50 protein-coding genes and 1 riboswitch (2 of these 51 cut by a window edge) are annotated in these 56,849 nt (G+C 69.5%); of the genes, 39 read left to right on the forward strand and 11 right to left on the reverse strand.

Annotated features, from left to right (window positions below):
- The 9 genes from MPE_RS00780 to MPE_RS00820 form a co-directional block, all read left to right on the forward strand.
- Nucleotides 1–140, forward strand: partial view of a haloacid dehalogenase type II gene (locus MPE_RS00780; protein WP_011827759.1) — the final stretch only. Its footprint begins 571 nt before the window's first position; 140 of the gene's 711 nt are visible here — the last part of the coding sequence; its start codon lies beyond the left edge, outside the window; the stop codon is at nucleotides 138–140.
- A 25-nt stretch (nucleotides 141–165) separates the two neighbouring features.
- A complete protein-coding gene (gene aceB / locus MPE_RS00785; protein WP_011827760.1) occupies nucleotides 166–1,752 on the forward strand; it encodes a malate synthase A in 1,587 nt (528 codons plus the stop codon).
- 113 nt (nucleotides 1,753–1,865) lie between these two features.
- Entirely contained in the window at nucleotides 1,866–3,203 is a 1,338-nt protein-coding gene (locus tag MPE_RS00790; protein WP_011827761.1) for an NAD(P)/FAD-dependent oxidoreductase, read from the forward strand.
- Between the two features lie 347 nt (nucleotides 3,204–3,550).
- Complete coding sequence (locus tag MPE_RS00795) at nucleotides 3,551–4,117, forward strand: sigma-70 family RNA polymerase sigma factor (RefSeq protein ID WP_011827762.1); 567 nt, start codon at nucleotides 3,551–3,553, stop codon at nucleotides 4,115–4,117.
- Nucleotides 4,114–4,851 carry an anti-sigma factor gene (locus MPE_RS00800; protein WP_011827763.1) on the forward strand — a complete coding sequence of 246 codons (738 nt, stop codon included), beginning with the start codon at nucleotides 4,114–4,116 and terminating at the stop codon, nucleotides 4,849–4,851. Before MPE_RS00795 ends, MPE_RS00800 begins: the two co-directional genes overlap by 4 nt.
- A gap of 36 nt (nucleotides 4,852–4,887) precedes the next feature.
- Complete coding sequence (locus MPE_RS00805) at nucleotides 4,888–6,951, forward strand: M13 family metallopeptidase (RefSeq protein ID WP_011827764.1); 2,064 nt, start codon at nucleotides 4,888–4,890, stop codon at nucleotides 6,949–6,951.
- A gap of 55 nt (nucleotides 6,952–7,006) precedes the next feature.
- Nucleotides 7,007–8,269, forward strand: coding sequence for an NAD(P)/FAD-dependent oxidoreductase (locus MPE_RS00810; protein WP_011827765.1), 1,263 nt, complete (start codon nucleotides 7,007–7,009; stop codon nucleotides 8,267–8,269).
- A gap of 130 nt (nucleotides 8,270–8,399) precedes the next feature.
- Entirely contained in the window at nucleotides 8,400–10,718 is a 2,319-nt protein-coding gene (locus tag MPE_RS00815) for an AAA family ATPase (RefSeq protein WP_011827766.1), read from the forward strand.
- Nucleotides 10,719–10,761: 43 nt separating this feature from the next.
- Complete coding sequence (locus MPE_RS00820; RefSeq protein ID WP_011827767.1) at nucleotides 10,762–11,835, forward strand: homocysteine S-methyltransferase family protein; 1,074 nt, start codon at nucleotides 10,762–10,764, stop codon at nucleotides 11,833–11,835.
- Nucleotides 11,836–11,874: 39 nt separating this feature from the next.
- Here the strand turns inward: MPE_RS00820 and MPE_RS22600 are convergent, their stop codons facing one another.
- A complete protein-coding gene (locus MPE_RS22600) occupies nucleotides 11,875–12,414 on the reverse strand; it encodes an OmpA family protein (RefSeq protein WP_148210865.1) in 540 nt (179 codons plus the stop codon).
- 105 nt (nucleotides 12,415–12,519) lie between these two features.
- A riboswitch (S-adenosyl-L-homocysteine riboswitch) is annotated at nucleotides 12,520–12,620 on the forward strand.
- 63 nt (nucleotides 12,621–12,683) lie between these two features.
- Between MPE_RS22600 and metH the strand changes: the two genes are divergently transcribed.
- Together metH and MPE_RS00835 are read left to right on the forward strand one after the other, a co-directional pair.
- Nucleotides 12,684–15,455: a methionine synthase gene (gene metH / locus MPE_RS00830; RefSeq protein ID WP_011827769.1), complete on the forward strand. Its 2,772-nt coding sequence runs from the start codon at nucleotides 12,684–12,686 to the stop codon at nucleotides 15,453–15,455.
- A 105-nt stretch (nucleotides 15,456–15,560) separates the two neighbouring features.
- A complete protein-coding gene (locus MPE_RS00835) occupies nucleotides 15,561–16,139 on the forward strand; it encodes a glycine zipper 2TM domain-containing protein (protein WP_011827770.1) in 579 nt (192 codons plus the stop codon).
- Nucleotides 16,140–16,170: 31 nt separating this feature from the next.
- Here MPE_RS00835 and MPE_RS00840 read toward each other — a convergent pair whose 3' ends face one another.
- Nucleotides 16,171–17,688 carry a YifB family Mg chelatase-like AAA ATPase gene (locus tag MPE_RS00840; protein WP_036232598.1) on the reverse strand — a complete coding sequence of 506 codons (1,518 nt, stop codon included), beginning with the start codon at nucleotides 17,686–17,688 and terminating at the stop codon, nucleotides 16,171–16,173.
- A gap of 246 nt (nucleotides 17,689–17,934) precedes the next feature.
- On the opposite strand from MPE_RS00840, the gene MPE_RS00845 reads away from it, so the two are divergent.
- From MPE_RS00845 to MPE_RS00860, 4 genes are all read left to right on the forward strand, one after another.
- Nucleotides 17,935–18,273 (forward strand): P-II family nitrogen regulator, encoded by a 339-nt coding sequence (locus MPE_RS00845; RefSeq protein WP_011827772.1) that lies wholly within the window; start codon nucleotides 17,935–17,937, stop codon nucleotides 18,271–18,273.
- Nucleotides 18,274–18,299: 26 nt separating this feature from the next.
- Nucleotides 18,300–19,826: an ammonium transporter gene (locus MPE_RS00850; RefSeq protein ID WP_011827773.1), complete on the forward strand. Its 1,527-nt coding sequence runs from the start codon at nucleotides 18,300–18,302 to the stop codon at nucleotides 19,824–19,826.
- Nucleotides 19,827–19,979: 153 nt separating this feature from the next.
- The gene (gshA, locus tag MPE_RS00855) at nucleotides 19,980–21,275 is read left to right on the forward strand and encodes a glutamate--cysteine ligase (protein ID WP_011827774.1); all 1,296 of its coding nucleotides are present in this window, start codon (nucleotides 19,980–19,982) and stop codon (nucleotides 21,273–21,275) included.
- A 116-nt stretch (nucleotides 21,276–21,391) separates the two neighbouring features.
- Complete coding sequence (locus MPE_RS00860) at nucleotides 21,392–23,278, forward strand: potassium transporter Kup (protein ID WP_011827775.1); 1,887 nt, start codon at nucleotides 21,392–21,394, stop codon at nucleotides 23,276–23,278.
- Nucleotides 23,279–23,288: 10 nt separating this feature from the next.
- Here the strand turns inward: MPE_RS00860 and MPE_RS00865 are convergent, their stop codons facing one another.
- Complete coding sequence (locus MPE_RS00865; protein ID WP_011827776.1) at nucleotides 23,289–23,912, reverse strand: TetR/AcrR family transcriptional regulator; 624 nt, start codon at nucleotides 23,910–23,912, stop codon at nucleotides 23,289–23,291.
- A gap of 169 nt (nucleotides 23,913–24,081) precedes the next feature.
- Here MPE_RS00865 and MPE_RS00870 point away from each other — a divergent pair, with 169 nt between their 5' ends.
- From MPE_RS00870 to MPE_RS00895, 6 genes are all read left to right on the forward strand, one after another.
- Complete coding sequence (locus MPE_RS00870) at nucleotides 24,082–25,212, forward strand: DUF5938 domain-containing protein (RefSeq protein ID WP_011827777.1); 1,131 nt, start codon at nucleotides 24,082–24,084, stop codon at nucleotides 25,210–25,212.
- Nucleotides 25,213–25,220: 8 nt separating this feature from the next.
- Nucleotides 25,221–26,765 carry an acyl-CoA synthetase gene (locus MPE_RS00875; RefSeq protein WP_011827778.1) on the forward strand — a complete coding sequence of 515 codons (1,545 nt, stop codon included), beginning with the start codon at nucleotides 25,221–25,223 and terminating at the stop codon, nucleotides 26,763–26,765.
- A gap of 37 nt (nucleotides 26,766–26,802) precedes the next feature.
- Nucleotides 26,803–27,990, forward strand: a complete 1,188-nt coding sequence (locus tag MPE_RS00880) for a lipid-transfer protein (protein WP_011827779.1) — start codon at nucleotides 26,803–26,805, stop codon at nucleotides 27,988–27,990.
- Nucleotides 27,991–28,067: 77 nt separating this feature from the next.
- The gene (locus tag MPE_RS00885) at nucleotides 28,068–29,240 is read left to right on the forward strand and encodes a benzoate/H(+) symporter BenE family transporter (protein ID WP_011827780.1); all 1,173 of its coding nucleotides are present in this window, start codon (nucleotides 28,068–28,070) and stop codon (nucleotides 29,238–29,240) included.
- Between the two features lie 21 nt (nucleotides 29,241–29,261).
- Nucleotides 29,262–30,212 carry a glutathione synthase gene (gshB, locus tag MPE_RS00890; RefSeq protein WP_011827781.1) on the forward strand — a complete coding sequence of 317 codons (951 nt, stop codon included), beginning with the start codon at nucleotides 29,262–29,264 and terminating at the stop codon, nucleotides 30,210–30,212.
- A 63-nt stretch (nucleotides 30,213–30,275) separates the two neighbouring features.
- Nucleotides 30,276–32,156 carry an ATP-binding cassette domain-containing protein gene (locus MPE_RS00895; protein ID WP_011827782.1) on the forward strand — a complete coding sequence of 627 codons (1,881 nt, stop codon included), beginning with the start codon at nucleotides 30,276–30,278 and terminating at the stop codon, nucleotides 32,154–32,156.
- Between the two features lie 27 nt (nucleotides 32,157–32,183).
- On the opposite strand, the gene MPE_RS00900 is transcribed toward MPE_RS00895, so the two are convergent.
- Nucleotides 32,184–32,930, reverse strand: a complete 747-nt coding sequence (locus MPE_RS00900; protein ID WP_011827783.1) for a hypothetical protein — start codon at nucleotides 32,928–32,930, stop codon at nucleotides 32,184–32,186.
- Nucleotides 32,931–33,001: 71 nt separating this feature from the next.
- On the reverse strand, nucleotides 33,002–34,426 hold the full coding sequence (locus MPE_RS00905; protein WP_011827784.1) for an aminotransferase-like domain-containing protein: 1,425 nt from the start codon (nucleotides 34,424–34,426) through the stop codon (nucleotides 33,002–33,004).
- A 96-nt stretch (nucleotides 34,427–34,522) separates the two neighbouring features.
- Here MPE_RS00905 and MPE_RS00910 point away from each other — a divergent pair, with 96 nt between their 5' ends.
- From MPE_RS00910 to MPE_RS00980, 15 genes are all read left to right on the forward strand, one after another.
- Complete coding sequence (locus MPE_RS00910) at nucleotides 34,523–35,464, forward strand: DMT family transporter (protein ID WP_011827785.1); 942 nt, start codon at nucleotides 34,523–34,525, stop codon at nucleotides 35,462–35,464.
- Nucleotides 35,461–36,177 carry an aspartate/glutamate racemase family protein gene (locus tag MPE_RS00915; RefSeq protein ID WP_011827786.1) on the forward strand — a complete coding sequence of 239 codons (717 nt, stop codon included), beginning with the start codon at nucleotides 35,461–35,463 and terminating at the stop codon, nucleotides 36,175–36,177. Before MPE_RS00910 ends, MPE_RS00915 begins: the two co-directional genes overlap by 4 nt.
- Nucleotides 36,174–37,382: an aminotransferase-like domain-containing protein gene (locus tag MPE_RS00920; protein ID WP_011827787.1), complete on the forward strand. Its 1,209-nt coding sequence runs from the start codon at nucleotides 36,174–36,176 to the stop codon at nucleotides 37,380–37,382. Before MPE_RS00915 ends, MPE_RS00920 begins: the two co-directional genes overlap by 4 nt.
- Nucleotides 37,379–38,221, forward strand: a complete 843-nt coding sequence (locus MPE_RS00925) for a PhzF family phenazine biosynthesis protein (RefSeq protein ID WP_011827788.1) — start codon at nucleotides 37,379–37,381, stop codon at nucleotides 38,219–38,221. The genes MPE_RS00920 and MPE_RS00925 overlap by 4 nt, the downstream gene beginning before the upstream one ends.
- A gap of 40 nt (nucleotides 38,222–38,261) precedes the next feature.
- On the forward strand, nucleotides 38,262–38,771 hold the full coding sequence (locus MPE_RS00930) for a GNAT family N-acetyltransferase (RefSeq protein ID WP_011827789.1): 510 nt from the start codon (nucleotides 38,262–38,264) through the stop codon (nucleotides 38,769–38,771).
- 59 nt (nucleotides 38,772–38,830) lie between these two features.
- On the forward strand, nucleotides 38,831–39,670 hold the full coding sequence (locus MPE_RS00935) for an HpcH/HpaI aldolase family protein (RefSeq protein WP_011827790.1): 840 nt from the start codon (nucleotides 38,831–38,833) through the stop codon (nucleotides 39,668–39,670).
- Between the two features lie 171 nt (nucleotides 39,671–39,841).
- Entirely contained in the window at nucleotides 39,842–40,348 is a 507-nt protein-coding gene (locus MPE_RS00940) for an ATP synthase subunit I (protein WP_011827791.1), read from the forward strand.
- A gap of 3 nt (nucleotides 40,349–40,351) precedes the next feature.
- Entirely contained in the window at nucleotides 40,352–41,224 is an 873-nt protein-coding gene (gene atpB / locus MPE_RS00945) for a F0F1 ATP synthase subunit A (protein ID WP_011827792.1), read from the forward strand.
- Between the two features lie 61 nt (nucleotides 41,225–41,285).
- The gene (gene atpE, locus MPE_RS00950) at nucleotides 41,286–41,534 is read left to right on the forward strand and encodes a F0F1 ATP synthase subunit C (protein WP_011827793.1); all 249 of its coding nucleotides are present in this window, start codon (nucleotides 41,286–41,288) and stop codon (nucleotides 41,532–41,534) included.
- Nucleotides 41,535–41,572: 38 nt separating this feature from the next.
- The gene (locus tag MPE_RS00955; protein ID WP_011827794.1) at nucleotides 41,573–42,043 is read left to right on the forward strand and encodes a F0F1 ATP synthase subunit B; all 471 of its coding nucleotides are present in this window, start codon (nucleotides 41,573–41,575) and stop codon (nucleotides 42,041–42,043) included.
- Nucleotides 42,044–42,045: 2 nt separating this feature from the next.
- Nucleotides 42,046–42,579 carry a F0F1 ATP synthase subunit delta gene (locus tag MPE_RS00960; protein WP_011827795.1) on the forward strand — a complete coding sequence of 178 codons (534 nt, stop codon included), beginning with the start codon at nucleotides 42,046–42,048 and terminating at the stop codon, nucleotides 42,577–42,579.
- Between the two features lie 89 nt (nucleotides 42,580–42,668).
- The gene (gene atpA / locus MPE_RS00965; RefSeq protein ID WP_011827796.1) at nucleotides 42,669–44,222 is read left to right on the forward strand and encodes a F0F1 ATP synthase subunit alpha; all 1,554 of its coding nucleotides are present in this window, start codon (nucleotides 42,669–42,671) and stop codon (nucleotides 44,220–44,222) included.
- 32 nt (nucleotides 44,223–44,254) lie between these two features.
- The gene (gene atpG, locus MPE_RS00970; protein ID WP_011827797.1) at nucleotides 44,255–45,130 is read left to right on the forward strand and encodes a F0F1 ATP synthase subunit gamma; all 876 of its coding nucleotides are present in this window, start codon (nucleotides 44,255–44,257) and stop codon (nucleotides 45,128–45,130) included.
- Nucleotides 45,131–45,186: 56 nt separating this feature from the next.
- Nucleotides 45,187–46,602, forward strand: a complete 1,416-nt coding sequence (atpD, locus tag MPE_RS00975; RefSeq protein WP_011827798.1) for a F0F1 ATP synthase subunit beta — start codon at nucleotides 45,187–45,189, stop codon at nucleotides 46,600–46,602.
- Nucleotides 46,603–46,729: 127 nt separating this feature from the next.
- Entirely contained in the window at nucleotides 46,730–47,146 is a 417-nt protein-coding gene (locus tag MPE_RS00980; RefSeq protein WP_011827799.1) for a F0F1 ATP synthase subunit epsilon, read from the forward strand.
- A gap of 84 nt (nucleotides 47,147–47,230) precedes the next feature.
- On the opposite strand, the gene MPE_RS00985 is transcribed toward MPE_RS00980, so the two are convergent.
- The 3 genes from MPE_RS00985 to MPE_RS00995 form a co-directional block, all read right to left on the reverse strand.
- The gene (locus MPE_RS00985) at nucleotides 47,231–47,647 is read right to left on the reverse strand and encodes a YidB family protein (protein WP_011827800.1); all 417 of its coding nucleotides are present in this window, start codon (nucleotides 47,645–47,647) and stop codon (nucleotides 47,231–47,233) included.
- Between the two features lie 104 nt (nucleotides 47,648–47,751).
- Entirely contained in the window at nucleotides 47,752–48,489 is a 738-nt protein-coding gene (locus tag MPE_RS00990; RefSeq protein ID WP_011827801.1) for a 16S rRNA (uracil(1498)-N(3))-methyltransferase, read from the reverse strand.
- 13 nt (nucleotides 48,490–48,502) lie between these two features.
- Nucleotides 48,503–49,501 (reverse strand): aminoglycoside phosphotransferase family protein, encoded by a 999-nt coding sequence (locus MPE_RS00995; protein ID WP_049820853.1) that lies wholly within the window; start codon nucleotides 49,499–49,501, stop codon nucleotides 48,503–48,505.
- Nucleotides 49,502–49,808: 307 nt separating this feature from the next.
- Here MPE_RS00995 and MPE_RS01000 point away from each other — a divergent pair, with 307 nt between their 5' ends.
- Genes MPE_RS01000 through rsmA form a run of 3 tightly spaced genes read left to right on the forward strand, consistent with a single transcriptional unit; the run spans nucleotide 49,809 to nucleotide 54,304 of the window.
- Complete coding sequence (locus MPE_RS01000; protein ID WP_158304591.1) at nucleotides 49,809–52,172, forward strand: LPS-assembly protein LptD; 2,364 nt, start codon at nucleotides 49,809–49,811, stop codon at nucleotides 52,170–52,172.
- A gap of 13 nt (nucleotides 52,173–52,185) precedes the next feature.
- Nucleotides 52,186–53,499 (forward strand): peptidylprolyl isomerase, encoded by a 1,314-nt coding sequence (locus tag MPE_RS01005; protein WP_011827804.1) that lies wholly within the window; start codon nucleotides 52,186–52,188, stop codon nucleotides 53,497–53,499.
- 34 nt (nucleotides 53,500–53,533) lie between these two features.
- On the forward strand, nucleotides 53,534–54,304 hold the full coding sequence (rsmA, locus tag MPE_RS01010) for a 16S rRNA (adenine(1518)-N(6)/adenine(1519)-N(6))-dimethyltransferase RsmA (RefSeq protein ID WP_011827805.1): 771 nt from the start codon (nucleotides 53,534–53,536) through the stop codon (nucleotides 54,302–54,304).
- Between the two features lie 203 nt (nucleotides 54,305–54,507).
- Here rsmA and MPE_RS01015 read toward each other — a convergent pair whose 3' ends face one another.
- The 3 genes from MPE_RS01015 to MPE_RS01025 all read right to left on the reverse strand — a co-directional run.
- Nucleotides 54,508–54,906: a barstar family protein gene (locus MPE_RS01015; protein ID WP_011827806.1), complete on the reverse strand. Its 399-nt coding sequence runs from the start codon at nucleotides 54,904–54,906 to the stop codon at nucleotides 54,508–54,510.
- A 37-nt stretch (nucleotides 54,907–54,943) separates the two neighbouring features.
- Nucleotides 54,944–55,360, reverse strand: coding sequence for a guanyl-specific ribonuclease (locus MPE_RS01020; RefSeq protein ID WP_011827807.1), 417 nt, complete (start codon nucleotides 55,358–55,360; stop codon nucleotides 54,944–54,946).
- A 227-nt stretch (nucleotides 55,361–55,587) separates the two neighbouring features.
- Nucleotides 55,588–56,849, reverse strand: partial view of an NADP-dependent malic enzyme gene (locus tag MPE_RS01025; RefSeq protein WP_011827808.1) — the 3' portion only. The gene runs 1,033 nt beyond the window's last position; the window shows 1,262 of its 2,295 coding nt (coding positions 1,034–2,295); the start codon falls outside the window, past its right edge; the stop codon is at nucleotides 55,588–55,590.

Raw genomic sequence — 56,849 nt, forward strand, 5'->3', positions numbered from 1 at the left:
ACGCGATCGGCGCGACTTGGTACGGTTACTGCACGCTGTGGGTGAACCGCTTCAAGCTGCCGCTCGAGGCCCTCGACACCGAGCCGACGCGCACCGGCAGCAGCCTGCGCGACGTGCTCGACTTCTTTCCCAAGACCTGAAACTCCCTGTCCCTAGGAGCTGACCATGACGACCCTCCAACTGCCCGCCGGCCTGCAGATCAACGCGGCGATCCTGCCGGGCTTCGAGACCATCCTCACGCCGGCGGCGCTCGAGCTCGTGGCCAAGCTGCACCGCACCTTCGAGCCCCGCCGCCAGGAACTGCTGGCCGCGCGCGTGGCACGCGTGAAGCGGCTCGATGCCGGCGAGCGCCCCGATTTCCTGCCGGAGACGAAGGCGATCCGCGAAGGCGACTGGAAGATCGCGCCGATCCCGAAGGCGCTGGAGTGCCGTCGCGTCGAGATCACCGGGCCGGTCGAGGCCAAGATGGTCATCAACGCCTTCAATTCGGGCGCTGATTCGTACATGACCGACTTCGAGGACAGCAACTCGCCGGTCTGGGCGAACCAGATCCAGGGGCAGATCAACCTGTACAAGGCGATCCGCCGCACGCTGACGCTGGGCCAGGCGGGCAAGACCTACAAGCTCAACGACAAGATCGCGACGCTGCAGGTGCGCCCGCGCGGCTGGCACCTCGACGAGAAGCACGTGCTGGTCGACGGCCAGCGCGTCTCCGGCGGCATCTTCGACTTCGCGCTATTCCTGTTCCACAACGCCAAGGAGCAGATCGAGCGCGGCGCCGGCCCGTTCTTCTACCTGCCGAAGATGGAGTCGCACCTCGAGGCGCGGCTGTGGAACGACATCTTCATCGCCGCGCAGAAGGAGATCGGCCTGCCGCAGGGCACGATCAAGGCGACGGTGCTGATCGAGACCATCCTCGCCGCGTTCGAGATGGACGAGATCCTGTACGAGCTGCGCGAGCACAGCGCCGGGCTGAATGCCGGCCGCTGGGACTACATCTTCTCGTGCATCAAGAAGTTCAAGAACGACCGCGACTTCTGCCTGGCCGACCGCGCCAAGGTCACGATGACGGCGCCCTTCATGCGCGCCTACGCGCTGCTGCTGCTCAAGACCTGCCACAAGCGCGGCGCGCCCGCGATCGGCGGCATGAGCGCGCTGATCCCGATCAAGAACGACCCCGAGAAGAACGCCATCGCGATGGCCGGGATCATCAAGGACAAGCGCCGCGACGCGAACGACGGCTACGACGGTGGCTGGGTCGCGCACCCGGGCCTGGTCGAGTCGGCGATGAAGGAGTTCGTCGACGTGCTGGGCGATCGCCCGAACCAGATCGAGCGCCAGAAGCCCTACACCCACATCACCGCCGCGCAACTGCTGGAGTTCGCGCCCGAGGCCCCGATCACCGAGGCCGGGCTGCGCATGAACATCAACGTCGGCATCTATTACCTGGCGTCCTGGCTGGCCGGCAACGGCTGCGTGCCGATCTACAACCTGATGGAGGACGCCGCCACCGCCGAGATCTCGCGCTCGCAGGTGTGGCAGTGGATCCGCAGTCCCAAGGGCGTGCTCGCCGACGGCCGCAAGGTCACCGCCGACATGGTGCGCAAGATGGTGGCCGAGGAGCTCAAGGGCATCAAGGACGCCGGCTACGAAGGCCAGACGGTCGACCGCGCGGCCGAGATCTTCGAGCAGATGAGCACCCAGGATGCGTTCGCCGAGTTCCTGACGCTGCCGCTGTACGAAGAGATCTGATCGAGGCCGTGAAGGACGGGCTGCGGGGCAGCCCGTCCCCGCCGTGCACCGCGACGCGGCGCGCCGCGGTGCGCACGGTTCGTGCATGAGTGCGGGTTGACACCGAGTCGACCATGCCCGACGAACCCTGCACGCGCATCCTCATCGTCGGTGCCGGCTTTGCCGGCACCCAACTCGTGCGTTCGTTGCACCGCCGGCTGCCGCCCGGCGTGGAAACGACGCTGCTCTCCGACGAGAGCTACACCACCTTCAATCCGATGCTGCCGGAAGCGGTGGGGGCGTCGGTCTTCCCGGAGCAGGTGGTCGTGCCGGTGCGCGAGATGACGCGCCAGGGCGGCGCCTGCCGCTTCATCATGGGGTCGGTGACGCAGGTCGATCTGACCGCGGGACGCCTGGTCTGCCGCACGCTGGCCGGCGAGCGCGAACTCGCCTACGACCACCTCGTGTTCGCGGTCGGCAACCGGGCCCGGCTCGACCTGCTGCCCGGCATGGCCGAGCACGCGCTGCCGCTCAAGACCGTGGGCGACGCGATGCACATCCGCAACACGGTGCTGCGCCGGCTGGCCTGCATCGAGCTGGAGGACGACGCATCGGCGCGCCGCGCGCTCGGGCACTTCGTCGTCGTCGGGGGCGGCTTCTCGGGTGTCGAGGTGGCCGGCGAACTGGTCGACTGCCTCGCGAGCATCCGCCGCTACTACCCGCGCGTGGCGGCCGACGAGTTGCGCGTCACGGTGCTGCAGGGGCTGGACCGGCTGCTGCCCGAGCTGTCGCCCCGGCTCGGCGTCGCCGCGCTGAACTCGCTGCGCGAGCGCGGTGTGGACGTGCGGCTGATGGCCCGGGCGACCTGCATCACGGCCGACGGCGTGCAACTGGGCGACGGGGAATTCATCGAGGGGCGCACCGTGATCGGCACCATCGGCACCGCAGCCAACCCGCTGCTTGCCAGGCTGGGCCTGCCCCTCAGCGGGGGCCGCGTGGTGGTGGCCGGTGACCTGTCGGTACCGGGCTATCCCGGGCTGTGGGCGGTGGGCGACTGCGCCTGCGTGCCCAACGCGCTGGACGGCAGCACCGCACCGCCGACGGCGCAGTTCGCGGTACGCGAGGCGCAGCACCTCGCGCGCAACCTCGGCGCGGTGGTGACCGGGGCACCGACCACGGCCTTCCGCTACCGCTCGCGCGGCATGATGGCCTCGATCGGTCACCTGAAGGGCGTGGCCGAGGTCGCCGGCCTGCCGCTCACCGGCTGGCCGGCCTGGCTGGTGTGGCGCGCCTACTACCTGTCGCAGATGCCGTCCTTCGGTCGACGGCTGCGCATCTTCTTCGAGTGGTTCTGGGGCATGTTCTACCCACCCGACATCACCCACCTGCGCTTCACCCGCAGCGCCGAACTCGGCAGCGACGAGGAGCGGCGGCAACGCGAGGCCAGTGCCACTGCAGTCGCGACGGTGTGATGCGGCATTGCATGCGAGCGCCGCGCCGGGCCGCTGTGTTGCGCTCGTGTCCCCCGCGGTCCGCCCGTGGGGCCGGCCGCGGGGGACACGAACGTAGCCGCTCACCCGGCGGCCTGGTCTGCAGCGCGCGGTACGAGCATGCAATGCGACGCAAGAGCCCGCCGCACATCGGATTTCGTCACGGTGCATCCCGGCGGCTGCATCCGCAGGACTCTCGGCTCCGTAGTACCGGAACCATCGGCCGGTGCATCGCGCCGCGCCTGCCGCGTTCCCCTGAATCCCACCATGCCCACCCACGCCTCGCCCTGCTGGTACGCAGCCTCGGCATGTGCTGACAGAATCCGCCCATGTCCAGCAGTCCCCCCCGCCGCACGGCCGATCCTTTCGACTACGAGTCGGCGCTCGAAGCCTGCGCCCGTGGCGAACGCTTCGCGCTGCGGGCGCTCTACGAGCGCGAGGCGCGCTGGCTGCTCGGCGTGGCATTGCGCATCGTGCGGGACCGTGACATGGCGCACGACGTGCTGCAGGACGCCTTCCTGCAGGTCTGGCAGCGGGCGTCGAGCTACCAGCGCGCGCTCGGGTCGGCGCGCGGCTGGATCTACACCGTGGTGCGCCATCGCGCGCTCGACGAGGTGCGCCGCGTGCGCCGCGAGACGCCGGTGGGCGACGAACTCGAAGCGCTGGCCGACCAGCATGCCGCGTCGAACGCAGTGCATGAGCTGCCGCATGCCGACGCGGCCTCGCTGTCGCGTTGCATGGAGACGCTGGACGAGCGCAAGCGCGACTGCATCGTCTACGCCTTCGTCGAGGGCTACACCCACGAGCAGATCGCGCAGCAGACCGCCACGCCGGTCGGCACCGTCAAATCGTGGATCCGTCGCGGTCTGCTGTCGCTGAAGGAGTGCCTGTCGTGAGCCTCGACGATCCGCACGAGCGCAGCGCCACCGCCGGCGAGTACGTGCTGGGCACGCTGGGCGCGTCCGAGCGTGCCGAGTTCCAGCGTGCGCTGGGGGAGGACGCGGCGCTCCAGGCCGAGGTCTACGCGTGGCAGGACCGCCTTCTCGGTCTCGCGGGCCGCGTCGCGCCGGCCGAGCCGTCGGCCGGCCTGTGGCCGGCCATCGAAGCCCGCTTGCGCTCCGGTCCGGCCACGGCGGCGGAGATTCCGACGCGTGCTGCGGCCCTGCCGGCTGCCAACGACCCGGCCTGGCGCCGCCTGCGGCGCTGGCAATGGACCAGCGGCCTGGCGATCGCCGCCTCACTGGTGCTGGCCACGCTGCTGGTGCTGCGCGCGCCGGCGCCGGCCGACGCGCCTCGCTACCTGGCGGTGCTGCAGGCCCCGGGCAGCAACACCACCGGCTGGGTCGTCGAGGCCACCGCTGGCGGGCAGTTGCGGCTGGTGCCGGTCGGCACGACCGAGGCCGTGCCGCCGGGCAAGGCGCTGCAGTTCTGGACCAAGGCCGAAGGCGCTGCCGGGCCCACCTCGCTCGGGCTGGTGCGGGCCGGGCAGGTCACCGAACTGCCGGTCGCGACGCTGCCGACGCTGGAGGCGAGGCAGTTGTTCGAGCTCACGCTGGAGCCCGAGACCGGCTCGCCGATCGGCCGGCCGACCGGGCCGATCCTGTTCGTCGGCCGCTCGGTGCGCCTGTAGCAGCAGGCGCCGCCCTGACCGCCTGGAGACGCCTTCTTGAGCCCGCACGACCCGCCCTTCCGTCCTGTTCACGCCTGCGGGCTGCATCGTGCGCTGTTCGGCCCCGAGTCGGCGGCGGGCCAGGCCGAACCGGGCCGTGGCGCTGCGGCGTCGGGCATCGAGCAGAGCTGCTTCGACCGCTCGGTGCGCGCGCAGGACGACCTGTTCCGCCATGTCAACGGCGGGTGGCTGAAGCACACCGCCATTCCCGCCGACCGCGCGTCCACCGGCGCCTTCATGCAGATCCACGACCGCATCCAGGACCAGTTGCTGGCCCTGATCGACGAGGCGTCCGCCGAGGGCCAGGACGGCGAGGCGCGGCAGATCGGCGATCTGTACGCCAGCTTCATGGACGAGGCCGCGATCGAGGCGCGTGGCCTCGCGCCGCTGCAGGACGAACTGGCGGCTGTTGCCGCGATCAACGATCGCGCGCAGTTCGGTGCATGGCTTGCCGACGCCGTCAGCGCCGGCCTGGGGGTGCCGCTGGCCCTGCATATCGGCCAGGACGATCGCGATTCGACGCGCTACGTGCCCTTCCTGTCGCAAGGCGGCCTGGGCCTGCCCGACCGCGACTACTACCTGCTGGAGGACAACGCGCGTTTCGGCGAGGTGCGCGCGCAGTACCGGGCGCACATGGCCGCGATGCTGGTGCTGGCCGGCGAGCCTGCGGCCGCGGCCGAGGCGGCGGCGCAGGCCGTGTTGGCGCTCGAGACCGAGCTGGCCCAGGCGCAGTGGTCGCGCGTCGAGAACCGTGACCCGGTGAAGACCTACAACCGCTGCGACTTCGCCACGCTGCGCGCGCTGGCCCCGGCGATCGACTGGGACGGCTTCGCCGCGCGCACCGGCCTGGCCGGTCGCGCCGAAGGGCTGGTGGTCGGCCAGCCGAGTTACCTGGCTGCGCTGTCGGCGCGGCTCGCCGACGCGCCGCTCGACGCCTGGAAGGCCTACGCGACGCTGCGTGTGCTGTATGCCTACGCGCCCTTCCTGGGCCGCGCGATCGTCGACGCCCGTTTCGCCTTCACCGGCACCGTGCTGCGCGGCACGCCGGAGAACCTGCCGCGCTGGAAACGCGGTGTCGCGCTGGTCGAGGGCTGCCTTGGCGAGGGCCTGGGCCAGCTCTACGTGGCCCGACACTTCCCGCCGGCCCACAAGGCGCGCATGGAGGCGCTGGTCGCGCAACTGCTCGCGGCCTACCGACGGAACCTCGACACGCTGGACTGGATGGGGCCGGCCACGCGCGCCCAGGCGCAGGCCAAGCTGGCCCGGCTCGTGACCAAGATCGGCTACCCGGTGCGCTGGCGCGACTACCGCGCGCTGGAGATCCGCCGCGACGACGTGGTCGGCAACGTGCGGCGCGTGCGTGCGTTCGAGCATGCGCGCCAGCTCGCTCGGCTGGGCCAGCCGATCGACCGCGACGAGTGGGGCATGACGCCGCAGACCGTGAACGCCTACTACAACCCGTCGATGAACGAGATCGTGTTCCCGGCGTCCATCCTGCAGCCGCCGTTCTTCGACGCGGACGCCGACGACGCGGTGAACTACGGCGCGATCGGTGCCGTCATCGGCCACGAGATCAGCCACGGCTTCGACGACATGGGCAGCCAATACGACGCCGACGGCAATCTGCGCGACTGGTGGACTGCCGAGGACCGCGCCCGCTTCGCCGCCAAGACCAGCGTGCTGGTGGCGCAGTACGGTGCCTACGAGCCGCTGCCGGGCTATCCGATCGACGGCGCGCTGTCGCTGGGCGAGAACATTGCCGACAACGCCGGCCTGGCGATCGCCTTCCAGGCCTACCAGCGCTCGCTCGGTGGCCGGCCGGCCCCGGTGATCGACGGGCTGGAGGGCGCGCAGCGCTTCTTCTACGGCTTCGCTCAGGTGTGGCGCGGCAAGCAGCGCGAGGCGGCGCTGATCGAGCAGATCAAGGCCGGCCCGCATGCGCCCGGCGAGTTCCGCGCCAACGGCACGGTGCGCAACCATCCCGGCTTCTACGCCACCTTCGGCGTGCAGCCGGGCGATGCGCTCTACCTGCCCGAGGCGCAGCGCGTCTCCGTCTGGTGAGGCGCGGGCTTTCTAGAATGCCGGCCGTGCCTCGGCCCTGCTCGCCTGACGACGCATGCACCCTGCTCCGCTGAACCGCCCGCTCGCCGACCTGCCCCCCGCTTGCGAGGTGCTGGTGGTCGGTGCCGGCCCGGCCGGCAGCGCGGCGGCCCGCACGCTGGCGCGCGCTGGCGTCGATGTGGTGCTGATCGACCAGCAGGCCTTTCCGCGCGACAAGGTCTGTGGCGACGGCCTGATTCCCGACGCGCACCGTGCGATGGCGAAGCTGGGCGTGCTCGACGAGGTGATGGCGCTCGCGCAGCCGGTGAAGCATCTGCGCTGCATCGCGCCGCGCGGCGGGCGCATCGACGTGCCGGGCACGCTGGCCGTGCTGCCGCGCCGCCAGCTCGACCTGGTGCTGTGCCGTGCCGCGGCGGAGGCCGGCGCGCGCATGCATGCGCCGCTGCGCTTCATCGAACCGCTTGAGGACGCCGGACGGGTGGTCGGTGCCCGCCTGCAGGGGCACGACGAGGCCCGTGCGCCGCGCGAGATCCGCGCCCGCTGGGTGCTGCTCGCCAGCGGCGCGGTGCCGCAGGCCAGCCTCGCCGCAGGAGTGTGCGACCGCCGCACACCCAGCGGCGTGGCGTTGCGCGGCTACGTCAAGAACGACGCCATGGTCGGTCGCATCACCGAGCTCGAGGTGGCGTGGCATCGCCGGCTCAAGCCCGGCTACGGCTGGATCTTTCCGTGCCGCGACGGCGTGTTCAACATCGGCGTCGGCGTCGCGCAGAGCCATCGACGCGATGCCCTCGGCCGCCACCGCATGCTGGACGTGAACCTGCGCGAGGTCTTCGCGGCCTTCACCGAGGTGCACGCGCCGGCACGTGAGCTGATGGAAGGCGGCACGCTGCTCGGCGAACTGAAGGGGGCGCCGCTGCGCTGTTCGCTCGAGGGCGCGCGCCGCTCACGTCCGGGCCTGCTGGTGGCCGGCGAGGCGGCCGGCAGCACCTATGCCCTCACCGGCGAAGGCATCGGCAAGGCGCTCGAGACCGGCGTCCTTGCGGCCGAAGCGGTGATCGAAGGCCAGCGGCTGTCGCTCGGTGACGATGCCGTGCGCGCCCGCTACGAGGCCGACCTGGCGGCGCTGAAGCCGCGCTTCGCGATCTACGAGAAAGCCAGCAGCGTCAACGAGCGCCCCTGGCTCGTCGACCTGCTGGTGTGGAGCGCCCGGCGCAGCCCGCGTCGCCTGCAGCGCATGAGCGGCGTGCTCGAGGAGACACACACGCCCGCCAACCTGGTGACGGCGCGCAGCTTCCTGAGGATGGTGTTCGAACGCTGAGCGCTGAGCCGACACGGGCCTGGCGGTGTAAAGGCTTCGCATTCGCCCTGACTCCCGTCGCGGGGCTTGCTCGCACGGGCGCCCTGGGCCAAGATGGCCCGCACGGAGTCTTGGTTGTGGAGAAGGGGCCATGGCAAGGAGTGCTGCTGACGCCCGTTACGTGCTGTCGCCCGGCCTGGCGGATGCGCCCGTGCTCGACCGGCTGTGCTCGCAGTTCGTCCTCACGCTGGCGTTGCGTCACCTCGGGCGCTTCAACCTGCGGCGCGACTGGAGCGCGCTGCTGTCGCTGACCGGCCGTCACCTGGTGTGGCCGCCCAGCGTGCTGCGCCGGCTGCGCGATTACCTCGGCCAGCGCGTCAAGGCGCACGAAGCCTGGCAGGGCCACGCGGCGCTGAGCGACCTCGCCTTCATCGCCCGCCACGGCGCGTGGCGCGGGCCCTACGAGGAAGGCACGCTGTTCTTCTACATCGACGAGTACGTGAAGGACGCGCCCAAGGACCTGCTGGCCGTGCTGGGCGCCACCGCCGAGTGGTTGCAGCGCAGCGTCAAGAAGGAATCGACGCTGGTGCAGAAGAACATCGATGCGCTGGCCGGTCTGCTGCAGCTCAACCCGGCCGAGCGCGCGCTGCTGCTGTACGGCACGCTGGCGCGCTACCAGCGCGACCTGCGCGGTTTGCTCGTCGAGTTCAAGGTGTCGAGTGCGCAGGAGGCCTACGCGGCGATCGCGCAGGTGGCGGAGGTCGACGAGCGCGAGCTGGCCGAAGCCTTGCGCACCGGCTCGCGGCTCGAGCGCATCGGCATGGTCGAGAACCTGATCTCCGAGCACAACATCACCGACCTGGCCGACCTGATGAAGGTCAGCGAGCAACTGCCGCCGGTGCTGATGCGCGAGTACCAGGGTCCGAGCGACCTGATGGCGGTGTTCACCAAGCCGGCCACGCCGACCGAGCTGACGCTGTCCGACTTCGAGTTCGTCGCGGCCGACGCGCAGATGCTGGTGGCGCTGCTGAGGAACGCGGTCGCGCGCCATGAACCCGGCGTCAACGTGCTGCTCTACGGGCCGCCCGGCACCGGCAAGACCGAGCTCGCCAAGGTGGCGGCGCAGGCCGCCGCGCTCGAGCTGTACGAGGTGGAGTCGGCCGACCGCGACGGCAACTCGCTGTCGGGCCGCGACCGCTACCGCTCGCTGCAGATGAGCCAGGTGTTCCTGAAGGGCAGCCCGAACGTCGCGTTGCTGTTCGACGAGGTGGAAGACGTGTTCCCGCCGCTGTCGAACGACGCCGCGCAGCTGATGGCGCGGCTGGAGCAGAGCGACAGCGGTACCTCGAGCTCGGTGGGCGGCAAGGCCTGGGTCAACCAGATCCTCGAGACCAACCCGGTGCCGGTGGTGTGGGTCACCAACCGCATCGAGCAGATCGACCCGGCGTTCCGCCGCCGCTTCCAGTACCACCTGGAGCTGAACTCGCCGCCGCCGGGCGCGCGCGAGGCGATCGTGCAGCGTGCGCTCGAGGGCGTGCAGGCCGCGCCGGAATTCGTGGCCCGGCTCGCCGGCCGGGCCGGGCTGACGCCGGCGCAGATCCGCACCGCCGTGCGCTTCGCGCGGCTGGCCGGTGGCGACGCGGACGCGGCGAGCGATCCGGTGCCGGCGCAGGTGCTGATCGAGCGGCAGCTCGGCAATGCCGACAAGGCACTGGGCCTGCGCGGGCGCGACACCGCGGCGCGACCGGCGGTCACACGCTACGACCTGGGGCTGCTCAACGTCGACTCGCGCTTCGAGCTGCCGCGCATCGTCGAGGCCCTCCAGCGCCGCGGCTGCGGCACGCTGTGCCTCTACGGCCCGCCGGGCACCGGCAAGACGGCGCTGGCCGAGCACATCGCCCACGCGCTGCAGCGTCCGCTCGTGGCGAAGCGCGCCTCGGACCTGGTGAGCAAGTACGTCGGCGAGACCGAACAGAACCTCGCGCGCATGTTCGACGAGGCGCAGCGCGAGGGCGCGGTGCTGCTGCTCGACGAGGCCGACAGCTACCTGCGCAGCCGCCAGCGTGCCGAGCGCAACTACGAGGTGACCGAGGTCAACGAGATGCTGCAGGGCATGGAGCGCTTCGGCGGCGTGTTCGTGTGCACCACCAACCTGTTCGACGAGCTCGACGAGGCGGCGCTGCGGCGCTTCTCGTTCAAGATCCGCTTCAAGCCGCTGGAAGCGCCGCAGCGCGAGCGCATGTTCGTCGCCGAGGCGCTGGGCGGCGATGCCGCCGCGCTGACCGCGGAGCAGCGCGCCCGGTTGGCCGCGCTGGACGTGCTGACGCCGGGGGACTTCGCGGCGGTGCAGCGGCAGGTCGAGCTGCTGGGCGACGTGTTCGAGCCCGACGGCTTCCTTTCGCAGCTGGAGGCCGAGCACCGCGTGAAGCCGGGCGTGCGCGAGCGCCGCAGCATCGGCTTCGTGCGCTAGCTTCGTCAGTAGGGGCATCGGTCGGCCTTCTTACAATCGGGGCATGAGTGCCCTGCCCTATACCCGTGCCGCCCAGTTGCCCGAGCTGCTGAAGCAGCGCATCCTGATCCTCGACGGCGCGATGGGCACGATGATCCAGCGCTACAAGCTCGGCGAGGCCGACTACCGCGGCGAGCGCTTCAAGGACCACGGCAAGGACCTGAAGGGCAACAACGAGCTGCTGCAGTTCACGCGGCCCGATGTCATCACCGAGATCCACGAGGGCTACCTCGCGGCCGGCGCCGACCTGATCGAGACCAACACCTTCGGCGCGACCACGATCGCCCAGGAAGACTACGGCCTGGCGCCGCTGGCACGCGAGATGAACGTGGTGGCGGCCCGGCTCGCGCGCGCCGCCTGCGACAAGTTCAGCACGCCGGACAAGCCGCGCTTCGTGGCCGGCGCCTTCGGCCCGACGCCGCGCACCGCGAGCATCAGCCCCGATGTCAACGACCCGGCGGCGCGCAACGTCAGCTTCGACGAGCTGCGGGCCGCGTACTACGAGCAGGGCGAGGGGCTGCTCGAGGGCGGCGCCGACCTCTTCCTGGTCGAGACCATCTTCGACACGCTGAACGCCAAGGCGGCGATCTTCGCGATCGACGAGCTGTTCGAGAACACCGGCGAACGCCTGCCGGTCATCATCTCCGGCACCGTCACCGATGCGTCGGGCCGCATCCTCAGCGGCCAGACCGTCAGCGCCTTCTGGCATTCGGTGCGCCACGCGCATCCGGTGGCCGTGGGGCTGAACTGCGCACTCGGCGCGACGCTGATGCGGCCCTACATCGAGGAGCTGTGCAAGGCCGCGCCCGACACCTTCATCTCCTGCTACCCGAACGCCGGCCTGCCCAATCCGATGAGCGACACCGGCTTCGACGAGACCCCGGCGATCACCGGCGGCCTGGTCGAGGAGTTCGCGCGGGCCGGCTTCCTGAACATCGCCGGCGGTTGCTGCGGCACCACCCCGGATCACATCGCCGAGATCGCCCGGCGCGTCAGCGCCTACCGGCCGCGCGCACGGCAGGAGCGCTGGATCAGCGAGTTGAGCGAAGAGGCCGACGGCGATCTGCAGACGGCCTGACGGCGCGCGGCCGCCGGGCCTTCGCGCACATCGGCTGCATCACTTGCCGGCCGGGCGGTCGCTGACCAGCAGTTCCAGTCCGGCGCCTTCGGCCCGGCCCAGGCCCACGATGCGCGAGATCGGCACGCCGCGGCCCACGAGGTAGTCGCGCACGCTGGCGGCGCGGTCCTGGACGATCCGGCCCGAGACCTTGTCGTCGGCCGGGGCGCCGATCTGCAGTTCAGTGGTCGCCGCGTGCGGCTTGAAGCCGGTCGCGAACTGGTCGAGCACTGCGGCCAGTGCCGGCTTGACGGCGGTGCGCTGCGGGTCGAAGGCATGCTTGGTCGGCACCTCGACACGCAGGCGGTGGTCGCCGGTGCTGTCGACGACGACCGGCGTGCCCTTGAGCGCGTCCCTGAGGCGCAGGCGCTGGGCCTCCAGCGCCGGTGACAGGCCGGAGCCGAACAGGCCGCCGAAGCCCGAGCTGCCGGAGCCGGGGGTGCCGGGGGCTCCCGGGCGGCTGGCGCACCCGGCCAGGGCGAATGCCAGGCAAAGCAACCCGGCCGTGTAGGAAGGAGAGAAGAGAGAGAAGCGTGTCATGCCGGGCATTGCACCCGGGCCCTGCGTGCCGCACAAGGGGGACGGCCGGACTGCGGAGGGGTATTGGGTGAGGCTTTGTAAACGCGGGCGCGCGTAAAATCGTCGGTGCTCGAGGAGCGTTGCGACGGTTGCCCAGGCTTTGGGACGACCGCCAGGCTCGGGCCGGCGGCACCGCGAGGGCTGCCCTGCAACGGCGCTCACCCCTCCGCCGACCGGCGGGCTGCGGGTGGGCCGCAGCACCGGCGCGGCGCGTCTTTCGGTGAACTGCCATGTCGACAGCTGCTGCTCCTGATTTCTCGAACGTGCCGCCGATGCGCCTGTCCGGCCTGGAGCCGGTGGCCATCGGCGAGCGCTCGCTGTTCGTCAACATCGGCGAACGCACCAACGTCACCGGCTCCAAGGCCTTCGCGCGGATGATCCTCGGCGGGCAGTTCGAGGAGGCGCTGGCCGTGGCGCGCCAGCAGGTCGAGAACGGCGCGCAGGTGATCGACATCAACATGGACGAGGCCATGCTCGACAGCAAGGCCGCGATGGAGCGCTTCCTGAAGCTCATCGCCTCCGAGCCCGAGATCGCGCGCGTGCCGATCATGATCGACAGCTCGAAGTGGGAGGTGATCGAGGCCGGGCTGAAGTGCATCCAGGGCAAGGGCATCGTCAACTCGATCTCGATGAAGGAAGGCGAGGACGCCTTCCGCCACCAGGCGAAGCTGGTGCGCCGCTACGGCGCCGCCGCCGTGGTGATGGCGTTCGACGAGCAGGGCCAGGCGGATACCTTCGCGCGCAAGATCGAGATCTGCGAGCGGGCCTACCGCATCCTCGTCGACGAGGTGGGATTCGCGCCCGAGGACATCATCTTCGACCCCAACATCTTTGCCATTGCGACCGGCATCGAGGAGCACGACAACTACGCGGTCGATTTCATCGAGGCCACGCGCTGGATCAAGCAGCACCTGCCGGGCGCCAAGGTGTCGGGCGGCGTGTCCAACGTGAGCTTCAGCTTCCGCGGCAACGAGCCGGTGCGCGAGGCCATCCACACGGTCTTCCTGTACCACGCGATCCAGGCCGGCATGGACATGGGCATCGTCAACGCCGGCATGGTGGGCGTGTATGACGACCTGGACGCCGAGCTGCGCGAGCGCGTCGAGGACGTGGTGCTGAACCGCAAGCCGGCCTACAAGCCGGGCGAGGCGCAGCTGTCGCCGGGCGAGCGGCTGATCGAGATCGCCGAGCGCGCCAAGGGCGCGGCCAAGGACGACAGCACCCGCCTCGCGTGGCGCGCCGGCACCGTGAACGAGCGGCTGTCGCATGCGCTGATCCACGGCATCACCGACTTCATCGTCGTCGACACCGAGGAGGCCTGGCAGGCGATCCGGGCCGACGGCGGGCGGCCGCTGCACGTGATCGAGGGGCCGCTGATGGCCGGCATGAATGTGGTCGGCGACCTCTTCGGCCAGGGCAAGATGTTCCTGCCGCAGGTGGTGAAGAGCGCGCGCGTGATGAAGCAGGCGGTGGCGCACCTGCTGCCCTATATCGAGGAGGAGAAGAAGGCGCTGATCGATGCCGGCGGCGAGGCCAAGGCCAAGGGCAAGGTGGTGATCGCGACGGTGAAGGGCGACGTGCACGACATCGGCAAGAACATCGTCACCGTGGTGCTCCAGTGCAACAACTTCGAGGTCGTCAACATGGGCGTGATGGTCGCGTGCCAGGACATCCTCGCGAAGGCCAAGGTCGAGGGCGCCGACATCATCGGCCTGTCGGGCCTGATCACGCCCAGCCTCGAGGAAATGCAGCACGTGGCTGCCGAGATGCAGCGCGACGACTACTTCCGCGTGAAGAAGATCCCGCTGCTGATCGGCGGGGCCACCTGCAGCCGGGTCCACACCGCGGTCAAGATCGCCCCCAAGTACGAAGGCCCGGTGGTCTACGTGCCTGACGCCTCGCGCAGCGTGGGCGTGTGCAGCGAGCTGCTGAGCGACGAGCGGGCCGCGAAGTACATCGAGGAACTGAAGGTCGACTACGACAAGGTGCGCCTGCAGCACGCAAACAAGAAAGCCACGCCGATGGTCTCGCTGGCCGCGGCACGGGCCAACAAGACGCCGATCGACTGGCGCGGCTACGCGCCGCCGCAACCGAAGTTCGTCGGCCGCCGCGTGTTCAGGAACTACGACCTGGCCGAGCTCGCGCAGCAGATCGACTGGGGCCCGTTCTTCCAGACCTGGGACCTGGCGGGCGCCTTCCCGCAGATCCTGCGCGACGAGGTGGTCGGTGCCGAGGCGCAACGCGTGATGAGCGACGGCAAGCGCATGCTGCAGCGGCTGATCGAGGGCCGCTGGCTGCAGGCGCACGGCGTGATCGGCCTGTACCCGGCCAACACGGTGAACGACGACGACATCGAGATCTACACCGACGAGACGCGCCGCGAGGTGCTGATGACGTGGCACGGTCTGCGCATGCAGACCGAGCGGCCGGTGGTCGACGGCGTGAAGCGGCCGAACCGCTGCCTGGCCGATTTCGTCGCCCCGAAGTCGAGCGGGCTGGCCGACCACGTCGGCCTGTTCGCGGTGACCGCCGGCCATGGCGTCGACAAGAAGGAGGCGGCCTTTCTGGCCGACCATGACGACTACTCCGCGATCATGCTGAAGGCGCTGGCCGACCGGCTGGCCGAGGCCTTTGCCGAGCGCATGCACCAGCGCGTACGCACCGATTTCTGGGGCTACGCGGCCGATGAGGCGCTCAGCACCGAACAGCTGATCGCCGAGCAGTACCGCGGCATCCGCCCCGCACCTGGCTATCCGGCCTGCCCCGACCACACCGTCAAGCGCGACATGTTCCGCGCGCTGCAGTGCGAGGAGATCGGCATGACGCTGACCGAGAGCCTCGCGATGACGCCGGCCGCCAGCGTCAGCGGCTTCTACCTCGCCCACCCCGCTGCGGCCTACTTCAATGTCGGCAAGATCGGAGAGGACCAGTTGCGCGACTGGGCGGGCCGGACGCAGCAGGAACTGGCGCAGGCAGAGCGCGCCCTCGCCCCGCTGATGTAACGCGTAAGGCGCTGTTTAACGGCGCCTTACATCTGATGCATTCGCCGCTGCAACGCGGCGCGGTGGCTCGTGTCCAATCGGTCGCCCGAAGGAGGACGATCGATCATGGAAGCAGCATCCCGAACATCTGACAAAACTGCCGGCGGCCTGCCGCGCTGGATGTGGCTGGCCGGTGGCGCGGTCGCGCTGACCATTGCCGGAGTCGCCAGTGCGCTGGCCCTGCAGCAGCGCGCGCAGCCGGCATCTGCCGCGGCGGCGGTCGCGCCCGTTGAAGAGATCGTGTCGCCCGCGCCCAAGCCCTCGCGCGGCGTGACCGCCGGCCAGCCGGCTGGCCATGCGTCACCGGCAGCGGCGGCCTGCGCGCAGTGCGGCGTGGTCGAGTCGGTGCAGGCGGTGAAGGTCAAGGGCGAGGCCAGCGGCGTTGGCGCGGTCGCCGGCGGCGTGCTCGGTGGCGTGGTCGGCAACCAGTTCGGCGGCGGCAACGGTCGTACCGCGATGACGGTGCTCGGTGCGGTGGGCGGTGGCGTGGCCGGTCACGAGATCGAGAAGAACGTGAAGGCGAAGACGGTCTACAGCGTGCGCGTGCGCATGGACGACGGCAGCCTGCGCACGCTGCAGCAGTCGCAGGCGCCGGCGGTCGGTGCGCGGGTCAAGGTCGACGGAACGACGCTGCGCGCCGCCTGAGCGCGCGCGTCGAGTCAAAGGGCCCGTTCGTTCAGCCTGCCGCCAGCACGCGGCGGTACTGGATCGCCTCGGCCACGTGGCCGACACCGATGTGCTCGGCACCGGCCAGGTCGGCGATGGTGCGCGCCACCCGCAACAGGCGGTGCTGGCCGCGAGCCGACCAACCGAGTCGCAAGGACGTGGCCTGCATGAACTGCGCCGCACCGGGCTCGATCGCCACGTGTGTGTCGATGCCGTTGCTGTCGAGGAATGCGTTGCTGCAACCCTGGCGCCGGTGCTGCCGTTCGCGCGCTCGTGCGGCACGTTCGGCGACGGCCTCGCTCGGGTCTCCGTCGGGAAGGGCCGACAGCGCCTCGGGGCCGACCGCCGGCACCTCCACCTGCAGGTCGATGCGGTCGAGCAGCGGGCCGCTGATGCGGCCCTGGTAACGAGCCACCATGTCGCTGGAGCAGCGGCAGGTTCTCAATGTGGAGCCGGCGTGGCCGCAAGGGCAGGGGTTCATCGCCGCGATCAACTGGAAGCGCGCGGGGAATTCGGCCTGGCGCGCCGCGCGCGAGATCGTGATGCGACCCGTTTCCAAGGGCTCACGCAGGGCCTCCAGCGCGGCGCGAGGAAACTCCGGCCACTCGTCGAGGAACAGCACGCCGTGATGAGCCAGCGAAATCTCGCCCGGCCGCGGTGGTGATCCGCCGCCGACCAGCGCGACCGCGGAAGCACTGTGGTGCGGGGCACGCAGCACGCGCTCGCGCCAGCGACCGGCGTCGAAGCGTCCCACCAGGCTCAGCACGGCCGCGGACTCCAGCGCCTGTTCGTCGCTCAGCGGTGGCAGCAGGCCGGCGAAGCGCTGCGCCAGCATCGACTTGCCGGCCCCTGGTGGACCGACCAGCAGCACGCTGTGCTGGCCCGCCGCGGCAACCTCGAGCGCGCGCTTGGCGGCGGCTTGCCCCTTCACGTCGCGCAACTCGCCCCACCGGGGTGCCGTCGGCGGACGCGGCCAGGGCGTGGCCGCCGACAGGGGCTGCGCTGCGTCGCCGGGCAGCAGCGCACTGACCACGTCGAGCAAGTGCTTGGCGGAGCGCACCTGCAGTCCTTCGATCAAGGCGGCCTCGCGCGCACTCGGGTCCGGCAGCACCAGCGGGCGTTCCCGGCCCTCATGTCGCGCGGCCAGCGCCATCGCCAGCGCACCCCGTACCGGCCGCAGGTCGCCGGCGAGCGACAACTCTCCGGCGAACTCCAGATCGGCCAGTCGCCCCGCATCGATCTGGCCGCTGGCGGCCAGGATGCCCAGCGCGATCGGCAGGTCGAAGCGGCCCGACTCCTTGGGCAGATCGGCTGGCGCCAGATTGACCGTGATGCGCTGGTTGTGGGGAAACGCCAGGCCGCTGTTCAGCAGTGCGGCACGGACTCGCTCACGCGCCTCCTTGACTTCGGTGTCGGCCAGACCGACGAGCGTGAAACTCGGCAGACCGTTCGCCAGATGCACCTCGACGGTGACTTCGGGGGCATCGAGCCCATCGAGAGCACGGCTGTGGACAACGGCGAGCGACATGTCCGATCGATCATGGCATCGCGCCTCCGCCACCACGAGCCCACCGAAGGGTGGTTGGCTCGCACTTTGGCACCGCAGGGGTGCCAAAAGTTGCAGACATCCCTGTTTTGGGGCGCCACCGATACAAGCGTCCCCGGTTCGGCTCGCGACTCCCTGTTATGGCGCAGTGGCACAGAACCTGCTGAGTCGTCGTTCGTGCTCTGAACCGAGACCTTGTAACCGTCCCGTCCACCCAAGGAGAACGCCATGAAGATGGTGACTGCCATTGTCAAGCCCTTCAAGCTTGACGAAGTTCGTGAGGCCTTGAGCGCTATCGGCGTTCAGGGCATCACGGTGACCGAAGTCAAAGGCTTCGGCCGCCAAAAGGGCCACACCGAGCTGTATCGCGGTGCGGAGTACGTTGTCGACTTCCTGCCCAAGGTCAAGATCGAGGCAGCCGTCGATGACGCCATCGTCGACCGCGTGATCGAAGCGATCGAAGCCTCGGCCCGCACCGGCAAGATCGGTGACGGCAAGGTCTTCGTCACCAACCTCGAGCAGGTGATCCGCATCCGCACCGGCGAAACCGGCAAGGACGCGCTCTGAGCGCTTTCAACAGGAACGAGTCAAACATGAGAAAGCTCATTGCCTCCCTCGCCACGTCGTTGGCGCTCGGCGTTGCGGTACTCGGTTTCGCCGATGTCGCGATGGCCCAGGAAGCTGCATCGGCGCCCGCCGCTGCCGCAGTCGTCGAAGCGGCCGCCGCCGCTACCCCTGCTGCCGAAGCCTCCGCGCCCGAAGCGGCGCCGGCCGCAGCCGCGCCCGTGCCCAACAAGGGCGACGTCGCGTGGATGCTGGTGTCCACGCTGCTGGTCATCATGATGTCGATCCCCGGCCTGGCGCTGTTCTACGGCGGCCTGGTGCGCAGCAAGAACATGCTGTCGGTGCTGATGCAGGTCTTCGTGGTGTTCTCGCTGATCAGCGTGCTGTGGTTCATCTACGGCTACAGCCTGGCGTTCACCGAAGGCAACGCCTACATCGGCGGCTTCGACCGGCTGTTCCTGAAGGGCGTGTTCGATCCCGCCACCGGCGCATTCGCGATGGGTGCCACCTTCAGCAAGGGCGTGGTCATCCCTGAGATCGTGTTCGTCGCCTTCCAGGCCACGTTCGCGGCGATCACCTGCGGCCTGATCGTCGGCGCCTTCGCCGAGCGCATCAAGTTCAGCGCGGTGCTGCTGTTCGTCACGCTGTGGTTCACCTTCAGCTACACGCCGATCGCCCACATGGTGTGGTACTGGATGGGTCCGGACGCCTACACCGGCAAGGAAGTGGTTGATGCCATGAATGGCAAGGCCGGCCAGATCTGGCAGTGGGGTGCGCTGGACTTCGCTGGCGGCACTGTGGTGCACATCAACGCCGCCGTCGCGGGTCTGGTGGGTGCCTACATGGTCGGCAAGCGCATCGGCTACGGCAAGGAAGCCTTCACGCCGCACTCGCTGACGCTGACGATGGTCGGTGCCTCGCTGCTGTGGGTGGGCTGGTTCGGCTTCAACGCGGGCTCCGCGCTGGAAGCCGGCAACAGCGCCGCGCTGGCCTTCCTGAACACCTTCTCGGCCACGGCCTGTGCCGTGCTGGCCTGGTGCGTCGGTGAGTCGCTGTTCAAGGGCAAGGCCTCGATGCTGGGTGCGGCGTCGGGTGCGGTGGCCGGCCTGGTGGCCATCACGCCGGCCGCCGGCAACGTCGGCATCGTCGGCGCCATGGTGATCGGCCTCGTCGCCGGCTTCGCCTGCCTGTGGGGTGTCAGCGGCCTGAAGAAGCTGCTCGGCGCGGACGATTCGCTCGACGTGTTCGGCGTCCATGGCGTCGGCGGCATCGTCGGTGCGCTGCTGACCGGCGTGTTCAACTCGCCGGCCCTGGGCGGCCCGGGCTACGTGACCGACTGGGTCACCGCCAGCGTCATCTCGGCGGCCGACTACTCGATCGCCTCGCAGGTGTGGATCCAGGCCAAGGCCGTGCTGCTGACCATCGTCTGGTCGGGCGTGGTCTCGGTGGTGGCCTACAAGATCACCGACCTGGTGATCGGCCTGCGCGTTAGCGAGGATGCCGAGCGCGAAGGCCTCGACATCACCTCGCACGGCGAGACCGCGTACCACAAGTGATCTCTCCGTAAGTTGCCCCGTGCCGGCCCACGCCGGCCGGGGCTTGCAGCCAGGCCGCCTTCGGGCGGCCTTTTTTATGGCCGGACTTGCAAGCAGCGCGCGAACCGCCACCTGCCTAGAATCCCGTTTCCGGTTACGCCAAAGGCTTGTTCCATGGTCCCCCACCTCATTACCGCCCTGAACGGACCGATCAACGAGCTGGAGCAGCGCATCCTCGAGTCCATGCCGGCGATCGAGCGCTGGTTCCGTCTCGAGTGGATGGAGCACACGCCGCCGTTCTACAGCTCCGTGGACGTGCGCAACGCCGGCTTCAAGCTGGCGCCGGTCGACACCAACCTCTACCCCGGCGGTTTCAACAACCTCACGCCCGAGATGCTGCCGCTGGCGGTGCAGGCGGCGATGGCGGCGATCGAGAAGATCTGCCCCGAGGCGAAGAACCTCCTTCTGATCCCCGAGAAGCACACCCGCAACACCTTCTACCTGATGAACGTGCAGCGTCTGGTGCAGATCTTCGGCGCTGCCGGCCTGAACGTGCGGCTGGGGACGCTGGACGACAGCATCACCGAGCCGACGCGCCTGGCGCTGCCCGACGGCTCCGAACTGACGCTCGAGCCGCTGCTGCGCAGCAAGCGCCGCCTGGGGCTGAAGGATTTCGACCCCTGCACCATCCTGCTCAACAATGACCTGTCCGCGGGCATCCCGAAGGTGCTCGAAGGCCTGCACGAGCAATACCTGCTGCCGCCGCTGCATGCCGGCTGGGCGGTGCGGCGCAAGAGCCAGCATTTCCAGGCCTACGAGGAAGTGGCCAAGAAGTTCGCCAAGCTGCTGGGCATGGATCCGTGGCTGATCAACCCGATGTTCGCCAAGTGCGGCAAGGTCAACTTCCAGGACGGCACCGGCCAGGAGTGCGTGCAGAGCCATGCCGACGCGCTGCTCGGCAAGATCCGCCGCAAGTACAAGGAGTACGGCATCCAGGAGAAGCCGTTCGTCATCGTCAAGGCCGATGCCGGCACCTACGGCATGGGCATCATGACGGTGCGCGACGCCAAGGACCTGGACGAGCTCAACCGCAAGGCGCGCAACAAGATGAGCGTCATCAAGGACGGCCAGGAGGTCTCCGAGGTGATCATCCAGGAGGGCGTGCCGACCTACGAACGCATGAACGACGCCGTGGCCGAGCCGGTGGTCTACATGATCGACCGCTACGTGGTCGGCGGCTTCTACCGCGTGCACGCCGAGCGGGGCATCGACGAGAACCTCAATTCGCCGGGGGCGAGCTTCGTGCCGCTGGCCTTCGCCGAGAGCCACCATCTGCCGCGGCCGGGCGAGAAACCCGGTGCCAGCGCTCCGAACCGCTTCTACATGTACGGCGTGATCGGACGGCTGGCGATGCTGGGCGCCAGCTACGAACTCGAAGCGACCGACCCCGACGCCGAGGTCTACGAGTAGCGCGCGCCGGCTTCGCGCCGAGGCGGCATCGCGTTGCTGCGCTGCAACAACCCAAAGCGGATCCGCCCTGGGACGCAGCGCAGAATGGGGGCCCTCGCCGACCCCGCGCCCATTTCGTGCACTCTCGATCCTCCGATCCACCGACCGGCTCCAAGCTGGCGGCCCTGACCCTCGGCGCCGTCGGCGTCGTTTACGGCGACATCGGGACCAGTCCGCTGTATGCGTTGAAGGAGGTCTTCGCGCACGGGCGCATCGACATCACGCCGGACAACATCTACGGCATCCTGTCGCTGGTGGTGTGGACGCTGACGGTCATCGTCTCGCTCAAGTACGTGCTGCTGATCCTGCGCGCCGACAACAACGGCGAAGGCGGCCTGATCGCGATGCTGGCGCTGGCCTCCACGGCCGTGAAGGAGCGGCCCGTGCTGCGCCGGAGATTGCTGATCCTCGGTGTGTTCGGCACGGCGATCTTCTTCGGCGATGGCGTGATCACGCCCGCCATCTCGGTGCTGTCGGCGGTGGAAGGTCTGGAGGTCGCCGCGCCCGGGCTGCACCGCTACGTGGTGCCGGTGACGCTGGTGGTCCTGACGCTGCTGTTCGCCGCGCAGCGCTTCGGCACCGGCGGCATCGGCAAGTTCTTCGGGCCTGTGACGGCCGTGTGGTTCATCGTGCTGGCGCTGCTCGGCGTGGTGCACATCGTCGAGAACCCGGCGGTGCTGGCCGCGCTGAGCCCGCACTACGCTCTCGCCTTCATGTGGCAGCACCCCGGCACGGCCTTCGTGTCGCTCGGCGCGGTGGTGCTGTGTGTGACCGGGGCCGAGGCCTTGTATGCAGACATGGGTCACTTCGGCAAGCGGCCGATCCGCCTCGCGTGGTTCAGCCTCGTGATGCCGGCGCTGATGATCAACTACTTCGGCCAGGGCGCGATGCTGCTGCAGCGGCCGGAGACGGTGAAGAATCCGTTCTACGAGATGGCCCCCGAGTGGGCGCTCTACCCTCTGATCGTGCTGGCCACGCTGGCGACGGTGATCGCCTCGCAGGCGCTGATCACGGCCGCGTTCTCGGTCACCAAACAGGCGATCCAGCTCGGCTACTTCCCGCGCCTGCGGGTCACCCACACCTCGGTCAAGGAGACCGGACAGATCTACGTGCCGTTCGTGAACTGGGGGCTTTACGCCTGCATCGTGCTGGCGGTCGTGACTTTCGGCTCCAGCAGCAAGCTGGCCTCGGCCTACGGCATCGCGGTGACCACCGACATGCTGATCACCACGACGATGACCTTCTTCGTGATCCGCTACAGCTGGAAATACCCATGGGCGCTGTGCGTCGCTGCGACCGGCTTCTTCTTTCTGGTCGATGCGATGTTCTTCGCGGCCAACGCGATCAAGATCCTCGACGGGGGCTGGTTCCCGCTGGCCATCGGGGCGGCGATGTTCACGCTGATGATGACCTGGAAACAGGGGCGCCGGCTGATGAGCGAGCGCCTGCGCGAGGAGGCGATCGACCTGAAGAGCTTCCTGGAGTCGGTGTTCATCAGCCCGCCGACGCGGGTTCAGGGCACGGCGGTGTTCCTGGCGGCCGAGCAGGGCAGCACGCCGAACGCGCTGCTGCACAACCTCAAGCACAACAAGGTGCTGCACGAGCAGAACCTGTTCGTCACCGTCAGGCACCACGAGGTGCCGTGGATCCCGTTCAGCAAGCGCTGCGAGATCGAGTCGCTGGGCCACTGCTGCTGGCAGGTGACGCTGAATTTCGGCTTCAAGAACGAACCCGATGTGCCCGAGGCGCTGGCGCTGCTGCGGGGCCGTGGCGTGCAGCTCGACGACATGGAGACCAGCTATTTCCTGTCGCGCGACATCGTCATTCCGACCATCGGCAAGGGCATGGCCATCTGGCGCGAGAAGCTGTTCTGCAGCATGCACCGCAACGCGGCGGCGGCGGCTGACTTCCTGAACCTGCCGACCAACCGCGTCGTGGAGCTGGGCTCGAAGGTCGAGATCTGAGCGGGCCGCGTTACTGCAGCCGCGTCGGCGCGCCGACCAGCTGCACCACCACCAGCCGCACGTTCTTCTGCAGCGCCGAGATCGCCTGCCGGTCGCCCGACAGGTGCTTCAGCAGGCACTGCTGGAACAGGCCGTCGAAGGTCGCGTAGATCACGCTGGCCGGCAGGCGCAGCGGCTCGCCGGCCAGTTCGGCGAAGCGCGACATCACGCGCCACATCATCTTCTCGAGGCTCTTGTCGATCTCTGCCACGTCGGTGCGAAAGCCCTCGTCGAACAGCGATTGCGCGCGCAGGTCGTACCACAGGCGGTGCAGCGGCGCCTCGCGGCGCACCGTCTCGCCGAGGACGGCCAGGAAGCCCGTCATCAGCTCGTCGAAGCTGGTGGCCTCCGCCGTCACCTGGTCGTAGCGCACGACGCAGCGCGCCTTGTACTGGCGCATGCTGCACAGGATCAGGTCGAGCTTGTCCTTGAAGTAGTAGTGCAGCACGCCGTGCGAGAACTCGGACTTCTGCGCGATCTCGCGCAGGCTGGTGCGCGCATAGCCCAGTTCGGCCAGGGCCTGCAGCGCAGCCGCGCCGAGCTCGGCACGGCGCTCGGCGAACTTGTCGACTCGGGGGGCGGCGGCGCGGGTCATGGATCGGTACGGAACGGTCGCGGATGCTGCTCAAGATAGCACAGCGCAGGCCCTGGCCAGTCTGCGGCGCGGAGAATCTGGACGACTGTCCAAAAAATACTTGACGCTTGTCAAGGCCACTCCTAGCATGCATCGAACGGTCGGCCTCCACGACCGACGAGGAGACAGCATGAGCAACAAGAAGCCCGTCGTCGTCTACGGCGCCTCCGGCTACACCGGCCGCCTGATCTGCGAATACCTTCGCGAGTACGGCATCCCGTTCATCGCCGCGGGTCGCAGCGCGGACAAGCTGCAGACGGCGATGCAGTCCAACGTGCCGGGCATCGAGACCGCGAGCTACGAGATCGCCGAGGTGCCGCACAGCGTCGCGGCGCTGACCGAGCTGTTCCGCGGCGCGTCGGTGGTGCTGAACACCGTCGGACCGTTCGCGAAGTTCGGCCCGGAGGTCGTCGAGGCCTGCCTGGCCGCCCGCTGTCACTACACCGACACCACCGGCGAGCAGGACTGGCTGATCACGCTCGACGAACAGTACGGCGCCCAGTTCGCCGCCGCCGGCCTGCTGCTGTCGCCCGGCCTGGCGCACATGTACACCACCGGCGAGATCGCCGCGCAGCTGTGCCTCGAGACGCCGGGGCTCGACACGCTCGACATCGCCGTGTTCTGGGGCGGCAGCCCGACGATCGCGTCGACGCAGACCATCCTGGTCAATGCTGCGACGTCCAAGGCCTACTACCTCGACCAGAACAGGTACGTCGAGTGGCAGCCCGACGCGGGTCTCTACAACGTGACCATCCCGGGCCAGCACGAGGCCGCGCTGGCGCTGCCCTGGGGCGGCACCTCGCATCCGGTGTGGTTCAAGCGCGACCCGCGTGTGGCCACCGTCAAGGTGCTGGGCGGCGTGTTCAACAAGCCGCTGATGCAGGGCGTGCCGCTGATCGTCGCGGCGGCGCTGAAGGCGACCGAGGGCATGAACCCCGAGGAGCGCTACGCGGCGCTGGCCCAGACGGCCGCCGGCGTGATGAACACCATGCCACCACGCGAGAACCCGCGTCTCAACAAGTCGGTCGACTCGGTCCACGCGTCCGGCCCGCTGGCGCGCGCGCACTGCGTGATCTTCGGCAACTGCAACTACAAGCAGACCGGGTTGCTGCAGGCGTTTGCGGCGGCCTCGCTGCTGCAGCAGGCGCCCCGGCGCGTCGGCTTCGCCTCCGGCTGCCAGGCCTTCGGACATCACGAACTGCTCGGCGCCCTGCGCAGCTTCGGCCTGGTGCAGGCGCCGATCCTGACCGTCCACCGCTAGGCCGCGCGATGCGACTGGTCGACTACCTCGACAAGGGCGCCCAACTCGGCGCTGACGCGCCCTGCCTGACCATGGGCGACGCCGACCTGAGCTACGCCGACGTGCAGCGCATCAGCTACCGCGTCGCCCGCGGCCTGCAACGCTCGGGCATCGCACCGGGCGACAAGGTCGCGGTGCTGTCGAGCAACCACGCGCTGGCCTTCGCCTGTGTGTTCGGCATCGCGCGCGCCGGCGCCGTGTGGTGCCCGATCAACCCGCGCAACGAGGCGAGCGAGAACCGCTACGTGCTCGACGCCTTCGACTGCGCCTGTGTCATCTTTCACAGCAACTATGCGCCGATGGTCGAGCAGATGCGCGCCGGCCTGCCCAAGCTGCGGCTGCTGGTCTGCCTCGATCAGCCGGCGCCGTTCGCGGCGGGCTTCGGCGACTGGCTGCATGGTCTTGGCGACGAGCCGCTGCACGTCGAGCCGCCCGACGACCTGGCGATGATCGCGGGCACCGGCGGCACCACCGGCAGTCCCAAGGGCGTGATGCTGACCGGCCGCAACCTCGAGACGATGTCGGCGCTGACGCTGATGGGCTATCCGTTCGACGGGCGGCCTTCCTACCTGGCGCTGGCGCCGCTGACCCATGCGGCCGGCGTGCTGTGCCTGCCGGTGATGGCGCTGGGTGGCCGCGTGGTCATCATGCCGAAGCCCGATCTGGGCGAGTTCCTCGCGCTGATCGAGCGCCACCGCATCACCCACACCTTCCTGCCGCCGACGCTGATCTACATGCTGCTGCAGCACGAGCGCCTGGCCACGGCGAGGCTCGATTCGCTGCAGTGCTTCTGGTATGGCGCGGCGCCGATCTCGGCGGCGCGGCTCGAGGAGGCGTTGACCAAGATCGGCCCGGTGATGGCGCAGCTGTTCGGGCAGACCGAGGCGCCGATGATGATCTCGATGATGTCGCCCCGCGAGCACTTCCAGACCGACGGCGCGGTAGCGCGCGCGCGCCTGTCGTCGGCCGGCCGGCCCGGCCCGCTGGTCCAGGTGGCCACGATGGACGGCGAGGGCCGCCTGCTGCCCACCGGCGAGACCGGCGAGATCGTGGTGCGCGGCTCATTGGTGATGGCCGGCTACTACAAGGATCCCAAGGCCACGGCCGAGGCCGGCCGCCACGGATGGCACCACACCGGCGACATCGGCCGGCTCGATGCCGACGGCTTTCTCTTCATCGTCGACCGCGCCAAGGACATGATCATCACCGGCGGCTTCAACGTCTACTCGGTCGAGGTCGAGCAGGCGCTGATGCAGCATCCCGACGTGCAGGACAGCGCGGTGATCGGTCTGCCCGACGACAAGTGGGGTGAGCGCGTGGTGGCGGTGTTGCAGCTGCACGCCGGCCGCAGCGTGAAGCCCGAGGACATCCAGGCCTTCGTCAAGGCCCGCATCGGCAGCGTCAAGTCGCCCAAGCAGGTCGAGATCTGGTCCGACCTGCCACGTTCCAAGGTCGGCAAGGTCTTGAAGAAGGACATCCGTGCCTCGTTGCTGAAGCCTGCAGAATCGAGTTGAGCTGCCTTCCAGCCACCGCACCCATCGGAGAGCCGCCATGGCCAACAGAGTCTGCATTGCCGGCGTGGGCATGATCGCCTTCGCCAAGCCCGGCGCCAGCGAGCCCTATCACCTGATGGCCGCGCGGGCCGGTCGCCAGGCCCTGGCCGACGCCGGCATCGGCTACGACGCGCTGCAGCAGGCCTACGTGGGCTATGTCTATGGCGACTCCACGAGCGGCCAGAAGGCGGTCTACGAGCTCGGCATGACCGGCATCCCGGTGATCAACGTCAACAACAACTGCTCGACCGGCTCGACCGCGCTGTTCCTGGCGCGCCAAGCGGTGGAGAGCGGCGCCGCCGACTGTGTGCTGGCGCTCGGCTTCGAGCAGATGAAGCCCGGCGCGCTCGGCACGGTGTTCGACGACCGGCCCAGCCCCTTCGAGGACTTCGACCGCGAGGCCGAGGCCTTGGTGGGCATGCCGGAGCTGCCGCTCGCGCTGCGCTACTTCGGCGGGGCCGGCCTCGGCCACATGCAGAAGTACGGCACGCCGCTGGAGGCCTTCGCCCGGATCCGCGCCAAGGCCAGCCGCCACGCCGCGCGCAACCCGCTGGCGCTGCTGCGCAAGGAGCTCAGCACCGAGGACGTGATGAACGCGCCCATGCTCTGGCCCGGCGTGATGACGCGCCTGATGGCCTGCCCGCCCACTTGCGGCGCGGCGGCGGCGGTGCTCGTCTCCGAGGCCTACGCCAGGAAGAACGGCCTGCGCACCGACGTGGCGATCCGCGCCCAGGCCATGACCACCGACCGGCCCGACACCTTCGACAGCCGCGACATGATGAAGGTGGTGGGGGCCGGCATGAGCCGTGCCGCTGCGCAGAGCGTCTACGAGCAGGCCGGGATCGGTCCCGAGGATCTGGACGTGGTGGAACTGCACGACTGCTTCGCGCACAACGAGCTGATCACCTACGAGGCGCTCGGCCTGTGCCCCGAGGGCGGCGCCGCCGCCTTCATCGACGCCGGCGACAACACCTACGGCGGTCGCGTGGTCACCAACCCCTCGGGCGGCCTGCTCTCCAAGGGCCATCCGCTCGGCGCCACCGGCCTGGCGCAGTGCTACGAGCTGACCCACCAGCTGCGCGGCACGGCCGAGCAGCGCCAGGTCGACGGCGCGCGCGTCGCGCTGCAGCACAACCTGGGGCTGGGCGGGGCGTGCGTCGTGACCTTGTACGAAGCGACCGCCTGAGTCTGCAGGCGGCGCGGCGCCGGCGCTGAAGACGGGCGGCTGCCCCTGGCGCGGCCGTGCGCCGGGATACTCCGGCCATGCTGCGCCGCTTCGTCACCGACTTCTCGCTCTCCGCCGCCACTGCCGGCTTCGTGGCCACGCTGGTCGGCTTCACCAGCTCGGTCGCCATCGTGTTCCAGGCGGCGCAGTCCTTCGGCGCGACGCCCGCGGAAACCAGCTCGTGGATGTGGGCGCTGGGGCTCGGCATGGGCCTGACGACGCTGCTGCCCTCGCTGCGGTGGCGCCAGCCGGCGATCACGGCCTGGTCGACGCCGGGCGCGGCGCTGCTCGCGACGGCCGGCGCGGGCTACACGATGGCGGATGCGGTGGGGGCCTTCCTCGTCTGCGCCGCCCTCATCACGCTGGCCGGCGTCACCGGCTGGTTCGAGCGGGTCATGAGCCGCATCCCGGTCGCGCTGGCGTCGGCGCTGCTGGCCGGCGTGCTGGCGCGCTTCGGCATCGAGGCCTTCGCCGCGGCGCGCACCGCGCTGCCGCTGGTGCTGCTGATGCTGGCGTTCTACCTGGTCGGCCGGCGCTTCTGGCCGCGCTACGCGATCGTGGTCGTGCTGGCGGTGGCGACCGGTTTCGTCGCCTTCCAGGGCCGCCTGCACACCGAGGCCGTCTCGTGGTCGCTCGCGCAGCCGGTCTTCACCGCGCCGCGCTTCAGCCTCGCGGCGACCGTGAGCCTGGCGCTGCCGCTGTTCATCGTCACCATGGCCTCGCAGAACCTGCCGGGCGTCGCGGCGATCCGTGCCGCCGGCTATGCGATGCCGGTGTCGCGGCTGATCGCGATCACCGGCGCGGCAACGCTGCTGCTGGCACCGTTCGGGGCCTTCGCGATGAACCTGGCGGCCATCACCGCGGCCATCTGCATGGGCCGCGAGGCGCACGAGGATCCGGCGCGGCGCTATGTCGCCGCGGCCGTCTGCGGCCTGCTGTACTGCGTGATCGGCGTGTTCGGCGCAGCGGTCACCGGCGTGCTGACGGCCTTTCCGCGCGAGCTGGTGGTCGCGATCGCCGGCTTCGCGCTGCTCGGCACGATCGCCAACGCGCTGGCGGCGGCCTTTCGCGACGAGGGGCACCGCGAGGCGGCGCTGATCACTTTCCTGGTCACGCTGTCGGGCGTCACGATCGCGGGCATCGGCGCGGCCTTCTGGGGCGTGGTCGCCGGCACGATCGCTCTCGTTGTGCAACAGTGGCGCAAGACCTGAGCCTTCCGAAGGACGCTTTCGATGCAACTGCTCTTCATCGCCGATCCGCTGGACCACTTCAAGACCTACAAGGACACCACCTTCTCGATGATGCGCGAGGCCGCGGCACGCGGCCACACGCTGCTGGCCTGCGAGCCCCGCCACGTGATGTGGGCGCGGGGCGGCGTGGTGAGCGCGCGCATGCAGGCGTTCACGCTCACCGGCGATGCGAAGGACTGGTACCGCACGGACGGCGCGGCGCAGCAGCGTCCGCTGAAGGACGTCGGCGCGGTGCTCATGCGCAAGGACCCGCCGTTCGACAGCGAGTACTTCTACGCCACCCACCTGCTGGAGCAGGCCGAGCGCGAGGGCGCTCGCGTGTTCAATGCGCCGCGCGCGCTCCGTGACCACCCGGAGAAGCTGGCGATCCTCGAGTTTCCCGAGCTGATCGGCCCCACGCTGGTCACGCGCGATGCCGACGACGTGCGTGCCTTCCATGCCGAGCACCGCGACATCATCCTGAAGCCGCTCGACGGCATGGGCGGCATGGGCATCTTCCGGGTTCGCGAGGACGGATTGAACCTCGGCAGCATCACCGAGACGCTCAACAAGTTCGGCGCCCAGACCGTGATGGTGCAGCGCTTCCTGCCCGAGATCGCGCAGGGCGACAAGCGCATCCTGCTGATCGGCGGCGAGCCGGTGCCGTTCAGCCTGGCGCGCATCCCGCAGGGCAGCGAGGTGCGCGGCAACCTGGCTGCCGGCGGCAAGGGTGTGGCGCTGCCGCTCAGCGCGCGCGACCGCGAGATCGCCGAGACGCTCGGCCCGGTGCTGGCCGCGCGCGGCCTGCTGCTGGTGGGGCTGGACGTGATCGGCGACTGCCTGACCGAGATCAACGTCACCAGCCCGACCGGCTTCCAGGAGATCACGCAGCAGACCGGCTTCGACGTGGCCCGGCGCTTCGTCGACGCGCTCGAGGCCGCGCTCGCCGCCTGACCGCCTGCGCTTACCATTCGCGCTGCGGCGCCCGACATTCCGGTCGGGCGCCGCCTTTCATTCATGGCCCTGCTGACCCTTTCCAACGCCCACCTGGCCTATGGCCACGTCGCCCTGCTCGACCACACCGGCTTCTCGCTCGAGGCCGGTGAGCGCGTCGGCCTGATCGGCCGCAACGGCACCGGCAAGTCCTCGCTGCTGAAGATCATCGCCGGGCTCGAGAAGCCCGACGACGGCACGCTGCAGCTGCAGCAGGGCCTGCGGCTCGCGCTGGTGGCGCAGGAGCCGGTGCTCGACCCCGAGGCCAGCGTGTTCGACGCGGTGAGCGTCGGCCTTGCCGAGGTGAAGGCGCTGCGCGAGCGCTACGAGGCGCACGATGCGCACGATGATCTCGACGCGATCCAGACCCGCATCGAGGCGATGGACGGCTGGACCTGGGAGCAGCGCGTCACCGAGACGCTGGAGCGGCTGCAGCTCGCGCCCGACGCCCAGGTCGGCCCGCTGTCGGGCGGCACGAAGAAGCGCGTCGCGCTGGCGCAGGCGCTGGTCGCCGCGCCCGACGTGCTGCTGCTCGACGAGCCGACCAACCATCTGGACCTCGATGCGATCCGCTGGCTGGAGGAGCTGCTGAAGGCCTTCCGCGGCAGCGTGCTCCTGATCACCCACGACCGTGCCTTCCTGGATGCCGTGTCGACCCGCATCGTCGAGCTCGACCGCGGCGTGCTGCGCAGCTACCCGGGCAATTTCGCGGCCTACGAGGCCACCAAGCAGCGCGAGCTGGCCGACGAGGCGCTCTACAACGCACGCCAGGAAAAGCTGCTCGCGCAGGAAGAGGTGTGGGTGCGCCAGGGCGTCGAGGCACGGCGCACCCGCAGCGTTGCCCGCATCAAGCGGCTCGAGGTGCTGCGCGCTCAGCGCGCGGCGCGGCGGGACTCGGTGGGCCGCGTCTCGCTCGAAGTGGACGCCGGTTCGCGCAGCGGCAAGATCGTCGCGGAGCTCGAGGGCGTGAGCAAGGCCTACGGCGACAAGACCATCGTGCGCGACTTCAGCGCCACGCTGCTGCGCGGCGACAAGGTCGGCCTGATCGGCGCCAACGGCGCCGGCAAGACCACGCTGCTAAAGCTCATCCTCGGCACGCTCGCGCCCGACAGCGGCACGGTGCGCACCGGCAGCAACCTGCAGGTGGCCTATTTCGACCAGATGCGCGAGGTGCTGAACCTCGATGCGACGCTGGCCGACACCATCAGCCCCGGCAGCGAATGGGTCGAGATCGCCGGCCAGCGCAAGCACGTGATGAGCTACCTGGGCGACTTCCTGTTCGCCCCGGCGCGCGCCAACTCGCCGGTGCGCAGCCTGAGCGGCGGCGAGCGCAACCGCCTGCTGCTGGCGCGGCTGTTCGCCAAGCCGGCCAATGTGCTGGTGCTCGACGAACCGACCAACGACCTCGACATCGACACTCTGGAACTGCTGGAAGAACTGCTGCAGACCTACCCCGGCACGGTGTTCCTGGTCAGTCACGACCGGCGCTTCCTCGACAACGTGGTCACCAGCACCATCGTCCATGAGGGCGACGGGCGCTGGCGCGAGTACGAGGGCAGCGTCGAAGACTGGCTGCTGCAGGCCGAGCGCGCCCGCGCGCTGCAGGCGACTGCGGCCAGGCGCGCCGGCGCGGCGCCGTCCGTCGTGGCGGCCCCCGCGCCGGTCGCCGCCGCGCCGGTGAAGCGGGCCAAGCTCAGCTTCAAGGAGCAGCGCGAACTCGACGCGCTGCCGGCGCGCATCGAAGCGCTCGAAGCGGAGCAGCGCACGCTGGGCGAACAGCTCGGCGGCACGGCCCTCTACGCCGAGGCGCCGCAGCGCGTGGCCGAGGTGCAGGCGCGCTATGCCCGCATCGAGGAAGAGCTGATGGCGGCGCTGGAACGCTGGGAAGTGCTGGGCAGCCGCTGAGCGCTCAGGGGCGCCGCCTGCCGGCGGCTACCACTTGCCGAGATTGCTGAACCAGGAGTCGCCGCTGGCACTCGGGTGGGTGCGGCTGACGATCAGCCCGGCCTGCAGGTACAGGCCGTTGAGCAGCCGCGAGGCGCGTTCGCGGTCGAAGCCCGGCCAGGCGGCCAGCGCGCGCAACGAGATCGGCTCCTGCCGCAGCCGGCCGACCGCGGCGGCCAGCGCGCCGCTCAGGACGGTCGGCGTGGCGAGGTCCGGCGCAACCCGGTAGACGGCAGGCCCGGCCAGCTCAGGCAGCAGTTCGTGGCGCGGACCGTGCAGTGCCATGTGCCACAGCAGCGGGCCCAGCGGATGGCACATCTCGGCCGGCGCGGCCATGTCGTCACGTCCACGGTTCGGCGCGTGCAGCAGCGCCTGCTCGACCTGCAGCAGCTGCACGGTGTCGAAGCGCGTCGCGTACAGAGCCTCGAGCGGCAGGGGCGTGTGGAACAGGTGCTCGCGGGGGAACACCGTCAGCGGCAGCACGTGTCCGTCGCGATCGAGGTGCAGCGCCATGTCCTGCGCGTGGCGCAGGCAGGCGGCCAGCACCTCCAGCACCTCGGCGCCGTTGTCATGGCTCTCGAAGCGCTGCAGGTCCGCCATCAGCGAGGGGCTCAGCGCGGCGTAGCGCGAGCCGCCTTCGCTGGAGGTGCTGCCGCCACCGCCGCCCATGGCTCGCTGGAAGGTGCTGACCCGCCAGAGTTCCGGTTCGCCGAAAGGGATGGTGGGCTCGTCCATGCGTGGCGGCAATTGTAAGTGTCTGTACGCCAACCCGGTCGTCGCAAGGCTTGCAAGTGCCGTGCGCGCGCTCAAGCGCGCGCGCCGCGGCGCTGCAGTTCGGTGCGGCGGCGGTCCAGCGCCCGCCAGAACGCGGGGTCCTGAGAGGTCGCGACGTTGATGCGCATCAGCCCGCTCGGCCGCCGCGTGGCATGGAACAGCGAGCCGGGCGCGATCAGCCAGCCGTCGTCGAGCAGGGCCAGGGCCAGCCGGTCGGTGTCGACGCCGGTGTCGAGCCAGGCGAACAGGCCCTGCGGCGGCGTGGCCGTCGTGCAGCCGTGGCGCTGCGCCAGGTCGATGCTGCGCGCGCGCGCGGCGTCGAGCCGGACCACCACACGCTCGGCATGGCGGCGCAGCGCGCCCTGCTCCAGGCAGACCGCGACGGCCTGCTCGGTCAGCACCGGCGTCGTCAGCGACGTCAGCAGCTTCACATCGACCAGCCGCTGCACCAGGGCCGGCGGCGCGGCGATGTAGCCGACCCGCCAGCTCGGCGCGAGGATCTTCGAGAACCCCGAGATGTAGATGCTGCGCTGCAGGCCGTCGAGCGCGCCGACGCGTGGCGCGTGCGCAGGGGCCAGCCAGGCGTAGGTGTCGTCCTCGACGATGTGGAAGTCGTGCGCCTGCGCCAGCGTCAGCAGCTGGTGGGCGCCGGCCAGCGACAGTGAGGAGCCGGTCGGGTTGTGCAGGACCGAGACGGTGACGTAGAGCCGTGGCCGGTGCGCCTCGATCAGGCGCCGCATCACCGCCAGATCGGGGCCGTCGGCGCCGCGCGGAACCGGCAAGACGCGCATGCCGAGCTGGGCCAGGCGGGCGAACTCGACGGCCCAGCCCGGCTCGTCGACCAGTACTGCGTCGCCCGGCGCGAGCAAGGTGCGCGAGACGATGTCGAGCGCCTGTGTCGCGCCCAGCGTCGTGACGATCTGCGCGGGCTCGGCGGCGATGCCGAGGTCGGCCAGGCGCAGCGACAGCGCCGCGCGCAGCCGGCCGTCGCCGGCCGGATCGCCGTAGTGCAGCGCGTGGCCCGCCAGCCCGTCGCCCTGGCTCACGCGGCGCAGCGCGCCGCCGAGCAGAGAGAGATCCAGCCACTCGGGCGGCAGCGTGCCCAGGCCGGGCGAGGGCCGGGTGCCGGGGTGGTGGAACATGCTGCGGATCAAGGCCGTTGCGTCGACCGGCGCGACCGGACGGCTTTCCGCCGGGGCCGCGGCACGCGCGCTGCGTGCCGGCGCGACGGCATTGCGCACAAAGAAGCCGCGCTGGCGACGGGCCTCGATCAGTCCCTGGGCAAGCAGCTGGTCGTAGGCGGCCACCACGGTGTGCGGGCTCACGCCGTGCCGCTGCGCGCAGTCGCGCACCGACGGCAGCCGCGCGCCGGGCGCCAGCAGGCGGCTGCGGATGCGCTCGGCGTAGCGCTCGGCGAGTTGCTCGGTCAGCGTGGTGGTGGCGTCACGGGTCAGCATGGCGGCGTGTGTCGTCGGGAGCGCCAGTACAGATCGGTAGTTGATGCGAGATTCTGTACTGTTAGTGTATTGGTTCGAAGCGTACAGTGCTTTCGCATGCCGATACAAGCCCTGCCCGTGAATGCCGCCGGTTCTGCCGCCCGCCACCGCGACGAAGTGCGCGGCCTGTGGCTCGGGCTGCTGGGGGTGGTGATCTTCGCGATCACGACGCCGATGACGCGGCTCGCGGTCGGCGATGTCGGCGACCCGCAGCTCACGCCGCTGTTCGTCACCGCCGGGCGGGCTGCGGTGGCCGGGCTGCTGTCGGCGCTGTGGTTGTGGGTCGCGCGCGCGCCGCGGCCGCAGCGACACCAGCTGCGCGAGTTCGCGATCACCGCCAGCGGTGTCGTGATCGGCTTCCCGCTGTTCCTGGCGTTGGCGCTCCGCGAGGTGGCGGCGATCCACGCCGCCGTCATCACCGGCGTGCTGCCGCTCGGCACCGCGGTGGTCGCGGTGCTGGTGCTGCGGCAGCGGCCCTCGCGCGGGTTCTGGATCTGCGCGCTGGCCGGCTGCGGCCTGGTGCTCGGCTACGCCGCGCTGCAGGGCGGCGGGCGCCTGAGCCTGGCCGACGGCCTGCTGCTGATCGCGGTGGCGAGCGGCTCCGTCGGCTATGTCTACGGCGCGCGGCTGTCGACCGCGATGCGTCCCGAGCAGGTGATCTGCTGGGTGCTGGTCGGCGCGCTGCCGCTCACGCTGCCGCTGACGCTCTGGGCTGCCGCCAGCGTGGATTTCGGTGCGGTGCGCGGCGGCGCCTGGCTGGGCTTCGGCTATGTGGCGCTGTTCTCGATGTGGCTGGGCTTCTTCGCGTGGTACCGCGGCCTCGCGCTCGGCGGCACGGTGCGCGTGAGCCAGGTGCAGCTGCTGCAGCCCTTCGTGTCGATGCTGGCGGCGGTGCCGTTGCTGGGCGAGCGGCTCGACTCGCTGACCCTGGCCTTCGCGCTCGCGGTGATCGCCACGGTGTTCATCGGCAAGCGCATGCCGGTGCGGGGGGCGGCATGAGGACGCTCGGCGTGCTCGGCGGCATGAGCTGGGAATCCACGCTGATCTACTACCGCGATCTCAACCGCGGCGTCGCGCAGCGCCTCGGGGGCCTGCACAGTGCATCGCTGCGGCTGCACAACCTCGACTTCGAGCCGGTCGCGGCGCTGCAGCGCGAGGGCCGCTGGGGCGCTGCGGCCGAGCAACTGGCGGTGGCCGCCTGCGGATTGCGCGATGCCGGGGCCGAGGGGCTGCTGATCGCCAGCAACACGATGCACCGCGTGGCGCCGACGGTACAGCAGGCCTGCGGTCTGCCCCTGCTGCACATCGGCGACGCGATCGGTGCGGCGCTGCGGGCGGCGGGTCTGACGCGCATCGGGCTGCTGGGCACGCGCTTCACGATGGAGCAGGACTTCCTGCGCGACCACCTGCGGCAGCGCCACGGTGTCGAGATGCGGGTGCCGGGCGAGGCCGACCGGGCCACGCTGCAGCAGCTGATCTTCGACGAGCTGTGCCGCGGCATCGTGCGCGACGCCTCCCGGCAAGCGACCCTGACGATCGTCGACCGCATGGCCGCCGACGGCGCGCAGGGCGTCGTGCTCGGTTGCACCGAGCTGGGCCTGCTGCTCGATCCCGCCGCGCTGCCGCTGCCCGGCTTCGACAGCACGTGGCTGCATGTGCAGCAGGCGCTGGACTGGATGCTCGACGACACCCCTCGAGGAGACCCCCGATGACCTGGACCCTGGCGCGGCGCACCGAGCGCATGAATCCTTCCGCGATCCGCGAGATCCTGAAACTGGCCGAACGGCCCGGCGTGCTGTCACTGGCCGGCGGCCTGCCGTCGCCGGACGGCTTCCCGGTCGAGGCGCTGCGCGAGGCCAGCGCCCGGGTGCTGCGCGACACCCCACGGGAGGCGCTGCAGTACGCCGCGAGCGAAGGCTACGGGCCGCTGCGCGAGTGGGTCGCGGCCCGGCTCGCCAACGACGGCGTCGTGGTCGAACCCGGGCAGGTGCTGGTCACCACCGGCTCGCAACAGGGGCTGGACCTGGTCGGCAAGCTGCTGATCGATGCCGGCAGCGCGGTCGCGGTGGAGACGCCCACCTACCTGGGCGCGCTGCAGGCCTTCGCGCCCTGCGAGCCGGCGTTCGCCGCGCTCGCCTCCGACGACGAGGGTCCGAAGCCCGAGGCCCTGGCCGGCGCCGCGGGCGCGCGCTTCGCGTACCTGCTGCCGAACTTCCAGAACCCGACCGGGCGGGTGATCTCGGAGGCCCGTCGCGAGGCCCTGGTGGCGGCGGCGCAGGCGGCTGCGCTGCCGCTGGTCGAGGACAACCCCTATGGCGAGCTGTGGTTCGACGCCCCGCCACCGGCGCCGCTGGCCGCGCGCTGGCCGCAGGGCACGATCTACCTCGGCTCGTTCTCGAAGATCCTCGCGCCCGGCCTGCGGCTGGGGTATGTGGTGGCGCCGCCGGCGCTGTATCCGAAGCTGCTGCAGGTCAAGCAGGCGGCCGACCTGCACACGCCGGGCTTCAACCAGCGCATCGTCCACGAGGTCGTGCGAGACGGCCTGCTCGATCGCCATGTGCCGACCGTGCGCGCGCGCCATGCCGCGCAACGCGACGCGATGGCGGCGGCGCTGCGCGCGCACCTGCCCGCCGGCGCCGAATGGCAGCCACCGCGCGGCGGCATGTTCTTCTGGCTGCGGCTGCCGCCGGGGCTGGACGCGACGGCGCTGCTGCCGCGCGCTATCGCCGCCGGCGTGGCCTACGTGCCGGGTGCGCCCTTCCATGCCGGCGAAGCCGACCCGCGCACGCTGCGGCTGAGCTTCGTCACGCTGACGCCAGCGCAGCTGCACACTGCGATCGCCACGCTCGGGCGCGTGGTGCACGAGGCACTGGCCGAGCAGGCCGGGTCGGCGCTCTCGCTGAGGAGAGCCGCATGAGCGCGAACCCCGCTCGCCGCTTCTCGCAGGTCGACGTGTTCACCGCCGAGCCGTTGCGCGGCAACGCCGTCGCGGTGGTGTTCGACGCCGAGGGCCTGGACGACGCGCAGATGCAGGCCTTCGCGCGCTGGACCCAGCTCAGCGAGACCACCTTCCTGCTGCCACCCACCGATCCGTCCGCCGACTACCGCCTGCGCATCTTCACCCCGGCCGAGGAACTGCCGTTCGCCGGCCATCCCACGCTCGGCAGTTGCCACGCCTGGCTCGAGGCGGGCGGCCGGCCACGCACGGACGAGGTGGTGCAGGAATGCGGTGTCGGACTCGTGCGGATACGACGTGACGGCCGCCGGCTGGCGTTCGCCGCGCCGCCGCTGCGCCGCAGCGGCGCCGTCGACGAGGCCACGCGGGCGCAGATCGCCCGCGCCCTGCGCGTCGACGCGAGCGAACTGCTGGCGACGCAATGGGTCGACAACGGACCGGGCTGGGTGGCCGCGCTGCTGCCCAGCGCCGCGGCCGTGCTGGCGCTCGAGCCCGATTACGTCGCGATGCAGCCGCTCAACCTCGGCGTGATCGGGGCGCAGACGCCGGGTCACGACACCGCCTTCGAGGTGCGCGCCTTCGTGCCCTCGCTCGGCGTGCCCGAGGACCCGGTGACCGGCAGCCTGAACGCCGGTCTGGCGCAGTGGCTGATCGGCGCCGGGCTGGCGCCGGCGCGCTACGTCGCGAGCCAAGGGGGCCGGCTCGGGCGCGCGGGGCGGGTGCACGTGGATCAGGTCGGTGCGGACCTCTGGGTCGGCGGCGACTCGGTGACCTGCATCGTCGGCAGCTTGCGGCTGTGAGCCGCACGACGTGGGCGGCGCGGTGTAAATTCGCCGGGCGATGACCAGTCCCGGCATTGAACTGCTTACACCGGCCACGCCGGAACTGCTGGAGGCCACCCGGCAGATCTTCCGCGAGTACGCCGAGGCGCTCGGCATCGACCTGTGCTTCCAGAACTTCGACGCCGAGCTGGCCGCGCTGCCGGGCGACTACGCCGAGCCCGCCGGGGTGCTGCTGCTGGCCTACTGCGACGGCGAACTGGCCGGCTGCGGCGCCTTGCGGCCACTTCTCGAGTCCGACGAGGCGAACGCCTGCGAGATGAAGCGCCTCTACGTGCGCCGCGCCTTCCGCCGTTTCGGGCTGGGGCGGCTGCTCGCCCAGGCGCTGATCGACCGCGCGCGCAGCCGCGGCTATTCGGCGATGCTGCTCGACACGCTCGACGACATGGAGGCCGCGCGAGAACTGTACGCCTCGCTCGGCTTCGAGGAGGTACCACCCTACTACTACAACCCGATTCCCGGCGCACACTACCTGCGGGTCGGCCTCGAAGGGTCCGGCTCGCTGTACTGAGTCCCAGATCGTTAAGTGGAGTGTCGAGGCGGCGCCGTTGCGTCGCCCGGGAGGCCGCGATGAATGCGTTCAAGCAGCTGTTGCAGAACCCGGCCCGTGGCATCGACGCGCACCCGCGCGCCAGCCACCAGCGCGTGCCGCTCGGCACCTGGGTCATGTCGGCCAGCCCGCTGGTTGCCGAGGCGATCGGCCATGCAGGCTTCGACTGGGCGGTGCTCGACATGGAGCACTCGCCGCTCGAGCTGCCGGGCGTGGTGCAGATGCTGCAAGCCCTGGCCACGACGAAGCTGGTGCCGATCGTGCGCCTGCCCGCGAACGATGCGGTGCTGTTCAAGCGCCTGCTCGATGCGGGTGCCAGCACCTTGATGGTGCCGTTCGTCCAGAGCGCCGCCGAGGCCCGGCGCGCCGTGGCGGCCACGCGCTATCCGCCGCTCGGCATGCGCGGTGTGGCCGGCATGAGCCGCGCCACGCGCTACGGCACGCTGCGCCTCGATACGCAGGCGGCCGACGCGGGCGTGGCTCTGATCCTGCAGCTCGAAACGCCGCAGGCGCTCGACGCGCTGGAGGAGATCGCCGCGGTCGAGGGCGTCGATGCGCTGTTCATCGGGCCGGCCGATCTTTCGGCGGCCCTTGGGCATGGCGGCAATGCGCGGCACCCGGCGGTGCAGAAGCTGGCAGCGCAGGCGGCGGAGCGCGCGCGTGCGGCGGGCATCCCGATCGGCACGCTGGCCGGCACGCCGGAAATGGCCACCCAGGTCCGCGCGGCCGGGTTCGATTTCGTCGGCCTGGGGTCCGACCTCGGGTTGCTGGTGCATGCGGCGCAGGCCTCGCTGCACGCGCTGCGCACGCCGGATGCCGCGGCGGTGCACTCGCTCCACGTCGGGACGCACGCCTACTGACCCGCGGGAGGGCCGCGGCCGAAGCAGGCTGGGGCGGCTGGCCCCTTAACACGGCAGCGGGCGTCCGTCGAGAGGCTTTCGCGCACGCGAATCAGCGGACTCGGCGAGGGTTGAAAGCTCCGGGTTATCACGTACACTCCCGGGGTTTTGCCGAATCTGACCTGTCCGAATATGAGCGAGCGCGCTTCCACCGATGTGCGCAACGCCTGGCCCGGACCGGGGGCAGCTGAGGACGACGACGCGCCTTTCAAGACCCTGAGCCCCGAAGAAGCCCAGGCTCTGAGGGCCAAGCACCCGCCGGTTTCACCCTGGCGGGTGATCGCGGCCCAGGCCGCGGTCGGCTTGGTGGTGGCGGCCCTGATCGGGCTGGTCACCCAGCGCAGCGAACTGGCCTGGTCGGCGCTTTACGGCGCCGCGGCCGTGGTGGTGCCGGGCGCGCTGTTGGCGCGCGGCATCACCCGCCTCACGGGGGCAGGAGTGGGCGCCGCGGCGTTCAGCTTCATGCTCTGGGAGGCGGTGAAGGTGGGTTTGGCAGTGGCCATGCTGGCGGCTGCCACGAAGGTCGTGCCGGGTTTGAGCTGGCCAGCGCTGCTGGTCGCCATGCTCGTGTGCATGAAGGTCAACTGGTTGGCGCTGCTCTGGCAGGGCCGGGTGAAGAACGAAGCGGGACGAGACTGACTCATGGCAGCCGAAGGAAATCTTGCGGGACACGGACCCACTGCCGGTGAATACATCGGGCACCACCTGAAGCACCTGCAGAGCCACGAGCAGACCGGCATCGTGGATTTCTCGGTATTCAACGTCGACTCGCTGTTCTGGTCGATCCTGCTCGGCGTCGTCGGCCTGTTCTTCATGTGGCGTGTCGCCAAGGGCGTGACTGCTGGCGTGCCGGGTCGCACCCAGGCCGCCGTCGAGTTGCTGCTCGAGATGGTGGACAACCAGGCCAAGTCCATCATCCACAACGCCACCTCGCGCAAGTTCGTCGGCCCGCTGGCGCTCACCGTGTTTGTCTGGATCTTCCTGATGAACTCGATGGACTTTCTGCCCGTGGACCTGATTCCGCGCATCTGGGAAGCGATCTACGGTGCGGCCGGCCACGACCCGCACCACGCCTACATGCGCGTCGTGCCGACCGCCGACCTGTCGACCACGCTCGGCCTGTCATGCGGCGTGCTGCTGGTCTGCATCTACTACAACATCAAGATCAAGGGGCTCGGTGGCTGGGTGCACGAGCTCTTCGCGGCGCCGTTCGGCGACAAGTGGTTCCTGTATCCGTTCAATTTCGCGATGCAGATCATCGAGTTCCTCGCGAAGACGGTGTCGCATGGCATGCGGCTGTTCGGCAACATGTATGCCGGCGAACTGCTGTTCATGCTGATCGCGCTGATGGGGGGCGTGGGCTTTGCCTCCGGCACCGGCATCGCGATGTGGATCGGCCACATCCTGGCCGGCACCGCCTGGGCGATCTTCCATATCCTGATCGTCGCCCTGCAGGCCTTCATCTTCATGATGCTGACCCTGGTCTATGTCGGTCAGGCGCACGACGCCCACTGACCGTTCGCGCTCGATTCGTTCTTCTTTCTTTCACTACAACCACCCCTCTGAAGGAGTCACCATGGAACACGTTCTCGGTTTTGTTGCCCTCGCCGCCGGCCTGATCATCGGTCTGGGCGCCATCGGCGCCTGCATCGGCATCGGCATCATGGGCAGCAAGTACCTGGAATCGGCCGCCCGTCAGCCCGAGCTGATGAACGAGCTGCAGACCAAGATGTTCCTGCTCGCCGGCCTGATCGATGCGGCCTTCCTGATCGGTGTCGGTATCGCGATGATGTTCGCGTTTGCCAACCCCTTCGTGCTGAAGTAATCCGGCCGTCCCTCCAACCGCACTAGAAAGGTGTTGCCGTGAGTCTGAACGCAACGCTCTTCGCGCAGCTGGTGGTGTTCTTCATCCTGGCGTGGTTCACGATGAAATTCGTGTGGCCGCCCATCACGAAGGCGCTGGACGAGCGCGCGAGCAAGATCGCCGACGGCCTAGCCGCGGCCGACCGTGCCAAGACCGAGCTGGCCTCGGCCAACAAGCGGGTCGAGGAACAGCTTGCCTCCGTACGTGACGAGAATGCGCGCCGCCTGGCCGATGCCGAGAAGCGTGCTCTCGCGATCGTCGAAGACGCCAAGAAGCGCGCCACAGAGGAAGGCAGCAAGATCGTCGCCGCCGCCAAGTCGGAAGCCGAGCAACAGCTGGTGCAGGCGCGCGAGTCGCTGCGCGAGCAGGTCGCCGCGCTGGCCGTCAAGGGCGCCGAGCAGATCCTCAAGCGCGAAGTCAACGCCGGCGTCCACGCCGACTTGCTGTCGCGTCTGAAGACGGAGCTCTGACGATGGCAGAACTCGCAACCATCGCGCGCCCCTACGCCGAGGCCCTGTTCCGCGCCGCGCCGAAAGGTGAGGCGGCCGGCTGGGCCGAGCAGGTGGCCGCGCTCGGCGCGGTCGCTGCCGACCCGGTGCTGCGGCAGTTCGCCGACAGCCCGAAGGTGGCGGCCCAGCAGGTGTTCGATCTCGTCGCCGGCGTCACCAAGCAGACGCTGGTGCCGGGTGTGCAGAACCTGCTGCGCGCCATGATCGAGAACGGGCGCCTGTCGGCGCTGCCCGAGGTCGCCGCGCAGTTCCACGCGCTGGTCAACGCGAGTTCGGGCGTTTCCGACGCCATCGTCTACAGCGCCTTCCCCATCGAGCCGGCCGCGCTGGCCGACCTGGTGGCGACGCTGGAGAAGCGCTTCGGGCGCAGGCTGTCCGCCACGGTGCAGCTCGAGCCCGAACTGATCGGTGGTGTCCGGGTGGTGGTCGGCGACGAGGTGCTCGACACCTCGGTCAAGGCCCGTCTCGAGCACATGAAGGTCGCGTTGACCGCCTGAGCCGTATTTGAATCAATCCGCCCGGAGGCGCGAGTCGTCGGGTTCGGTCGTCGACGCCGCAGGGCGCCTGAAGAGACTGGGAGCTAGCCATGCAACTGAATCCCGCTGAAATTTCCGAACTGATCAAGAGCCGCATCGAGGGGCTCGGCGCCTCGTCGGACATCCGCAACCAGGGCACCGTGGTGTCGGTGACCGACGGCATCGTGCGCGTGCACGGCCTGTCGGAGGTCATGGCCGGCGAAATGCTGGAGTTCCCCGCCACCAAGGACGGCCAGCCGACCTTCGGTCTCGCGCTGAACCTCGAGCGCGACTCGGTCGGTGCCGTGATCCTGGGCGAGTACGAGCACATCTCCGAAGGCGACACGGTCAAGTGCACCGGCCGCATCCTGGAAGTGCCGGTCGGCCCGGAACTGATCGGCCGCGTGGTCAATGCGCTGGGTCAGCCGATCGACGGCAAGGGACCGATCAACGCCAAGATGACCGACGTGATCGAGAAGGTCGCGCCGGGCGTGATCGCACGGAAGTCGGTGGACCAGCCGGTGCAGACCGGCCTGAAGTCGATCGACTCCATGGTGCCGGTGGGCCGCGGCCAGCGCGAGTTGATCATCGGCGACCGCCAGACCGGCAAGACCGCGGTGGCGATCGACGCGATCATCAACCAGAAGGGTCAGAACATGACCTGCGTCTACGTCGCGATCGGGCAGAAGGCCTCGTCGATCAAGAACGTGGTGCGCTCGCTCGAAGCGGCTGGTGCGATGAGCTACACCATCGTCGTGGCGGCCTCCGCCTCGGAATCGGCAGCGATGCAGTACGTGTCGGCCTACTCGGGCTGCACGATGGGCGAGTACTTCCGCGACCGCGGCGAAGACGCGCTGATCATCTATGACGACCTGTCCAAGCAGGCGGTCGCCTACCGCCAGGTCTCGCTGCTGCTGCGCCGCCCGCCGGGCCGTGAAGCCTACCCCGGTGACGTGTTCTATCTCCACAGCCGTCTGCTCGAGCGCGCCGCGCGCGTGAACGCCGATTACGTCGAGAAATTCACCAATGGCGCCGTCAAGGGCAAGACCGGCTCGTTGACCGCGCTGCCGATCATCGAGACCCAGGCCGGTGACGTGTCGGCCTTCGTGCCGACCAACGTGATCTCGATCACCGACGGCCAGATCTTCCTCGAGACCAACCTGTTCAACGCCGGCATCCGCCCCGCGATCAACGCCGGTATCTCGGTGTCGCGCGTGGGGGGCGCCGCCCAGACCAAGCTGGTCAAGGGCCTGTCGGGCGGCATTCGGACCGACCTTGCGCAGTACCGTGAACTGGCCGCCTTCGCGCAGTTCGCCTCCGACCTGGACGATGCCACCCGCAAGCAGCTCGACCGCGGCGCGCGCGTGACCGAGCTGCTCAAGCAGCAGCAGTACCAGCCGCTGCCGATCAGCCTGATGGCTGCGACGCTGTACTCGGTGAACAAGGGCTTCCTCGACGACGTTGACGTGAAGAAGGTGCTCGCCTTCGAATCGGGCCTGCACCAGTTCCTGAAGACCAGCTACGCCGCGCTGCTGAAGAAGCTCGAGGACAGCAAGGCGCTGGACAAAGACAGCGAAGCCGAGCTCGCCGCCGCCATCGGTGCCTTCAAGAAGTCCTTCGCGTAAGCGCCTGACCCTCTCACGACAAGGAGCGCGCGATGGCAGCCGGCAAGGAAATACGCGGCAAGATCAAGAGCGTCGAGAACACCAAGAAGATCACCAAGGCCATGGAAATGGTCGCGGCTTCGAAGATGCGCAAGGCGCAGGAGCGCATGCGCGCGGCCCGGCCGTATGCGGACAAGATTCGCAACATCACGGCCAACCTCGCGCAGGCCAACCCCGAGTACACCCACCCCTTCATGGCGGTGAGCGCGACGGCCGCCAAGACCGCGGGGTTCGTCGTCGTCACCACGGACAAGGGCCTGTGCGGTGGCCTGAACACCAATGTGCTGCGCGCCGTCACCGGCAAGCTGCGCGAGTTGGAGTCGCAGGGCAGCAAGGCCGAGGCGGTGGCGATCGGCAACAAGGGCCTGGGTTTCCTGAACCGTATCGGCGCCAAGGTGGTGTCGCATGCCACTCAGCTGGGTGACGCGCCGCACCTCGAGCGGTTGATCGGGCCGGTCAAGGTGCTGCTCGACGCCTATGCCGAGGGCAAGCTCAACGCGGTCTACCTCTGCTACACGCGCTTCATCAACACGATGAAGCAGGAGCCGGTGGTCGAGCAGCTGCTGCCACTGGCCTCCGACAAGCTGAAGGCGGACGCCGGCGAACATGGCTGGGACTACCTCTACGAGCCCGACGCCAAGACCGTCATCGACGACCTGCTGCTGCGCTTCGTGGAGGCGCTGATCTACCAGGCGGTGGCCGAGAACATGGCGTCGGAGCAGTCCGCGCGCATGGTCGCGATGAAGGCCGCGACCGACAACGCAGGCACGCTGATCGGCGAGCTCAAGCTGGTCTACAACAAGACCCGCCAGGCGGCGATCACCAAAGAGCTTTCAGAGATTGTGAGCGGCGCGGCCGCGGTGGGCTGACGGCCCGACGCACCCGCAGACGCAACGCAAAGACTATTGATTGAAGGAACTGAAAAATGGCGAACACTCAAGCAGCCGTCGGCAAGATCGTCCAGTGCATCGGCGCTGTCGTGGACGTGGAGTTCCCGCGGGACCAGATGCCGCGTGTCTATGACGCGCTGAAGATGGAAGGCTCTGCCCTGACGCTCGAGGTGCAGCAGCAGCTCGGCGACGGCGTGGTCCGTACCATCGCGCTGGGCTCGTCCGACGGCCTGCGCCGCGGCCTGATGGTCAGCAACACCGGCGCGGCGATCACCGTGCCGGTCGGCAAGGCCACGCTGGGTCGCATCATGGACGTGCTGGGCAGCCCGATCGACGAGCGCGGCCCGGTCAGCGCCGAGCTGAGCATGCCGATCCACCGCAAGGCGCCGGCCTACGACGAGCTGAGCCCGTCGCAAGAGCTGCTCGAGACCGGCATCAAGGTGATCGACCTGATCTGCCCGTTCGCCAAGGGCGGCAAGGTGGGTCTGTTCGGCGGCGCTGGCGTCGGCAAGACCGTGAACATGATGGAGCTGATCAACAACATCGCCAAGGCCCACTCGGGTCTGTCGGTGTTCGCTGGCGTCGGCGAGCGTACCCGCGAGGGCAACGACTTCTATCACGAGATGTCGGACTCGAAGGTCGTGGTCCAGGAGGACCTGACGCAGTCGAAGGTCGCGATGGTCTACGGCCAGATGAACGAGCCCCCGGGCAACCGTCTGCGCGTTGCGCTGACCGGCCTGACGATCGCCGAGTCCTTCCGCGACGAAGGCCGTGACGTGCTGTTCTTCGTTGACAACATCTACCGCTACACGCTGGCCGGCACCGAAGTGTCCGCGCTGCTGGGCCGGATGCCGTCGGCGGTGGGCTACCAGCCGACGCTGGCCGAGGAAATGGGCCGGCTGCAGGAGCGCATCACCTCCACCAAGGTGGGCTCGATCACCTCGATCCAGGCCGTCTACGTGCCCGCGGATGACCTCACCGATCCGTCGCCCGCAACCACCTTCGCCCACTTGGATGCGACCGTGGTGCTGTCGCGCGACATCGCCTCGCTGGGCATCTACCCCGCGGTGGACCCGCTGGACTCGACCTCGCGCCAGATCGACCCGAACGTCGTCGGCGAAGAGCACTACAACACCACCCGTGCCGTGCAGCAGGTGCTGCAGCGCTACAAGGAACTGCGCGACATCATCGCCATTCTCGGCATGGACGAACTGGCGCCGGAAGACAAGCTGGCCGTGGCGCGCGCCCGCAAGATCCAGCGCTTCCTGTCGCAACCCTTCCACGTGGCCGAGGTCTTCACCGGCTCGCCGGGCAAGTACGTGCCGCTGAAGGAAACCATCCGTGGCTTCAAGATGATCGTGGCCGGCGAGTGTGACTCGCTCCCGGAACAGGCCTTCTACATGGTCGGGACGATCGACGAAGCCTTCGAAAAGGCCAAGAAGATCCAATAAGCGGCGCAGACGGCGCTCGGGCGTCGTTGCCGTGCGCACTGGGCAGGAAGCCTGGTTCCGCGCGGCGCCTATCCGAACGCCGCCTGCTTGCTTCTTGAACCTTCTTGCACGCTAAGGACGATTCAGCATGGCAACGATTCATGTCGACGTGGTTTCCGCCGAAGCCTCGATCTTCTCGGGCGAAGCGAAGTTCGTCGCGCTGCCCGGTGAAATGGGCGAGCTCGGCATCTATCCGCGACACACGCCGCTGATTACGCGCATCAAGCCGGGCGCGGTGCGGGTGGAGCGCGCCGACAACGGCGAGGAAGAGTTCGTGTTCGTGGCCGGCGGCATCCTCGAGGTGCAGCCGGACCGCGTCACGGTGCTGGCCGATACCGCGATCCGCGGTCACGATCTCGACGAGGCCAAGGCCGAGGAGGCCAAGAAGGCCGCCGAAGAGGCGATGAAGAACGCCAAGAGCGACATCGACTTCGCCAAGGCCCAGGGCGAGTTCGCGGCCATGGCCGCGCAGATCGCTGCGCTGCGCAAGTTCCGCAAGAAGTAAGGCGCGGAGGTCGGGGCGGCGGGCTGTTTCGCCGTCGGTCCGCACACGACACCAGGCCCGCCGCGTGCGGGCCTTGTCGTTTCTTCAGGGCCGGCTGAACCGCTCCAGCACGCTGCCCAGGTCGCCCAGCCCGGAGCTGCCGATGTCGGACAGCTGGCCATTGGGCGTGAGCTTGTCCACCACCTGCGGCAGCAGCTGCGACAGTTGACCGGCCGCCTCCCCCGGAGGCAGGCCAAGCTGCTGGGCGAACTGCGACAGCATGTCGCTGCCCAGCACGTCCTGCAGCTGGCTGGCGGACACCGGCAGGTTCTGGCCAGTGCCGACCCACGAGGCGATCAGGTCGCCCAGGCCGCCCTGCTGGAACTGCTGCACCAGGCCCTCGAGCCCGCCGCCTCCCTGTCCACCGCGCGCCAGCATCGCGATCACCGCCTGCAGCGCGTCGCCTTGCCCGTTCGCCTGAGAGCCGCCCAGGGCTCCGATCACCGAGTCCAGCAAACCCATCACGTGCTCCCGCGGGGACCGTCCCCGCGCCGATTGTGAGGCTCGCAGGCGAGCGGCGGCGCAGAGTCCCTCGGCAGCGTACGGTGCCCGCGCGGGCTCACTTCTCAGCCGAACAGCGCCGCCACGGCGGCCAGTACGGTCAGCGCCGCGGTTTCCGCACGCAGCACCCGCGGGCCGAGCGTGATCGGCTGCAGGCCGGCCGCGCGCGCCTGCGCATCCTCGGTGTTGCAGAGGCCGCCTTCGGGGCCGCTCAGGAACAGGAGGCCTTGGCCGGCCCGCAGTGCCGGCGGCAGTGCCTCGACGAACGGGCGCGTGCCCTCGGCCAGGCTCAGCACGAAGCGCGCCTCGGTCACGTCGGGCCGCAACGCGCGTTGCCACTCGCCGAAGGCACGCACCGGCAGCAGGCGCGGCAGCGTGGTGCGGCCGCACTGCTCGGCCGCGGCGCTCGCCACGCCCTGCCAGTGCGCCAGCTTCCTGTCGGCGCGCTCGCCGCCCAGGCGCAGCACCGAGCGCTCGCAGACGAGCGGCTGCAAGGTCGACACACCCAGCTCGGTGGCCTTCTCGACCAGCCAGTCCATGCGTTCGTTGGCGGGCATGCCGACCGCCAGCGTGATCGGCAGCGGCAGCTCGCGGTCCACCGGTTGCGACGCACCGACGCGGACCCGGACCTCGCTGCGGCCCATCTGCACCACCCGGGCCTCCCATTCGCTGCCGCGGCCGTCGAACAGCGTGAGGCCATCGCCCGGCTGCAGCCGCAGCACCTGCACGTGGCGTGCGGCAGCGGCGGGCAAGGCCGCCTCCAGGCCATCGGCCAACGGCATGTCGACGAGAAAGCGTGGCACCTTCGGCCCTCGCTCAGAACGTGTAGCCGCTCTCTCGCTGCGTCCCGGCGAGCTGCTCCAGCAGATGCGCTAGCGGGCCCAGGCCGTTGTAGCGGCTGGCCACGCGGTGCGCGTAGCGCCACACCAGAGGCAGGTCCTTGAGGTAGCCGTCCTTGCCGTCCCGGTGCGAGAGTCGCGCGAAGATGCCCAGCACCTTCAGATGACGTTGCAGCCCCATCCATTCGAAGTCACGCCAGAAACTGCCGAAATCGGCGTCCAGCGGCAGGCCTGCCTTGCGACCGCGTTCCCAGTAGCGCACCGCCCAGTCGAGCTGGGTGGACTCGTCCCACTCGACGTAGGCGTCACGCAGCAGCGACGCGAGGTCGTAGCTGACCGGGCCCCACACGGCATCCTGGAAATCCAGCAGGCCCGGTGGGCCGCCCGGCTCGCGCGGCAGCATCAGGTTGCGCGAGTGATAGTCGCGATGCACCAGCACGCTGGGCTGAGCGGTGCAGGCGTCGAGGATCAGCGCGAAACAGCGTTGCAGCTGCGCGAGCGCCTTGTCGTCGAGCCGCTGCCCACAGTGGCGCTCGATGTACCAGGTGGGGAAGAGGTCGAGCTCGCGCTGCAGCAGCGCGCGGTCGTAGTTCGGGACCTGGGCGTGCGCATCGATGCGCTGCAACTGCACCAGCGCGTCGAGTGCGGCCAGATAGAGCGCGTTGGACTGCGCGGGGTCCGCGCGCCGGATCGCCTCGAGGTAGGTGGTGGCGCCCAGGTCGCTGAGCAGCATGAAGCCGTGCGGCTCGTCCCAGCTCAGCACCTCAGGCGCCTCGAGACCGCCGCCGCGCAACAGCGCGGCCACGCCGACGAAGGGCCGGCAATCCTCGTGGGTCGGCGGCGCGTCCATCACGATGCGCGGGCCGTCGCGGCCGTCGATGCGGAAGTAGCGTCGGAAGCTGGCGTCGGCACTGGCTGCGCGCAGACTGCCGACCACCAGGCCGTGGGCCGCGGCCTGTGCGTTCAGCCAGTCCATGAAGGCGTGCTGCCGGGCGGGGTCGGTCCAGCGGATCGGTTCGGGTGTGGTCACGGTGTGTCGGCGCGGCGGCCCCGCGGTCCTGCGGTACGGCAGCCTCCGGAACGAAGGCGCGTGGAATAATCAGATTCTACAAACCGCATGCAAGGTGGCGTCGCCGTGGCGCTGCTCGGGCGGCCGCAGCGCGCCGCGACCGGCGACTCCTTTTCTCTTGTCTGCCACGATCTTGCCGACCGCCGACCGCGCCGCGACCGTCCTGCCTCCACGGCGCGCCTGGGCCCTGCGCCCGGTCGCGGCGGCGGTCCTGATGACGACCGCAGGTGGCGGCGTGCTGATCGACGTCGCACGCGCGCAGTCAGGAGCCGAAGGCCCTGGACTGCAGGTGAGTCCCGAAAGCGGTGCGCGCTTCGGTCCACTCATCAAGGCCGACGACGGCGGCGGGCCGCTGGTGATCGAGGCTGATCGCCTGTCGGGCCGGCCTGACCTGGAAACTCTGGCCGAAGGTGCCGTCGAGTTCCGCCGCGGCCCCTTGCTCCTGAAGGCTGACCGGGTCGAGTACCAGCAGCAGAGCGACTTGGCGCGCGCCACCGGCAACGTCGAGATCTCGCGCAACGGCAACATCTACCGTGGCCCCGAGGTGCAGCTGAAGGTCGACCGTTTCGAAGGCTACTTCCAGTCGCCGAGCTACCACTTCGGCCGCACCAACGCTGGTGGGCAGGCCGACCGCTTCGACTTCCTCGACGAGAACCGGGGCATCGCCTACGGCGCCACCTACACCAGCTGTCCGGCGCCCGACCCGGCCTGGCTGCTGAGCACCGACCGCGTGCTGCTCGACACGGCGGCCGAGGAAGGCACGGCCGAGGGCGCGGTGCTGCGGTTCTATGGCGTGCCGATCCTGGCCGCGCCGACGCTGAGCTTCCCGCTGACCGAGAAACGCAAGTCTGGCTGGTTGCCGCCGAGCATCAAGCTCGACAACAAGAGCGGCTTCGAGCTCGGCGTGCCCTACTACTGGGACATCGCCCCGAACCGCGACGCGACCCTGACGCCGTCGGTCATGACGCGGCGCGGCGCGGCGCTCGACACCGAGTTCCGCTATCTCGAGCCGGGCTACCTGGGCCGCGTTCAGGCCTATGCGCTGCCCGACGACCAGGTCGCCAATCGCTCGCGCTGGGCCCTGAACCTCGGCCATGAGGCACGCTGGGAAGGCGCGACGGTCGGTGAGATCGACTACGGCCTGGCGCTGCAGCGCACCTCGGACGACAACTTCTGGAAGGACTTCGCCGGCACGCTGCCCAGCCTCACGCCGCGCCTGCTGCCGACCGATGCCTATGCGCGGCGCCGCTTCGATCACGGCTGGGGCGACACCGTGGCCTACACCCGCGTGCAGACCTGGCAGGTGCTGCAGGATATCGACCCGGCCAGCCGCATCGTCTCGCCCTACCAGCGCGAGCCGCAGATCGGCCTGCGCCAGCGCGGCGCATCCGGCGGGCTCGAATGGCAGTGGGAGACCGAGGCGAACCGCTTCTCGAACGACGACCCCAGCCTGCAGACCGGCTCGCGCCTGCACGCCCTGGGCTCGCTGGCACGCCCCTGGTCGCCGACCGGTGCGCCCGGCTGGACGCTGACACCCCGGGTGTCGTTCAACGCGGCCAGCTACGACCTCGACCAGTCCCTGGCCGATGGCCGTCGGCGCGCGTCGCGTGTCATTCCGACGGTGTCGCTCGACAGCGCCTGGATCTTCGAACGCGACAGCACGGCCTTCGGGCGCGAACTGACGCAGACGCTGGAGCCGCGGCTGTTCTATGTCAACACGCCCTACCGCGACCAGACCGGCCTGCCAAACTTCGACAGCGCGGCCAACGACTTCAACTTCACGTCGATCTACTCCGACAACGTGTTCTCCGGCGTCGATCGCGTATCGGACGCGAACCAGGTGACTGCCGGCGTGACCACGCGCTTTCTCGACCGCACGACCGGCGCCGAGGCGCTGCGGCTGGGCATCGCGCAGCGCATGCTGCTGCGCACGCAGCGCATCACGGCCGACGGCACGCCGATCACGCAGCGCTGGTCCGACCTGCTGCTGCTGGGTTCGACCAACCTCGTGCGGAACTGGTACTTCGACAGCACCGTCCAGTACAACTCCGACACCAGCCGCGTCGCGCGTTCCATTTCGAGCGTGCGCTACTCGCCCGGACCCTTGCGCACCCTCAGCACCAGCTACCGCTACACGCGCAATGCCAGCGAACAGGTCGAGCTGGGCTGGCAATGGCCGCTCAACGCGCCGGCACGCGAGCACGCCGCCGCCGTGCAGGCGCGCGACGCGCAGATGCTCGAGGACTTCGAGGGCCGCTCGCGGCTCGCGCCGCTGGCCGGCTGCCCGGGCGCCTGGTACACGGTGGGGCGCGTCAACTACAGCCGCCGCGACTCCCGCATCACCGATTCCATCGTCGGCTTCGAGTACGACTCGGGGTGCTGGATCGGCCGCATCGTCGCCGAGCGCCTGTCCACCGGGCGCAGCCAGGCGACCACCCGGCTGCTGTTCCAGCTGGAGCTGATCGGCCTGTCGCGGCTCGGGTCCAACCCGTTGAAGGTGCTGAGGGAGAATGTGCCCGGTTACCGTTTGCTGCGCGACGACAGTCCGGTGGTCGCGCCGGCCCTCTCGACCCCCTGAGCTGCTGTCATCGATGTTGCCGAAGTCTTCTCCCCCTTGCGCCAGAGGGCTGCTGCTCGCGCTGCTCTGCAGCCTCTTCGTCGCGAACGCGGTCGCGCAGCCGTCGCCGGTCCGCTCGGCCGACTACATCGTCGCGATCGTCGACCGGGAACTGGTCACCAATGCAGAAGTCCAGCAGCGGCTGGCTGCGCTGCGGCGCGAGGCGGCTCAGAGTGGGCAGGCACTACCGCCTGACGACGAATTGCGCCGCCGCATGCTCGACACCCTGATCGACGAACGCGCCCAGCTCAGTGCGGCCCGCGAAAGCGGCGTGCGCATCGACGAGGCCGAGCTCGACCGCACCGTCGGCAACGTCGCCGCGCAGAACCGCATCACGCTGGCGCAGCTGCGCGAGCGCCTGCAGCGCGACGGCATCGAGTTCTCGCGCTTTCGCAGCAACCTGCGGGATCAGTTGCTGCTCGAGCGGGTGCGAGAACGCGAGGTCCAGTCGCGCATCAAGATCAGCGACAGCGAGGTCGAGACCCTGCTGGCCAGTCGTGCCAGCGGCGTGGCCCCGCCGCAGTTCAATGTCGCGCAGCTGCTGATCGGCGTGCCCGAGGGCGCCGGCGAGGCCGAGCTGGCGCAGCGCCGCGTGCTCGCCGAACAGGCTCTGCAGCGTGCCCGCGGGGGCGAGGACTTTGCGCGTCTCGTCAACGAGCTGTCGACCGGGTCGAAGGAGCAGGGTGGGGCCCTGGGCCTGCGCACGCTCGATCGGCTGCCCGACCTGTTTGCTGACGCGGTGCGCGATCTGCGCGGCGGCGCCATCGTGCCGCAGGTGTTGCAGTCGGGCGCCGGCTTTCATGTGCTGAAGGTGGTGGAGCGGCGCGATGGCGGCATGATGGTGCCGCAGACGCGCGCTCGCCACATCCTGCTGCGGACCTCGGCACAACTGACGCAGTCGGCCGCCGTGGCCCGGCTGGCGGAGTTCAAGCAGCAGGTCGACAGCGGCAAGGCCAGCTTCGCCCAGCTCGCCCGCGAGAACTCCGAGGACGGCAGCGCGGCCCAGGGCGGCGAACTCGGCTGGGCCTCGCCGGGCCAGTTCGTGCCGGAGTTCGAGGAGGCCATGAAGGCACTCGGCATCAACCAGGTGTCGGATCCGGTGGTCTCGCGGTTTGGCGTGCACCTGATCCAGGTGCTGGAGCGTCGCAGCGTCCCGGTCGACCGGAAGCAGCAGCGCGAGATCGCGCGCAATGTCCTGCGCGAGCAGAAGTTCGAGAGTGCCTACCAGGAGTGGGCGCGCGATGTGCGGGCCCGCGCCTACGTGGAGATGAGGGAGCCTCCGCAGTGAGCGTGAGGTCGGTGACAGTGGCCCCGCGGCAGGCGTGAAGCACATCGCCCGCAAGCGCTTCGGCCAGCATTTCCTGTCCGATGCGGCGGTGGTCGATGCGATCGTCGGCCTGATCGACCCGCGACCCGGGCAGGCCCTGGTCGAGATCGGCCCGGGTCTGGGCGCGATGACCGATCCGCTGGTGGCGCGCTGCGAACACCTCACCGTCGTCGAGCTCGACCGCGACCTGGCCGCCCGGCTGCGGCGGCGGGCCGAGCTGCAGGTGATCGAGTCCGACGTGCTGCGGGTGGACTTTGCCGCGCTGGCCATGGCCTCGGCGGGCCGGCTGCGGATCGTCGGGAATTTGCCCTACAACATCTCGACCCCCATCCTCTTTCATCTGCTGCCGGCCGCGGCGCAGGTCGAGGACCAGCACTTCATGCTGCAGAAGGAGGTTGTCGAACGCATGGCCGCCGCCCCGTGCAGCAAGGACTACGGACGGCTCAGCGTGATGCTGCAGTGGCGCTATGACATCGAGTCGGTGCTCGACGTGCCGCCCGAGGCTTTCGAACCCCCGCCGCGCGTGAACTCGGCGGTGGTCCGCATGCTGCCGTTCCCGGCACCGCCTGCGGTCGACGCCGCGCTGCTCGGCGAGCTGGTGGCGACGGCGTTCTCGCAGCGTCGCAAGTTGCTGCGACACACGCTGGGAAAGTGGCTCGACGCGCGCGAGTTCAGCGGGACCTTCGACACCCAGCGCCGCGCCGAGGAAGTGCCGGTGGCCGATTACCTGGCCCTGGCCCTGGCGCTGACGCCCGGCGAGCGCTGAAACGACAACGGACCCCTCAGGGCCCGTTGTCAGTGTCGACCGCGTCCGAGATCGTCAGGCCGCGACCAGCCACCCCGCCGTGTCGAACGCGCTGCTCATGAACGGCAGTTGCACACTGATCACGCCGGCCGGCGTCTTGGCCGGCTTCGCGTCGTTCTGGGCTTCCATCGCCCGCTCTCCCTGCCCGATGTCCGGGGAGCGGGCTACTGAAAAGAATAGAAGCACCTGAAGGGTATCTTGCGTTCCCCCCAGAAGTCGGCGGCGTCGCGGAACACGTCGAGCAGCTGCTCGCGGGCCTCGCGATCAAACTTGGCGTTGTCGGGCAGCTGTTCCAGCACCACCACGAAGCCCGGCTGGCTGCCCGACTTGTGTACCAGGTCGGTCATGCAGTCGAACAGTGCATCGAGGTTCTTGCCGAAATGCGTCGGGAACAGGAAGGCTTCGGCAATACCCTCCAGGACTTCCTGCTTGGACTGGGCCGATCCCAGATTGGCGTACAGGAAATGCTGGCCGAGGTCTTGCGCGGCAAGCTGCAGATCTTCCACGCGGAATGCGCGGATGGCCTGCACGATGTTGGGACGGACGGTGTGCAAAGGCATCATGGTCGAAATCCCCCTCGTTCCTTGTTGGTGGTAGGGCTCACTGCGCGATGAGGCGGAAGCTCGCGTAATGATCGTCGGTGTAGTAGCAGGCTTCGGGCGCGGTGGCTTGCTGGCCTCCGCACACGATCCTCCGGGCCCCCCGATCGCGGGACCCTGGTGTTTGCACCGTGTACTCGCGGTAGTAGCCGCGCGGATGGCGCGGGAGCAGACGCTCCCGGTTGCCGAACACGATGCCGTCTTTCGAGTACGGGAAGGGACCGCCGGCGTGGATCAGCCGTTGGGCCGTCTGCGCCTCGACAGGTAGTGAGGACAAGCTCACTACCGCTCTCGGCGCCGAGTCCTTCGCCTGTGTCACGAATCCGATGGATGCCGCTCCGACCGACGCTGCCGCAAGCAAGGCAACGGCAACCAGCCGCCAAGCAGATCCCCGGTGTGACCGACCGGTGAAGACCACGGGTTATCCCTGAAATTCGAAGCCCAGATGGTACTGAATTGGGGCCGATACCTCAAGGGCCTGCCTCAAATTTCAGCAGCGTCTAGGGGGAAATCAAGATTTGTTTGTGTGTACAAACTTCTTGAAATGGTCTTGAATATCGGAAAACTTGACGACTTTCTCGCCGCTGACTTGTGGGGTGCCCGCCGCCGTGGGTCCGGGGAGGGCGGCGCAAGGGTCGACGGCGCTCAGCGGACGGCGTTGATGTCGGCGACCGTCAGCGCCGTCAGGTTCACGATGCGCCGCACCGTGGCGGACGGCGTCAGGATGTGCACCGGCTTGGCGGCGCCGAGCAGCACCGGGCCGATCGCAATGCCGCCACCGGCTGCAGTCTTGAGCAGGTTGTACGAGATGTTGGCGGCGTCGATGTTCGGCAACACCAGCAGGTTCGCTTCTCCCTGCAGTGTGCTGTCGGGGATCTGGGCACTGCGTTGCGAGGGATCGAGTGCCGTGTCGCCGTGCATCTCGCCGTCGACCTCCAGCCACGGCGCCTGCGCGCGCACCAGCGCGAGCGCCTCGCGCATCTTCAGCGCCGAAGGCTGGTTGCTGGAGCCGAAGTTGGAGTGGCTCAGCAGCGCCGCCTTGGGCACCAGGCCGAAGCGCTTCATCTCCTCGGCCGCCATCACCGTGATCTCGGCCAGCTGGGCCGCGGTGGGGTCGTAGTTGACGTGGGTGTCGACCAGCATCACCTGGCGGCCGGGCAGGATCAGCCCGTTCATGCAGGCGTAGGTCTTGGCGCCAGGGCGCAGGCCGATCAGCTCGTCGATGTGCTTGAGGTGCATCGCTGTCGTGCCCCAGGTGCCGCAGAGCATGCCGTCGACCTCGCCCTTGTGCAGCAGCATGCCGCCGATCAGTGTCAGCCGGCGCCGCATCTCGATCTTCGCGAACTGCTGGGTCACGCCGCGCCGCGCCATGATGCGGTGGTAGGTCTGCCAGTAGTCGCGGTAGCGTTCGTCGTTCTCGGGGTTGACCACGTCATAGTCGCGACCGGCTTGCAGCCGCAGCCCGAAGCGCTCGCAGCGCTGCTCGATGACCGGTGGGCGGCCCACCAGCGTCGGCCGCGCCAGGTCCTCGTCGATGATGACCTGCACCGCGCGCAGCACGCGCTCTTCCTCGCCCTCGCAGAACACCACGCGCTTGACCTTGGCGCGCTTGGCGACGTTGAAGATCGGCTTCATCGTCGTGCCCGAGGCGTAGACGAAGGCCTGCAGCTTCTCGCGGTAGGCGTCGATGTCCTTGACGGGCCTCGTGGCCACGCCCGAGGCCGCTGCCGCCAGCGCGACGGCCGGCGCGATCTTCATCATCAGGCGCGGGTCGAAGGGCTTGGGGATCAGGTACTCCGGCCCGAAGCTCAGCGTGGCGCCGGCGTAGGCGGCGGCCACCACCTCGCTCTGCTCGGCCTGGGCCAGGTCGGCGATCGCGTAGACCGCGGCGACTTCCATCTCGTCGG

This window comes from Methylibium petroleiphilum PM1 (assembly GCF_000015725.1).
Classification (GTDB): Bacteria; Pseudomonadota; Gammaproteobacteria; order Burkholderiales; family Burkholderiaceae_C; genus Methylibium; species Methylibium petroleiphilum.

Coding starts and splice junctions, on each gene's coding strand:
- MPE_RS00910 (WP_011827785.1), top strand. CDS start 34,523: ATGCCGATACAAGCCCTGCCCGTGAATGCCGCCGGTTCTGCCGCCCGC.
- MPE_RS00925 (WP_011827788.1), top strand. CDS start 37,379: ATGAGCGCGAACCCCGCTCGCCGCTTCTCGCAGGTCGACGTGTTCACC.
- atpD (WP_011827798.1), top strand. CDS start 45,187: ATGGCGAACACTCAAGCAGCCGTCGGCAAGATCGTCCAGTGCATCGGC.
- MPE_RS00900 (WP_011827783.1), bottom strand. CDS start 32,930: ATGGACGAGCCCACCATCCCTTTCGGCGAACCGGAACTCTGGCGGGTC.
- MPE_RS00905 (WP_011827784.1), bottom strand. CDS start 34,426: ATGCTGACCCGTGACGCCACCACCACGCTGACCGAGCAACTCGCCGAG.
- MPE_RS01015 (WP_011827806.1), bottom strand. CDS start 54,906: ATGATGCCTTTGCACACCGTCCGTCCCAACATCGTGCAGGCCATCCGC.
- MPE_RS00810 (WP_011827765.1), top strand. CDS start 7,007: ATGCACCCTGCTCCGCTGAACCGCCCGCTCGCCGACCTGCCCCCCGCT.
- MPE_RS00835 (WP_011827770.1), top strand. CDS start 15,561: ATGGAAGCAGCATCCCGAACATCTGACAAAACTGCCGGCGGCCTGCCG.
- MPE_RS00895 (WP_011827782.1), top strand. CDS start 30,276: ATGGCCCTGCTGACCCTTTCCAACGCCCACCTGGCCTATGGCCACGTC.
- MPE_RS00870 (WP_011827777.1), top strand. CDS start 24,082: ATGAGCAACAAGAAGCCCGTCGTCGTCTACGGCGCCTCCGGCTACACC.
- MPE_RS00940 (WP_011827791.1), top strand. CDS start 39,842: ATGAGCGAGCGCGCTTCCACCGATGTGCGCAACGCCTGGCCCGGACCG.
- MPE_RS00865 (WP_011827776.1), bottom strand. CDS start 23,912: ATGACCCGCGCCGCCGCCCCCCGAGTCGACAAGTTCGCCGAGCGCCGT.
- MPE_RS00980 (WP_011827799.1), top strand. CDS start 46,730: ATGGCAACGATTCATGTCGACGTGGTTTCCGCCGAAGCCTCGATCTTC.
- atpE (WP_011827793.1), top strand. CDS start 41,286: ATGGAACACGTTCTCGGTTTTGTTGCCCTCGCCGCCGGCCTGATCATC.
- atpA (WP_011827796.1), top strand. CDS start 42,669: ATGCAACTGAATCCCGCTGAAATTTCCGAACTGATCAAGAGCCGCATC.
- MPE_RS00930 (WP_011827789.1), top strand. CDS start 38,262: ATGACCAGTCCCGGCATTGAACTGCTTACACCGGCCACGCCGGAACTG.
- MPE_RS00885 (WP_011827780.1), top strand. CDS start 28,068: ATGCTGCGCCGCTTCGTCACCGACTTCTCGCTCTCCGCCGCCACTGCC.
- metH (WP_011827769.1), top strand. CDS start 12,684: ATGTCGACAGCTGCTGCTCCTGATTTCTCGAACGTGCCGCCGATGCGC.
- MPE_RS00840 (WP_036232598.1), bottom strand. CDS start 17,688: ATGTCGCTCGCCGTTGTCCACAGCCGTGCTCTCGATGGGCTCGATGCC.
- MPE_RS22600 (WP_148210865.1), bottom strand. CDS start 12,414: ATGACACGCTTCTCTCTCTTCTCTCCTTCCTACACGGCCGGGTTGCTT.
- MPE_RS01000 (WP_158304591.1), top strand. CDS start 49,809: ATGACGACCGCAGGTGGCGGCGTGCTGATCGACGTCGCACGCGCGCAG.
- gshA (WP_011827774.1), top strand. CDS start 19,980: ATGGTCCCCCACCTCATTACCGCCCTGAACGGACCGATCAACGAGCTG.
- MPE_RS00920 (WP_011827787.1), top strand. CDS start 36,174: ATGACCTGGACCCTGGCGCGGCGCACCGAGCGCATGAATCCTTCCGCG.
- MPE_RS00845 (WP_011827772.1), top strand. CDS start 17,935: ATGAAGATGGTGACTGCCATTGTCAAGCCCTTCAAGCTTGACGAAGTT.
- MPE_RS00875 (WP_011827778.1), top strand. CDS start 25,221: ATGCGACTGGTCGACTACCTCGACAAGGGCGCCCAACTCGGCGCTGAC.
- gshB (WP_011827781.1), top strand. CDS start 29,262: ATGCAACTGCTCTTCATCGCCGATCCGCTGGACCACTTCAAGACCTAC.
- MPE_RS01005 (WP_011827804.1), top strand. CDS start 52,186: ATGTTGCCGAAGTCTTCTCCCCCTTGCGCCAGAGGGCTGCTGCTCGCG.
- MPE_RS00915 (WP_011827786.1), top strand. CDS start 35,461: ATGAGGACGCTCGGCGTGCTCGGCGGCATGAGCTGGGAATCCACGCTG.
- MPE_RS00960 (WP_011827795.1), top strand. CDS start 42,046: ATGGCAGAACTCGCAACCATCGCGCGCCCCTACGCCGAGGCCCTGTTC.
- aceB (WP_011827760.1), top strand. CDS start 166: ATGACGACCCTCCAACTGCCCGCCGGCCTGCAGATCAACGCGGCGATC.
- MPE_RS00820 (WP_011827767.1), top strand. CDS start 10,762: ATGAGTGCCCTGCCCTATACCCGTGCCGCCCAGTTGCCCGAGCTGCTG.
- MPE_RS00935 (WP_011827790.1), top strand. CDS start 38,831: ATGAATGCGTTCAAGCAGCTGTTGCAGAACCCGGCCCGTGGCATCGAC.
- MPE_RS00985 (WP_011827800.1), bottom strand. CDS start 47,647: ATGGGTTTGCTGGACTCGGTGATCGGAGCCCTGGGCGGCTCTCAGGCG.
- MPE_RS00880 (WP_011827779.1), top strand. CDS start 26,803: ATGGCCAACAGAGTCTGCATTGCCGGCGTGGGCATGATCGCCTTCGCC.
- MPE_RS00850 (WP_011827773.1), top strand. CDS start 18,300: ATGAGAAAGCTCATTGCCTCCCTCGCCACGTCGTTGGCGCTCGGCGTT.
- MPE_RS00815 (WP_011827766.1), top strand. CDS start 8,400: ATGGCAAGGAGTGCTGCTGACGCCCGTTACGTGCTGTCGCCCGGCCTG.
- atpB (WP_011827792.1), top strand. CDS start 40,352: ATGGCAGCCGAAGGAAATCTTGCGGGACACGGACCCACTGCCGGTGAA.
- MPE_RS00995 (WP_049820853.1), bottom strand. CDS start 49,501: ATGGACTGGCTGAACGCACAGGCCGCGGCCCACGGCCTGGTGGTCGGC.
- atpG (WP_011827797.1), top strand. CDS start 44,255: ATGGCAGCCGGCAAGGAAATACGCGGCAAGATCAAGAGCGTCGAGAAC.
- MPE_RS00795 (WP_011827762.1), top strand. CDS start 3,551: ATGTCCAGCAGTCCCCCCCGCCGCACGGCCGATCCTTTCGACTACGAG.
- MPE_RS00790 (WP_011827761.1), top strand. CDS start 1,866: ATGCCCGACGAACCCTGCACGCGCATCCTCATCGTCGGTGCCGGCTTT.